Origin of the sequence: Streptomyces sp. NRRL S-646 (assembly GCF_000720765.1) — a bacterium.
Taxonomy (GTDB): domain Bacteria; phylum Actinomycetota; class Actinomycetes; order Streptomycetales; family Streptomycetaceae; genus Streptomyces.
In genome coordinates this window covers 169609-226184 of the sequence record NZ_JODC01000005.1, presented here as the reverse complement: position 1 = coordinate 226184, position 56576 = coordinate 169609, and the positions used below count along the sequence as shown (strand labels likewise).

Below are 56576 nucleotides of genomic sequence, written 5' to 3'. Positions count from 1 at the left end.
CTGTGCCCCGCCTGCTGGAGGGCCCGCAGCAGGCCGAGGGCCATGTGGTCGTTGGCACAGAACACCGCCGTGACCTCGGGGTCGGCGGCGATCCGCCGACCGAGCTCGTATCCGGTGCGAGCCGTCCAGTCCGCGCCGGCCAGCGGTTCCGTCACCGGAACGCCCCGCTTTCCCAGGGCCCTGCGCCATCCGGCCTCGCGCTCCTGCGCGTCGAGCCAGGAACGCGGCCCGACCAGGTGGTGCACCGTGCGATGGCCGAGGTCGAGCAGGTAGTTGGTGGCGAGTTCGGCACCCGCTTCGTTGTCCACGGCGACCGATGCCAGTTCGGTGTGAGTGCCGCAGCCGACCGCGACCAGGGGCACGTCCGGCGGTACGTTCGCCAGCGCCCCGACCGCGGTGGTCTGCGGCGCGATCACGATGATGCCCTCCACGCCCTGGCCCCGGAGCCGGTCGACGGCGTCCAGTACCGAACGCCGGTCGAGAGCGCCGACAGCGGCCACGGTGACGAAGTACTCGTACTGTCTGGCCGCCTGTTCGATGCCGTAGAGCATGCAAGCCGGGCCGTACAGCGTGGTGTTGAAGCTGATCACACCCAGGGTGCGGGTGCGGCGGGTTGCCAGGGTGCGGGCGGCGGCGTTGGGGCGGTAGCCGAGTTCGCGGACCGCGGTGAGCACTCGGTCCCGGGTGGTGGGCCGCACGTTCGGGTGGTCGTGGAGGACCCGCGAGACGGTCTGGTGCGAGACGCCCGCCAGCCGGGCCACGTCCGCCATCACCGGTGCGCGTTCCGTGTCCACGATCCACCTCCTTCGTCGCCGCCATTGTTTCCGATCTGGTGCTCCTCCGAGTGGGGTCGACCTGCTGTGAGGAATTGTTAACGCACACAATCCGACAGGGTCAAGGCTCCGGAACGGCTCGCTCTCGGCACACCAACGGATCCACCAGAGACTCAAGAGCCCAACGACCAGCGGATTCAACCTCAGGAAGATCTCCACCGGGCCAGGAACACAGGACCGAGCGGATGGAGTCCACACTTCCAGTTTCCTATTTCTTGACTGTTCAAGAGAGTTGACCGGATGTTCATCCCGGCGTAAAAAGACGGAGTCGCGAGACCGGGCGATCACCCCCGCCGCCCGAGACCGCCATGTGCGCAACGCCCCGGTGGAGACCGAACCACGTTTCTGACCTGCGCTATCACGCCTGGCGGCACGCTCGAAGAAAGCAGCACGCACTCCGACCGCCTCCACTCCCCCCTCATCTCCCTGGAGCTCGGATGAGTGGCGGAATCCGACAGCCTCGATTGTTAGCGCACACAATCCCCTCCCGAGTGAGTGGCGAAGTCGCGTTCAGCGCTGACGCCGCGGCCCCCGGCGGCCCTACCTGCTCCCCCAGCTCCCTGCGCACGTGGCGCCGGGCCCGCGAAGATCGCGAGATGGAAGAGGTTCACAGTGATAGTCAGACACCTGACAGGTCTCCGGCTGAGGGTGGTGGGTGCGGTTCTCGCACTCGTCGCCGGCATCCTGGCCGCGACCATCGGCACCGCGGGCACGGCCCAGGCCGCCTCGTCCCTCCCGTGTGACGTCTACGCCGCCGCGGGCACGCCCTGTGTCGCCGCGCACAGCACCACGCGGGCGCTCCTCGCCTCGTACAGCGGAGCGCTCTACCAGGTCAAGCGCCTCTCCGACAACGCCACGACGAACATCGGGACGCTCACCGCCGGCGGCTACGCCAACGCTTCGGCCCAGGACTCCTTCTGCTCCGGCACCGAGTGCATCATCACCGAGATCTTCGACCAGAGCGGCAAGGGCAACCACCTCACGATCGAGGGCCCGGGCGGCAACGGTGGGCAGGACGTCGGTGCCATCGCCAACGCCCTGCCCGTCACGGCCGGCGGTCACAAGGTCTACGGCGTCTCCGTCCAGGCCGGCGTCGGCTACCGCGACAACAGCACCAACGGCGTCGCCACCGGCAGCCAGCCGGAGGGCACCTACATGGTCACCAGCGGCCACCACGTCGACGGCAACTGCTGCTTCGACTACGGCAACGCCGAGACGAACAGCAAGGACACCGGCAACGGCCACATGGACGCCGTCAACTTCGGCACCGAGTGCTGGTTCTCGCCCTGCTCCGGCTCCGGCCCCTGGGTCATGGGGGACCTGGAGAACGGCCTGTTCGCCGGCGGCAACGGCACCAACAGCAACAACACCGGCAACTCCAGCGCTTTCGTCACGGCACTGCTGAAGAACAACGGCACCAGTACCTACGCCATCAAGGACGGCAACGCCCAGTCCGGCTCCCTCAAGACCGACTACAGCGGCAGCCTGCCGACCACCGGCGGCTACATCCCGATGTCCAAGGAGGGCGCCATCGTCCTCGGCACCGGTGGTGACGACAGCAACTGGTCCGACGGCTCGTTCTTCGAGGGCGTCATGACCGCGGGCTACCCGACCGACGCGGCCGACAACGCCGTACAGTCCAACATCGTCTCGGTCGGCTACACCCAGGCCGCCCAGACCTTCCCGGTCACCGGCACCGCCTACCGGCTGACCAACACCAACAGCGGCAAGGTGCTGGACGCCCAGAACTGCGGGACGGCGAACGGCACGGCGGTGCAGCTGTGGTCCTCCCTGGGCAACACCTGCCAGCAGTGGAAGTTCACCAGTGCGGGCAACGGCCACTACACCATCACCAACGTCAACAGCGGCAAGGTCCTGGACGACCAGAACTGCGGCATCAACAACGGCACCGCGACGCAGCTCTGGTCGTCGCTGGGCAACACCTGCCAGCAGTGGGACGTCACCCCGGCCGGCAGCCACTACACGATCAGCAACGTCAACAGCGGCATGACGCTGGACGTGACCAACTGCGGCACCGCGAACGGCACGCTCGTCCGCCAGTGGGCCCAGCTGGACAACGCCTGCCAGCAGTGGGACATCGCTCCCTGACCCGATGCCCCACTCGCCGATGGTCCGCCGACCTCACTGACGGCGGACCATCGGCCTGTCCCGAAGCGCGACTGACCGGCCTGTCCCGGAGCGCGACCGACGGACGGGCAGGGCGTCGTAGGGCTTACGAGCATGCCCGGTCAGCGCCCGGCTCCCCCTTCAGAACACGGGTGTCTGCAGAACACGGGTGCCTGGTGCACAGCTGTCGCTCAGCTCGTCGAAATCGTCTGTCGGCAGCCGTCGGGCGGAACCGCGGCGGCTGTGGTCGAGCAGCTCGGCTGCGGTGAGCAGCCACTCGGGCAGGGGCGCGACGCCGATGAAGTCGGCCAGGCGAGTCAGCTCTTCGGCCGTACGGTCGAGGAGGTTCTCGTAGGAGAGCGTGCTGCGCTGGTCGGCGGGCAACCCGCCGAGGAACCGTGTGCCTTCAGTGACGAGTTCCGACCACAGGTTGCCGAACGTTCGCAGAGGGATGTCCCGGTCGCGTACGAGCGCGGGTTCGAAGCGCTCGTCGAGCAGCGGAGCCAGATCCGCGGGCAACGCGCGCACGTGCTCGGGAGTCAGGTCGGCGAAACTGTCGACGCCAGCCCGCGCCTTGATCTCGCGCAGCAACGAGATCGTCCGGTATCCCGGATGGCGACTCATGGACAGGGCACAGTCCGGCCCGTCCCGGAACATGTGCACGAACCTCGCGTACGGGAACGCGGCCCGCAGTCCCGGCGCCCAGCCGGTCGAGTAACCGGACCGCTCCACGACGGCACTCCGCCCGAACCGCGCGCACAGCAGGTCGAACAGTGCCCGATGGTGCTCGGCGGCGGCGCGTTCGGGCCACTGGACCACGGCCGCGCCGAGTTCGTCGAGAAGCCCGTCAGGATCGTCCGTGAGGTGAGGCAGCACCATGAGGGAGAGCGCGGGGATACCCGTGGTCTCGGCCGTGTACCGGCCGGGGCGACGGGTGTAGAGGAACTCCGGCAACGGCAGCCCACTGCGGATCATCCGCTCGAAGTGCGGGGCGGGCCGGAAGAGCGTCTGCCAGAACTCATCGCCGGTCAACTCGCCTTCGGGGAAGGCCGCGTCGCCCACTGAAGCCATGAACTCGTTGAGGCTCAGTACGTCAGGGTGGGCGTTGAGGATGCGTGACAGGGCGGTCGAACCGCTGCGGCCGGTGCCGATGACGAAGGTCAAGGAACGCATGGCCGCCTTCTGCATTATCCGCCGATCGTCCGTGGAGCCGTTCACTGTACGTGGGGTCCAACTCTGCCCGGCCCGATGGGTTTCGTACCCTCGTACAGGCCGGACGCCGCCGCCCTGAATCAGTTCTCCAGGAGTGAGTGCCTGAAGGGAGCTTCGGAACCAGAGCGCTGGCCTGCGCTGGAGGACCGACGAACGTCGGCTCCGGAGGCGTAACGAATCTCGGCTCGGCAGAACACGGCGCCACAAGCCTTTTCAATTGAGGAATCAGACATTTTAGGATCAAGAGCTGGACCGGGCCGCTGCCTTGTCGGAACGGAACAACACCGGGCATGGCGCGAAGTAGTACGTCGTGCACTTCTGGCCGGTCGGCCCGCCACTGATATTCAACAGCCGGGTAGCGTACGGGGCAGGGGGGTTGCTGATCAACGGCACAAGAGATCGACGACGGCGGCAACCTCCATTCGCCACGCGCGCACCTGAGCCGCAGTGGGTCCGATCTCGTACTGGTGATAGTGGCATCCCAGACAGAGCAGGCTCCACACGGCCTTGGCTCGGCGCACGATCCCGGCTTCAGCGCAGGTGCGGAGCCAGAGGAACCCGGACCGCATGGAACCCTCGCGGATCGCACGAGGCGCGGCGTTGGCGGCGAGGCTGTCAGCAACCGCGGTCTCCAGCGCCGCCCGCAGGGCGAAGGCGGCACCACGGCACCGGCTCGCCGCAGTAGCGGCGAGCACGGCGGGCGGGGCAGGTACGGCCGAAGTGGCCCCGGGCGTGACGGGCGCGCCGCTGTCCGCAAGGAGCAGGTCGGCCGTGTCGAGCAGCTGGCGGATCGTCGTGTTCACGGCGTGGGCTCCTCAGGCTTGCGTACCGTCTGGGCAATGGCCTCGATGTCGTTCACGAACCGGCGGGGGTCCGGCATGGGTGTGCCCGAGGGATGCGCTCCGGCCTGGCACCGCCGGATCAGATCCACCGCACCCGGGCCGCAGCGCCTGCGCAGTTCGCGGTAGACGTCACCGGTCCGTGACGCGTCGCCGAAGAGTCCCAGAGCGGCGATGTCCCTCAGCGTGATGGCCGCGGTGACGGCCTTCTCCGCCTCGTGCTCGGCCAGCCCGGCGCGGTACAGCCGCAACCACGCTGCCTCGGTGAAGGCGCACTCCAGGACGGTGCGGCAGATGCCCGGCAGCACATGGGTCATGGCGACCGGCTCCAGGTTCCGTGTACGGATGAGGGCCCGCGCGTCGTCCAGCGCCTGAGCGACCGGATCGATGCCACGGCGTACCGTCACCGCCGACCGTCCCTCCCGCTCGACCTCCAGCACGGTCACGGCGAGCTCCTGGTTCTTGAACGCCCGCTGAAGCCGCGTGTCGTGGGTGAACACGACAACCTGTCGGCTCTCGCCGAGATCGTGCAGGACCTTCGCGAGACCGTGAACCTTCGCCGGGTCCATGGACTGCACGGGGTCGTCGATGACGACGAACCCGAAGGGGCTGTCCGGTGCAGCGGCGCGCGGCAAGAAGAGCGAGAGCGCGAGGGAGTGCAGTTCGCCCTGGCTCATGACGCCGAGGGCCGCCGCCTCCGTACCGTCCACGGACACATCCATCACGAGCTTGCGCACCGCGGCCTTCTCACTGCCGGTCAGGCGTACGGAGCGCAGGTCGACGTTGCTCTGCTGCCGCAGTTCCTCCCAGATCCGCTGCGAGTGGTCCTCGAAGGGCCGAAGCCGCTCCTCACGCAGCTCTGCGCACGCCTCCTTGAGCCACTTGCGGGCCGCCCGGACCTGACGCAGCCGGGGCTTACCGGCATGGGCGACGCGCGCCCGGTCGAGCCAGCCCGCGAGCCGGGCGACACAACGGCGCCACTCCTCGTCGAGCTTCTCCAGCTCCCGGGCCGCCTCCTCCCGCAGGGCCGCACAGGCGTCGGCGAGGACGAGCGCGGTGGTCTCGGCTCGGGCCGCGAGCTGCTCGGCGTCGTCGATCGCGCGGCAGGCCTCCCACTCCTCCCACGGAACGACGAGCGGAGCCGGCAGCCACGCCGGCACCCGTGCGATGAGGTACCGCACGGCGTCGACCGCCTCCCTCAGTTCGCGGCGCGCGTCCTGCGCGGCAGAGGCCTCGCGCCGCAGTACCTCGACCTGGTCGGCGGCCCGCTCGGCCCAGATCTCGTCCAGCGAGCGGTCCGATCCACACACCGGGCAGCTGTCCTCGTCGGGGTGGCGACGACTGTGCTCCAGGGCCCGCGCCAGCAGCTCGCCGCGCTGGTGAGCGTCCTCGGCTCCGGAGGCGCGCACGTCGTCGAGTACGGCGACGGCCTCGCGCAGCCGGTCGACGGCCGGGCCGACCGCACCGAGGTCGGGGCCCGTCAGCGCGGCGGTCGTGCGCAGTTCCCGCAGATGGCCGTCGTCCACGTCGGGCAGACCGGCCACGAGGGCGTCCAACGCGTCGAAGTCCGGCGCACCTGCCTTGGTGAGGGCCGCGAGGGCGGACGCCGCCCGCGGATCGTCCAGCGCGGCCAGCACCTCGACGAGTCCGGGCACCTCCGCCTCGGTGTTCTTGAGAGCGGAGTTGAGCACCTTCTCGATGCTCTGGATCCGTGCGTCCGCGGACGTCAGCTCCCCGAGCCCGAGGATGGTGGCGATCGAGTCGTACAGCTCGCTGGGCTTGCCGTTGATGATCCTGTCGAGATCGGAGTACGACAGGAACGGCCGGTAGTCGTTCAACGGCCGCTCCCAGCCGGCGCCGGCGAAGGGCCGCCGCCCGTGGCCCGGCCGCTTGAACTCGACCTCGGGGGCGGTGACGTCGTCGCCCGGCCAGGTGCACGTCAGCGTGGACGGCCGGGGGTCGCCCGCCATGCTGAGCCTGACCTCGACCTTGGGCTCGGCGCCGTCGTGCAGGTTGCGCCAGTGTCTGCGCCACACCTCGCTGCGCTGCTTGTCCAGGCGCGCGGTCCGGCCGGTGAACGCCGTCTCGGCACCCTCGGCGAAGCTGGACTTCCCCGAGCCGTTGCGCCCCACGACGAGGGTGACGCCGGGCTTGGCGGTGAGCGGCAGACGGGACTTGCGGCCGATGCCGCGGAAACCAGTGACGCTGACGGAGTCGAGGAACACCCGGTGGTCCGGGTGCGGTCCGCCCGCGGAGTCGGTGTCCGCTCCCGCGTCACCCAGAGCCTGTCGGAGGACCTCCTTGGTCGCCTCGGCGAGGGTCGCGGCTTCGAGGCGGGCCGCCAGACGGGACAGCGTCGAGGAGCTGCCGCTTTCAGTGGTCTGTCCGCTCTGCTCGGGGTTCTCGGGAGTCTCGTTCTGCTCGGGGTTTTCCGTCATTGCGCTCTCCGCCCTTCCGGGTCCGTTCCGATGAGGAGGCCGGGTGCGGTGAGCGGGAGGGGTGAGCCTCCGGCTGCGTCCGAGCCCGGTGTGACGGAACAGACGGTAGGGATAGAGAGGGCGCGCAATCGAGTATTTCAGTGATAACTCTAGTTATCACAACTCACTTTGCAGTTACGGTAGTTGATACGTCGGTCGACACCTCCGCCCAGACCGTCTTGCCCACGGGATGACGAGGTGTCCAGCCCCAGCGCATGGCCAGGACGTCCACCAGGAGCAGACCGCGTCCCGACTCGCCCTCGGGGTACGCCGAGGGCGGGATGACAGGCGGCCGCTTCCCGTTGGCGGCGTCGGCAACCTCGATCCGGATCAGGCCCGACACCTCGTCGAGACCGAGCCTGAGAAGGAAGTCGCGCCCCGGTACGCGGCCGTGCTGTACAGCGTTGGCAGTGAGTTCGCCGACGACGAGGGCGACCGCGCACGACACGTCCGACACCGGCGGGTATCCCCACTCCTCCATGTGCCGCACCGCGAGGCGTCGAGCGAGTCGCGCACCTTGGGGCGAAGAAGCGAACTGTGCTGTGAGCTGCGGATGTTCGGTGTCTTCACCATCGGGTACGACGGCCTCCGCCAATGGAGGTTCGGTGCTCCTCGGCGATTCCTCGCCCGAGGTGGTTGTTCCTGTCAGCACAGCGTTCCGTCCTTGTCTGTCGAGTCCTTGGACGTCCTGCGATGTACGCGAGTCGTCACGTTCCGTACTCAAGAGTCGTCAGACGGCCCTACGCTCGATAGGTGACGCAGCCTTACCTTTCGGTTCGTAAGGAACGGAAGTGACGCCTTGGCCAACGGAATTGAGCCCAGTACGTCGATGGCGGCGCTGTTCGGATCGCGGGTACGCAGACTCCGCACGGCGGCCGGGCTGACTCAGGCGGAACTCGGCCAGAAGACACACGTGGTGAGCACGCGGATCACGCAGATCGAGCGGGCCTCCGGGGCGAAACCGACGCTTGAACTGGCCCGTGCGCTCGACGCCGTTCTCGGGGCGGACAACCTGTTGGTCGAGCTGTGGCCTTACGTGTATCGGGAGGCGTTTCCGGATTGGTCGCGGGCGTTCATGGGGTACTCGGAGCGGGCGGTGTCCATCCGCGAGTACGCGGCACACGTGGTGCCTGGTCTGTTGCAGACCAGGGAGTACGCAAAGGCCGTTCTCAGCGTCGGCGTGACACTCAGTGGAGACGAGCAGTTGGAAGAACGGCTCACGGCCCGCATGTCACGGCAGGAACGGCTCAGTTCGCCCGACCGGCCGGAACTGTGGGTGGTGCTCGACGAAGCGGTCGTCAGGCGTCCGATCGGCGGGCGCGATGTGATGCGTGCGCAGTTGGAACAGCTGCTCCATGCCTCAACGGAGCGCCACATCACCGTCCAAGTGCTGCCGTTCGACCAGGGCGAGCACGACGCCATGGGCGGATCCCTGACAGTTCTGACGTTGCCGGATGGCTCAGAGGTCGCCTACACGGAGGGCGCGCATTACGGCCAACTCATCGAGGATCCGGCCGAGGTCAGCCGTTTCGCCGTGACCTACGATCGGTTACGGGCGGAAGCCCTGCCCCCGCTCATGTCGCTCGACATGATCCGATCCGTGATGGAGGGCTACAACCGTGGAGCAAACGTCCCGTCCCGATCTGAGCGGCGCCGTGTGGCGCAAGAGCAGCTACAGCAATCAGGAGGGCGGCAACTGCGTGGAGGTGGCGGACGGGTTTCACAGCGTCATGCCCGTCCGTGACAGCAAGGTTCAGAACGGTCCCACTCTGACCTTCGAGATCGGCTCCTGGGCAACGTTCATAGGCCAGCTGAAGGCCGGTCAGCGCCGCTCCTAAGCCAGCCAGGGCCCGGTCACGGCCCGTCCTCCGGGACCGCCGAATTCTTGTCCGCGAGGTCCCGGCGGGCCGCTGAACTCCATAAAGAACCGGGGAAAGAACTACCCGCCCGCCCACCCTCCCGACCGCGTCACCCGTCCGGGTGACTGGCTTGCAGGGTCAAGATGCGGACGGTTACGTTCGCCGCGACAACCGCAAACAGATACGGCCCCCGGCCGGGACGGCAATCCCGATCGAGGGCCTGACCGATCAGGAAGCGATACCTTCCCGATGGCTGACCCGCAGTCTAACGCGCGCCTGCGCGCCGACGCCGGAGCTCCGACCTCCGGCGTGATCCACGTACGCACCCGCCTCTCGGCCGACTTCACCGTGCTCTCCAACGCCCTCGCACAGCGACGCGGCAGCGCGGTCACGGTCGGCGTCGCGGCCTACGTCCTCTCCCTGCCCGACGGCTCCCCCGTGAGCATCGCCGCCCTGTGCGAGCACTTCACCGAGGGCGAGATCCTGATCTCGCGGGCGCTCAGGGAACTCGAAGGGGCCGGATACCTGGAACGCCGCCGCGAGCGACTGCCCACCGGACAGATCCGTACCCGAACGTACTTCTACGACGTGCCCGGCGGCGATCCGGATCCTGACGGACCTCCCGAGCCACCGAAACCGCGTCGGCCGGCCGCGAAGCAGCCTGCTGTTGCGGAGGCCACGCCTCCTTCCGAGACCGTGGGAGAAGCGGTACCCGCTCCCGCTCGGGTTGCGGAAAACCCGGTCCCACTCACCGACGCCGACCCGCAGGCAGTCGCGGTACTCACTGCGCTGCGCCGCGTGGATCCCCGTCTGATCCTGTCCGGGCAGGAGGCCGCGCGCCTGGCTCCGGCCGTCGCCGAATGGCTCGCGGCCGGCGTCCGAGCACCCGAGATCACGGAATTGCTCACTGCGCGACTCCCCGACCGTTTCCGGGCTCGTCCGGCAAGCATTCTCGCCTTCCGCCTCCGGGAGACACCCCTGCCCGCGCCGCCTCCACTCCCGCTCCCTGAGGTCGCGGAACGCCCTGCCGTACTGCCCTTCCAGACCTGCGGCGGCTGCGACCGTGCATTTCGTGCATCGGCCCCCGGACGCTGCCGGGACTGCCGATCCGGGAACCCTCTTCAAGCGGCTGGCTGAGCCGGTGGTCGAGTGTGCAGTCCACCCGCAGGTGGGAGGCTTGATGTGCGACGATGCGAAACCCGGCATCAAGAGGAGGTGGGGCATGGTCGACAGGTTCAGGGAGGGACTTCTGACGCCCACGGAAACGGCCTCCTATCTTGAGATTCCGCAGTCGACTCTCACCTCGTGGCTGAAGGGCAAAGCTGCCGGAGCGCCTCTGGTTCACCAAGTGGAGCCGGTACGAAAGGGGCAGCCCTCGGTGCCTTTCATTGCGGTGGCCGAGGCGCACGTCCTTCGTTCTCTGCGCTCCCTGGGACTTCGCATGAGCGAGATCAGAGAGGCTGCCGCTGCCGTACGGGACGCCTTCGACACCCCGTACGGCCTCGTGTCGAAGCGGGTGGCCACGGACGGGGTGGACATCTTCATCGAGCATGGTTGGGGGGATCTCCGCAGGGCCCGCGACGGCCAGGTCCCCATCCAGGAAGTGGTCTCCGACTATCTCCGCTACCTGACCTGGGAGCCCGGCGACGACTTCCCGTCCAGCCTGCGGCTCAGGCAGTACCCGAACTCTGTCCCCGTCGTGATCGACCCGAGGTTCGGTCACGGTCTCCCCGTCGTCGCCGCCAACCGTGTCACGGTCAAGGCGATCACCGACCTGTGGGAGGCCGGGGAAACCGTCGAAGACATCGCGTACGACTACGACATGACGCCTGAGCAGGTGGATGCGCTCTGCCAGGCAGTGGTGCATCTTGCCGCCTGAGTTCTTCCTGGACCGGAATCTCGGTCGTCGTGTCGCGGAGGGGCTGAGGGCGTGCGGGTGGACGGTTCACCGCATCGGAGACGTCTTTCCGGACGACGGGCAGGACATCCCCGACGAGGAATGGATCACTCATGGTCTCGACCGGTCCTGGATCCCGCTCTCGAAGGACGGGCGGATCAAGACCCGCGACCTGGAGATCCGTCCTGTTCTGGAACGCGAGGCGGTGTTGTTCTACCTCGACAACCAGCAGCTTCGCAGCATCGAGATGGTGGAGCGGCTCGTCGCACGCCGTGACGCGATCCACCGGGCAGTCGAGAAGGGCGGTCCAGCGGCCTACGCCGTGCGACATGACAGGATCGAGCGCACGTGGCCCTGACGGGCGGGCAGCCCTTCGGCAACCCGCCTGCAGCCGGAGCTACTTCGCCGCGGGCGCCCACAGTGCGGCCACGATCTCCATCTGCTTGAGGACCAGGTCGATCGCCTCCCGCTCCTCCTCGGGCGGGTAGTCGAACATCGCCAGCACGCGGCGGATGCGGGTGCGGAGCTTGGCGCGGACGGGCTCGCGAGAGAGCCAGTCGACGGAGAGGTTGTTCCGGATGTCCTTCACCAGCGCTCGGGCGATCTTCGCCAGGGTGTCCTGACCGCCCTCCATCAACTCGGCCATGTCGCGGTGTGCGACCGCGTCGTAGAAGGCCAGCTCGGCGTGGGTCAGCGGCGGGTCGAACCGCTCGCCGCGGCGGGCCTCCGCCGACACCTCCCGTGCCAGGGCGGCGAGTTCGGCGATGACCTGGGCGCTGGTGAGCTGCTGGAGCATGTACCGCTTCATCAGGTCGTTCAGACGCTCGGTGAAGCTCTCGTTGCGGACGACGTTGTGCTTGGTCACCTCGCGCATCTTCTGCTGGATCATGCGGCGCAGGGCCTCGGTGACCAGGTGCGGAGTCTCGGAGTTCTCTAGACTGCGCAGCTGCGCCTCGTTGAGGCGGGTGATGTCCAGCCGGCCGATCCCGGCCTCCGCGTACAGGTCGGTGATCTCGTCAGCGTCGACGACCGAGGCCGCGAGGGCTTGCAGGTATCGCTGTACCTCGGCACTGAGCGGCTCCCCGCTCGCCTCGCGCTGGGCGGCGTCGAGCTTGATCATCCAGGCCCGGACCTCGCTGAAGAAGGAGATGTCACGACGCCAGTCGTCCAGGTCCTCGCAGCGCTCGGCGATCTCCTTGCTCATCGCGCAGACGCGGTAGAAACGGTCCAGCCGGGCGGCGCTGTCCTTGAAGCGGACGGAGAGCGGCTTGGCGGGAGGCTCGACCTTGTTGCCCGGGTTCTTCGGGTCGCGCAGGAAGTCGGCGGTCAGGCGAAGCGCGCGCTTGCGGGTGTCGGGGCGGCCGGTGTCGGCCAGCCACTGCTTCCAACGGCTCCCGGCCAGCAGCCCCTTGATAGTGGCCAGTTCGTTCTTGACCTCGGTGACGGCCCGTTCGATGTCCGCGCCGAGGGTCTGGTCCTTGCGGTCCTGGTCCGAGTACTCGCGCAGGGCCTTGGTGAGGTTGTCGGTGAGGGGCGCGTAGCCGACGAGCAGACCGTCCTGCTTGCCGCGGAAGCGGCGGTTGACGCGGGCCAGGGCCTGCATCAAGTTGGCGCCTTGCATCGGGCGGTCCATGTACAGGGTGTGGATGGGCGGCGCGTCGTAGCCGGTGAGCAGCATCGAGTGGACGATGAGCAGTTCCAGCTCGTCGTCGGGGTCCTTGGCGCGCTTCTGGACGACCTTCTGCTGGGACTTGCGCAGCGAGTGCTTGCGCAGGTGCTCGGGGTCGGAACGGTCGCCATGGAAGACGATCTTCATGACGCCCTTGTCAACCTCGTCACTGACCCAGCCGGGCCGCCGCTCGGCCAGCGCGTCGAAGACCCGTACGCAGATCTCGCGGGTCGCGCATACGACCATCGCCTTGCCGGGGGCGCCAATGTCGGGCTTGACCAACTCGCGGCGCTGCTCCCAGTGGGCGATCAGGTCGTCCGCGAGCTTCGCTATGCGGTCGTCGGCGCCGTAGACGGTGTTCATCGTCGTGGCGTACTGGATGGCGCGGCGGCGCTCGGCGTCGTCCATGCCCTCGGTAAGAGTGTTCGCCTGCTCGTCGAGCTTGTTCGGGTCGACGCCCTTGGGCAGGTCGACCTCGATGACACGGGGCTCGTGAAACACACGGACCGTGGCCCCGTCGTCGACGGCGCGCTTCAGGTCGTAGATGTCGATGTACTCGCCGAAGACGGCACGGGTGTCGGCCTCGGCCTTTGAGATCGGCGTGCCGGTGAAGGCGAGCAGGGTGGCGTAGGGCAGGGCGTCGCGCAGGTGGCGGGCGTAGCCGTCAAGGCTGTCGTAGTGCGAGCGATGGGCCTCGTCGACGATCACCAGGATGTTGCGGCGCTCGGAGAGGAGGGGGTGGGACTTGCCGGCGTCCTTCTCCTCCTTGCTCAGGCCGAACTTCTGGAGGGTGGTGAAGACGATCCCGCCGACGTTGCGACCCGTCAGCTCGGCGCGCAGTTCCTCGCGTGTGTCGATCTGGTGAGCTTTTGCCCCCAGCAGGGACTCGCTGTCGAGGAAGGTGTCGTAGAGCTGGTCGTCGAGATCGTTGCGGTCGGTGATGACGACGATCGTGGGGTTGTTGAGCGCCGGGTGGCGGAGGACGAGCGCGGCCGTCTCCACCATCTCCTCCGACTTGCCCGCGCCCTGCGTGTGCCAGACGACGCCGGCCTGTCCGTTCGTCCGCGACGCCTCGACGACGGCGTCCACGGCCTTGTTCACGGCGAAGTACTGGTGCGGCTTCGCGATGCGCTTGCCGGTCAGGGGCTCGCCCGGCTTGGGCGGCGGAAAGTTGACGAAGTTGCGGGTGAGGGAGAGGAACCGGTCCTGCGTGAACAGGCCGTGCAGGGCCAGGTTCAGCGCGTCGAGGCCGTCGTAGCCGGGCTCGTTGGTGTCGACGGGCTTGCCCTCGTGGTCGACGTTCCAGGGTGCGAAGTGCTCGTAGGGCGTGAACGCCGTGCCGTACTTGGCGGTTATGCCGTCCGAGACCAGGCAGAGGACGTTGTAGCGGAACGCGACCGGGAACTCCGAGACGTACGTCTGGAGTTGGGCGTGCGCCGACTTGAGGGTGGCATTCTCGTCGGAGGCGCTTTTGAGTTCGATGACGGCGAGGGGGAGGCCGTTGACGTACAGGACGATGTCGAAGCGGCGGTGACTGCCGTCGGTGTCCCTGACCGTGACCTGGTTGACGGCGAGGTAGCTGTTCGCGTCGGGGTCCGTGAAGTCGACGACGCGGACGGTGGGGGTCTGCTCGGCGCCGAACTCGTCGGTGTAGGTGAGGCGGATACCGGTCGTCAGGTGCTCGTGGGCCTGCTTGTTCTCCGGATATGCCTCGCGGGAGGTGGGGTCAGTGGCGATACGGAGGGCTTCGTGGACGGCGGTGGAGGTCAGCTCCGGGTTCAGCTTCTCGATGGCTGCCTGGAGTTCGTCGTGCAGGATGAGGTCGTCCCAGTCGCGGCGGTGTCCGGTGCCGGGGGCTAGGTCTTTGCCGGGCTTGGTATCCCAGGCGAGTTGGGCAAGTTCGTCCAGGGCAAGGTGCTCCCAGGTGGACTCGGTCATTTTGGCGTCGAGGTGGGCGGGAGTGTGTTCGCTGCCGAATTCGGTGGTCATATGGCGTCCTCCACGATCTTCTCGGCGTCACGGACGTGGAGCTTGCCGGACATTAGTTGGGGGAGGAGAGTGTCGCGGAGGGTGGCTAGGGTGCGCGACTCGGCCGTGGCTTGAGCAGCTCTGCGATGCAGTGGCGCAACAGTCCGCGCAAACTCGGCAATGCTCCGTTCACTCGGCAGCCGGATCGGCATGGCCTTGAAATTCTTGCGACTCAACTCAAGGAAGGTCGACCCATTAGCCAGACTGATCATTTCTTCCACACGAGAGCGCATTTCATGAAGCAGCCACCATCGCAGCTCCTCGGTTGGCGGCAGAACGACGATGAAGCCCTGGTTTACCGCTGCGGGCATCTGGGGCAAAGCAAAGGCCCCAATGGTTGCGCGAGAGGTCATGAAGATGGACTGCGCCGGATAGAGCCGCGATGCACAGTTTTCCAGCCCTTCACCTGTTACGGTCCTGCCAGTTTCAAACAGATACGGCGCAGACAGCGCGGTTACGTCCGTTGGAGTAGTCCAAGCGATCCCTCCGCCCCAGTATTCCTCCGTCTTCGTACTTGGCGTCCCTCCGCCGACAACCGTCGCCGTCGAACCAAACGTGTCGGGGCCGAAATCCGCCCCATGGGCAGAACTAGCAAATTGGGCGTCCGCAAGTTCAAGTGCCGTGCCCGCGATGCGCTCGTTAACCGTGATCTTTTCGTCCAGCACCCCAAGCACGTCGGAAATCGCGCGCTGGATTACCAACGGTGGCACCGTAACACTCAATCGACGCTGTTCCGTGAGTGATACGTATGCCGCCATGTCGGACTCATTTTCGCGGGCCCGAAGCTGCGCTTTGAAAGGCTCAGACCGAAGGAAAGCATAGAGGTACAGAGGATCGATTACCTCATGATTCAGGCTACGCCAGAACGTTGTCTGCGGCGAGCAAACAAACGGCGGACTGACGGCCGGAGCGAAAGCGACTTTACCCACCGTTCCCTTGTGAGAAAGAACTACATCACAGGGCGCACCAATTCCTTTCCGCACCCTTTCCATGGCGATTTCGTTGATCTTTTGAGCCGACTCGAAAAGAAGACGCCCACCCCTCATGTCTGCGGCACGAATGAAAGCCGTTCCGGTATCCCCGAATTCCGCCGGTCGCGGCCGATACTCGCCATGGTTTCCGTCTTGCACTAGGAGAATACCGTCGGCTTCGAGGTCGCTAACAATGCGCTGCCACTCAGCCACCGATCCTCCCCAACTGCTCCCGCACAGCCGCATCCAACCGAGCCGACTCATCCAACTGCTCGAACAGTTCCTTCGTCAGCCGAGTGATCCGCTCCTCCACCGGCTCCGCGTCCGGGTCATCCTCGGCCTCTGCCGCTCCCACGTACCGCCCCGGAGCCAGCACATAGTCGTGCTTCTCGATCTCCTCCAGAGTGGCGCTGTAGCAGTACCCTGGCACGTCCTCGTATGTAAGGCCCTTGTCCCGCGCCGACTTGGTGCCACGCCACGCGTGATATGTGTCGGAGATTTTCTCCAGGTCCTGGTCAGTAAACCTGCGCTCAGTCTTGTCGACCATCGTGCCCATCGCCCGCGCGTCGATGAACAGCACCCGGCTCCGCCGGTCCTCCAGCTCCTTCGTGCCCTGCGGGGACTTGTCCTTTGTTAGGAACCACAGGCACGCAGGGATCGCCGTCGTGCGGAAGAGGTTGCCCGGCAACGCGATCATGCAGGAGACCAAGTCCGCCTCGACCATCGCCGCGCGGATCTCGCCCTCGCCCGACTGCTTGGACGACATCGAGCCGTTGGCCAGGACCACGCCTGCGCTGCCCCGGTCGCCGAGCTTCGAGACAATGTGCTGGAGCCAAGCGTAGTTGGCGTTCGACTGGGGCGGAGTGCCGTACCGCCACCGTCTGTCGTCCGACTTCCTCGCCCAGTCCGACATGTTGAACGGCGGGTTGGCCATCACGAAGTCGGCCTTCAGATCCGGCAGTTTGTCGTCCGCGAACGTGTCCGCCCAGCGGTCACCGACGCCCTTCGGGTCCATGCCGTGAATGGCGAGGTTCATCTTGGCCAGGCGCCACGTGCGCTCGTTGGCCTCCTGGCCGTACACCGCGATGTCGTGCGTGTGGTCCTTGCCGCGCCGCTTCGCGACGAACTTGCCGCTCTGTACGAACATGCCGCCCGAGCCGCACGCCGGGTCGTACACCCGCCCCTCGTACGGCTCCAGTACCTCGACGATCAGGCGGACAACGCTTGCCGGCGTGTAGAACTCGCCAGCCCTCTTGCCCTCCGCCCGCGCGAAGCGCTCCAGGAAGTACTCGTAGGTCTCGCCCAGGACGTCCTGCGCCGGACGGTCACCATGCCCCGTAAAACGCGCGTCGCTGATCAGGTCGACGAGTTCCTTCAGGCGCTTCTGGTCGACGTTGTCGCGGTTGAAGATCTTCGGGAGGACACCGGTGAGGGTCTTGTTGGCCTTCATCACCTCGTCCATGGCCGTGTCCAGGAGCGCGCCGACACCGCCCTCCGCGCTGGCCGCGTTCTCGGAGATGTGGTCCCAGCGGGCGGTCGGGGGCACCCAGAAGACGTTCTTCTCCGTGTACTCGTCCTTCTCCTCAAGGAAGGCCGCCCGGCGGTGCTCGGGGATCTGGGCCAGCTCGGGGTCGGCGGCCAGCTCCTCGCGGCGTTCGGCGAAGGCGTCGGAGACGTACTTCAGGAATACCAGGCCGAGCACGAACTCCTTGTACTGGGCGGCGTCCATGGAGCCGCGGAGCTTGTCCGCGGCCTTCCACAGGATGTCCTGGATCTCCTTGGTGCTGGAGACACTGAGCAGTTCGCCCTGTCCGGGGGCTGCCGCGGCTCGCTTGCGGGGAGGCATCGTTCCTTCTTCCAGACGGTGTCGGTGGATGGGTTACTTGCGGTTGGTCGTTCTGGGTTCGCCGATGGTCAGGGTGCCATCGGCCAGGCCCTCGATCGTCAGGCGTCGGGCCTCGGCGAGGGCGTCGGCCTGGGCGCGCAGCAGCCGTTCCCTGCGTTCGGTCTCGGCCAGCAGGGCGTCGAAGCGCAGTACCTCGTCCGGGTCGAGGTCCGGGAGCTGGTAGTCCTCGATACGGCGGGCCGGGCGTACGGCGCCGGGGCTTCGGGCGGTGCCGCGGGCTGCGCCGAGCAGGGCCGCCAGGACCCGGGGGGTGAGCGGGCGGGCGGCGTCAGCGTTGACGCGGAGGACGCGGGCCGGGAACGCAACGACCGAGAAGCCGTCGTGGTCGACGTACACGCCGAGGCGGGGCGCGAGGGTGTAGACGACGTCACCGGGCTCGGTCAGCGCCGCCCGTTCGTACGCCGTCGCCAGCAGCAGGCGGTCGATGCGGCGCCCGCCCACGGGTCGTTCGCCGGTGATCTCCTCGGGGCCCAGCACAGTGTGGTGGCCGTCGGGGGTGACGTGCTCGTCGTCGATGCGGTGGCCGGGGAGCCGGGTCACCCTGTGTGCGGTGATCAGCTTGCCGAGTGTGATGCGTTCGGGAAGGCGGCCGACCCTGCGCAGTACGGCCCCTCGGTAAGGGCCCCGCTCGTCCTCATACGCGCGCATGTCCGCCGTCGCGCGCTCCAAGCGGGCCTCGGCCTCGGCGATCAGGGCGGGACGTTCGGTGACCTTGTCGGACCAGATCGCGGAGGCCGGCGGCGCGGGCGGGGTCAGCGGACCGCCGAAGGCCCGGTCCAGGTCGCTGACGGGGACCACACGGCCGTAGCGCGGGTCGTGACCGTCGAGTCCTCGGAAGCCTTCTGTCCGCCAGAGGAGGACGTCCTCGGCGAGCCGCATACGCACACCCGGGGTGAGCTGTTCGGAGCTGATGTCGGCCAGTAAGACCTTGCCCTCCGCCGCTGGAACGGGGCCGCGCGTGAGCGTCCACAGCGCGGGACGGTAACCGGGGCGGAAGGGCAGCACCCCGCCGGGTAGCGCGATGACCGACTCGACGATGTTCTCGCGCAGGAGGGCCGACCGGAGCTGAGCGGCCTCGGTGCTCTTCAGTTCGTCGACGAGCGCGTCGGCGGGGCCGAGGACGAGGGCAGTGCAGCCGGGGCGGAGGAGATAGGCGACGCGTTCGAGCTCTGTCAGGGCGCCGAGCACCGAGCGGTCCTCGCCGGGGCGGTACGGGAGCTGGGTGACGACGAGGTCCGGGTCCGCGAAGCGTTCCTCAAGGTCGGTACCGGTCTGCACGTCCAGGTCAAGTTCGCCGACGCCCGCCAGCAGGAGGCGCCGGCGGGTGATGCGGGTGAGCCGGTCGTCGGGGTCGGCGGCGAGGACGGTAACGCGGTCGCGGTCCTCCGTATCGTCGAGGAGCGCGACGAGCAGGTCGCCGACGCGGGCGTGTGGGTCGGCGAGGGTGAGGGACTTTCCTTGCTCAAGGCGGATGGGGAGGTCGGTGAGCTGGGTGAGCAGACTCCTCAGCTCGGGGGCGACCGCGTCCGCGGTGAGGGAGTCCAGGCCCAGCCGGGCGCGGGAGGCGAGCAGCCACTCGTACGCGCCACGTTCGTCGTAGGCAGCCTCGACCAGGTTCTCGGCGAGGCGGGCAAGCGGGGCCGCGCCGGCGTCGACGGAGCGCAGTTCACGAAGGACGAACTCATCCTCCATGTCGATCCGTCGGGCACGGCGCAGCACCGTGGACCACAGGGCCCCGTCCGCTTCGGCGTCGGCCTGAGACACGTCCGAGCTGTCGTCCAGCGGCTGACCGTCGAGCCGACGCAGGCACAGGAGGCTGCCGAGCGTCTCGACCAACTGCCATGGGGTGAACCGAGCCCGCAGGGCCACGATGCCGAACAGGGCCAGCTCGGAGCGCAGTTCGGACGCCTCGGCGTTGCCCAGACCGGACGCGATCAGCCACTCGGCCACCTCCGCGCCGTCGAACTGCGGCCTGCCCGCGTTCTCGGACACGGCGGCGGGAAAGTCCGGGTAGCGCCGGCGCCAGGTAGAGACGACAGGGCGCTTCACTCGCGCAAAAGCAGCGATCTCGGACATCGAGACGAGTAGGGGTGCCCTAGGAGAGGCCCAGGAGCGCAACGCGACATCCGGCAGTTCGGTCACCACAGCACGTACTCCCTCCCCTTTGACTACCGTTGCATCAGCTGTTCCGGCCGCGAGCTCCGGGCCGATTGCCCCTCATGGCCATCCCAGAGGCTTCACCTCTCCGGCTCCACAGAACGATACGGGCATCTCGCTGACAGTGAGGCGTCAACCTCGATAACAGGGGTTATCAGATCTGAATTTACGATCGACGGTGCCTCTCCTCAAGGATCAGAGGCAGGCCCTGAGCCCGCGCCGAACGCCATCGAGGCGACACGCCCGGGAGCCGTTTGGAATCGGGCGGAACGGACTGTTCGTGAAGACGACCTGCCCATAGGCTCTGGACGCCCGGTGGGGGCACTGCCAGGCAGACGAGGGGGAAGCGTGGATCATCTCTTCGCCGTTGCTGGACGGTCGGCGACACCGATCTCACCGACCGGGCTGGCCGCGGAAGGGCTCCTCGAACGGCAGCACCTGCAGGAGTGGGTGATCGACAACCCTCAGATCCTGGGCGAGTCGGTGCTCGTGATCACCGCGGAGTTCGACCGGTGGGCCGATACGGACGGAGTACCGGCACGGGACCGGCTGGACGTCCTGGGGTTGGACGCCACCGGGCGGCTCGTGGTGGTCGAACTGAAGCGGGGAACGGCCGACCGGGACGTACATCTGCAGGCGATCACCTACGCGGCCCTGGTGTCCCGGTTCGACCTGGACACCCTGGCGCAGGCGCACCGCGACTCCATGATCAGCAGGGGGCAAGCGGTCGAACTCGACGTGTGCAGGCAGCGTCTCCTCGACCATGTGGACGGAGACTGGAGTCCGGAGCTGCTCCAGCGCCCGCGACAGGTGATCATCGCCGCCGGCTTCCCCAAGCAGGTGACTCACACCGTGGTGTGGTTGTCGGAGATGAACCTGGACATCGACCTCGTCCAGGTGGGCGTGTGGAAGGTGGAAGGCCACATCGTCGTCGGCTTCACCAAGGTGTATCCGACGCCCGAAGTGGAGGAGTTCACCCTGGCTCCGGCCCGTGTCGAGGCCAAGGCCGCAGCCCAGAAGCTGGAGGAGCGCTCCCGGGCACGCAACGCGGCGCACATCCTCGTAGGCGCCGGCCTGCTGCCGGACGGGGCCAGACTGCGGTTGACGCCGAGGCACGGCGCTCCACAGTCCATCCGCGAGGCCATCCTTGTCTGGGTGGGCGAAGACGGCAGCCGCGCGACCGCTGTTTGGAACAACAACCCCGCCAAGCCCCTGACCTGGGAAGCCGACGGCAAGCCGTACACGCCCACCGGACTGGCGAACCACATCTTCAAGAGCGTGACCGGCCGGACACCCGACGGGATACAGGGCACCACCTGGTGGGACGTCGACACCGGCAAAGTACCGGACACTGTCGACCCCGATGAATGGGCGGCGCTGGCAGGGGCTAGTCTCGCGGACCTGGCCAGGCGGCTCAACGGCGCCCGCAAGAACTGGACAAGCCTCCATACCCTGCTGGGCGCCATCCCGGCCGGGCGGTGGACGACCTACGGCGACGTGGCGACCGTCATAGACAGCCATGCCGTTCCGGTCGGCACCCACCTGGCGAGCTGCGACCAGTGCCCCAACGCCTGGCGGGTCCTTACCGCGGCAGGACGGGTCAGCGCGGGCTTCCGGTGGGCAGACCCGACACGCACGGACACACCTGCGGACGTTCTCGCGGCCGAGGGTGTCGAGTTCGCCGGCACAGCCGCCGATCCGGAAGCCCGCCTGCCGCTGGAGGAAATCCGGCGTCTGCTTGGCGGTTGACCGCGACTCGGGCATACGGCTAAGCGCCAGAGCGCAGCCGCGAACCGACTCGCCACCTCATATGAGGACTTCTGATACGAGGGGATATGAACCAATTCGAACTGCGCCGCGTTGAGCAGCAGCTCCGCGAAGCACTGCAAGACTCCGCCTTGAGTTGGGTGCTCGACGACGTCGATGCAGCAATCGCGGCAGGAGTGCCCGAGGAGAAGATCCTCCGTCGCCGTCCTCAGCGCCGGGGTGACGACACCTACGCCGCGAGCCCGGCCTCGGCAGCGGCCCGATACGAGGTCGTGAACCGCAGCGAGTTCGGTTCGGTCGAGTACGAGGCATCGCGCAAGAGAGGGACGCTGGTCATCGCCACACGAGCCATGAGCGACGAAGAGCGGGTCCAGCTCCTGTTGGACGCGGTGAAGCGAGTACTCGTCGAACTGCCCGAGATGGAACTGGAGTCCTTGAAGATGCTCCGGATCGAGCCCGAGGGTGACACCGGCAGCCGCAGTATCGCTGAGGCAGTCGTGTTCGAACCGGACGAGAACGCTCAATCACGCCGTAGCCGGACAGAGTTCCGGGCGGACCGGATGCCAGTCGAGCGACGTGCACGCGTCAGTCAGCTGCTGGCCGAAGCAACAAGGGAGGTGCACAGTTGAGTACGGTCGATCAGCTGGTGGCTGAGATCGAGAGCCTTCTGGCGGCGGGGGCGGTCTCGTACGACTCCGCTTCGAAGCCGTCCGACGTCTACGAGGGCTTTATCTTCTCCCTGATCGTCGCTACTGCGAGTCGACACGGCGCCACCGTCACATACGAGGATGTCTACGGAGCGAAGACCAGCAGCCTTGTCTTCCGAACAGGGCCCGGTCATCTGTACAGCCAGCTCCATCCCTTCACCCACGCTGTGATCGAGTTCGACGGCGCTCCCGCCCTTGAAGTCCACCTCGGTGTCTATGTGCAGGGTGCGTCGGGCGTCCTTCACGAGTGCGACGTCCTGGTACTGCCGGCCGAGGAAGCCGCCCTGAGCCGTGTGCAGAGCATCGCGCCGCGAGGCAGTCAGTGCGTCCTCATCGTCGAGTGCAAGTACTACATCTCCAACCTCGGCATCGGTCTCGCGCGGAACTTCGAAGGACTCCGCGCCGACATCCGAACCCAGAACGAGCTATTCGTCGCTAACACAAGATCATCGAACATCGTGCGGTACCTCGATGCCCGAAAGAGAGGATTTGAGCCGGATGTGGTGCCCAACTCACCGCAAGCTGGGTATCTCCAAGCAGAGATCAGGAAGACCTTCAAGAGCTACCTGAGCAAGCACGCACCCTCAACAGTGATCTGAACCCGCTGGCCCAGTGGCGCTGCGACTGCGGCTCGACTGGCGGATTCGAGGGCCGCCCGCCAGGGTCCCTCAACGGTTCATCTTGAAGCCACCCTGCTCCCACATCCCCTTCGGGAACACCCGAGGAAGAGCCAGGGCGGCAGACGAGTCGGGCTGTACGCCGGGTTCTGTTCCGAGGGGTTCTCGCGAACCCCCCGGCGACGGCCATCCATCTAGGACCGGTGTTGCCACCGGCCTCGTGCGGTCTACCCGGGGGCTCGGGCGGGCAGCCCTCGAACGCCTCCGCAGAGCGCTTTTTACGGCGCTCCTTTTGACCTTGCTCCGGGTGGGGTTTACCTAGCTGCCCAGGTCACCCTGGGCACTGGTGGTCTCTTACACCGCCGTTTCACCCTTACCGAGGACCGAGGTCCCCGGCGGTTTGTTTTCTGTGGCACTGTCCCGCGGGTCACCCCGGGTGGCCGTTAGCCACCACCCTGCCCTGTGGAGCCCGGACGTTCCTCGGGAAGCCCCTCAAGGGGACTCCACGCGGCCGTCCGCCCGGCTCGTCTGCCGTGTGGACCATGCTACCGGGCGTCCGCCCTTCGCCGGACCGGAGGCCGCCGTTGCCAGGACCGAGCCCGCCAGGATCAAGGTGAAAGCGATCGCGATGCCGACAGTGAAGGGCTCGTCCAGGAGCACGGCTCCTGCTGCGACCGCTATCGCCGGGTTGACGTACGTGAACACCGTCGCGCGGGTCGGGCCGACCTCCTTGATCAGTTCCAGGAAGGCCACGAATGCGAGTGCTGTGCAGATCACTCCCAGGCCGATCAGGGCTGACAGGACCGAGGCGGAGGGGACCGTTGACGGCCAGGTCACCGCCGCCGGCGTTGCGTACACCAGCGCCGCCAGTGCCAGGCAAGGCGCCGTCAGCTGCAGTGTCGGTACGTCCTTCAGCCAGCGTGCCGCGATCAGCGGTGCCGTCGAGTAACCCAGCACCGTCAGCAGCACCTCCCCCAAGGAGCGGGCGTCCCCGCCGGTCAGGTGCGGGACCGTGAGGACTCCGACGCCCGCCAGGCCCAGCGCCAGTCCGGCCCCTCGCCGTAGTCCCAGCCGCTCCGTGTCGCCGAAGAAGCGGGCCAGCACCACGCCCACGATCGGCACGCCCGCGATCAGCAGGCCCGCCGTGGAGCTCGACAGGTGCCGTTCCGCGTCCGTCAGCGTGAACCACGGGCCGACGATCTCTATGCACGCGAAGGCCAGCATGGGACGCCAGTGGGAGCGGATGGTCCTCACGAAGCCGCCCTGTCGTATCGCGAAGGGCAGCAACAACAGCGCGCCCAGCGCGCAGCGCGTGAACACCACCATGGACGGGGAGAGCGGAGCGTCCACCGCCACCTTGATCATCAGGTAGGGGATGCCCCAGATGACTCCCATCAGGGAGAACAGGAACCAGCCGCGTGCAGTCATGCAGACAGAATCGGCCGGGGCACTACCTGGTGTCTTGAACGCTGTTGCGGTACGCCGCCGGGGTCACCCCCAGCACCCGGCGGAACCAGCGGGTCAGGTGCGCCTGGTCCGCGAAACCGACGAGCGGGGCCACCTCGGCGGGGCGCAGGCCCGTCTCCAGCAGTCCGCGGGCGCGGGCGACCCGGTGCTGGGCGAGCCAGGCGTACGGCGGTATGCCCATCGTCGTACGGAAGGCCCGGAGGAGTTGGTAGCGGGACAGATCCAGATCCCGTGCGAGGTCGGCAAGGGACGGAGGGGCGAGCAGTTCGTCGGCCAGGCGGTCGCGGACCACGAAAGCGATGTGGTCGGCGCCCGGTACCGCGTCCGGCGCCGGGCGGGCCGTGGAGTGGCGGCGGGCCAGGGCCGTCAGCAGCCACGGGAGGCGGGACTCCGTCTCCAACGGGTCCGGGCAGGCGCTGAGTTCGGTGTGGGCGAGGCGGAGGGCGGTGACCAGCTCGGGGTCGTCGATCACGGGTTCGCGGAAGTGCGGGAGGCCGCCGAGGGTGCCGTCGGCGAGGAGGGCGGGGTCGGCGTACAGGGCGCGGTACGCGTAGCCGTCGGTGGCGGTGTCGGGGCCGCCGGTGTGCATCTCGCCGGGGTCCAGGACGACGATCGAGCCGGCGCCGGTGCGGATGTGGCCGCCGCGGTAGTCGATGACCTCGGAGCCGCCGATGCAGACGCCGATGGTGTATTCGGCGTGTGCGTGCGGGGCGTAGACGTGCCGCTGGAAGCGGGCCGTCAGCAGGTCGAGGGGCGGGCCGCAGCGGCCCAGGCGCGCGCGGGTCCACAGTGCCTGCTCGCTCACCGTGCGCCCCCGTTCCGTAACCGTCGTACGGGGTGCAACAAACTCCGGCCCTTTCCCATGCCCCGGCCGACAAAGTTGAAAAGGGAAGGGCGGCCGCTACGGGGCCATCCGCTCCAATGCGTCGAAGGCCGCCTCGATGCGTGCCCGGTGGTCGTCGATCAGCTCGGCCGCCGGCTCCCCGGCGAGCAGGCGGCGTGCGGTGGTGACGTAGACCGAGCGGTAGGCGGCGACGGTCAGGGCCGCGAGTAGGTGGGGGTCGGCGACGTTCGCCTCCGTGAGTGCCTCGGTCAGGGCCGTCTCCACCTCCTCCAGGCCTTCGCGGGCGCGGGCCCGCAGGCTGGGCGAGTCCATGACGACCCGCCAGAAGGACGGGAAGCGGTCGTTCACCCCGGCCAAGGGGTGGCTCTGGTCGAGGAGTTCGAGTGCCAGGCGGCGCAGGGCGGCCAGCGGGGTCTCGCCGGGGCGGCGCTCGCGGACGGCGCCGGCGAAGGTCGCCGCGGCCTCGGGGATGCGGTCGAGGTAGAGGTCCTCCTTGCGCGGAAAGTAGTTGAAGACGGTCATGGCGGACACGTTCGCGGCCCTGGCGACCTCCGCCACGGTCACCGCGTCGAAGCCGCGCTCCTTGAACAGTCCCGTCGCGATGTCGGAGATCCGCTGCCGGGTCTCCCTCTTCTTGCGCTCGCGCAGCGGCAGTTCCGCACCCGAACCCGCATCCGCACCCGTGTGCTCGTCTTCACCTGGCATGCGGAAATTATAGCGAGCAAAAAGTTTTAGTGACTACACTCCAGCTCATGGTGACAACTGAGGTGAAGGAATCCACCACGGCCTACGACGTCGTGGTGGCGGGCGCCGGACCCGTCGGCCTGCTGCTCGGCTGTGAGCTGCAGCTGGGCGGGGCGCGGGTGCTCGTCGTGGAGCGGCTGGCCGAGGTGGACGAGACGGTCAAGGCGGGGGCGATCAACCTGCCCTCCGCCGAGGCGCTGTACCGCCGGGGGTTACTGCCCGCGCTGGCCGCGGTGCAGGAGGAGGCGATGAAGGGCTTCCGGAAGTTCCGCCAGGCGCGGGGCGAGGACGAGGACGCACCGCCGCCGCCCAGGTTCGCCGGGCACTTCGCCGGCATCTGGCTGCACGGAGAGTTGCTGGACGAGTCCGACCCCGACTTCGGCGGATCGGGTCCCGCCGAGCGGGTCGGCTTTGTCCCGCAGGCCACGCTGGAGCGGATCCTCGCCGGGCGTGCGGAGGAGCTAGGGGTGGAGGTGCGTCGGGGGGTCGAGCTGACCGGGTTCGAGATGTACGACGACCAGGTGGTCGTCGACGTAGCCGATGCCGCGACGGGCGCGACGGAGGAGATCCGCGCCCGCTGGCTCGTCGGCTGCGACGGCGGGCGCAGCCGGGTGCGCAAGCTCGCCGGGTTCGACTTCCCGGGGACGGACCCGGAGATCACCGGATATCAGGCCCTCGTCGAGATGACCGGCGCCGAGGGGCTGAAGACTGGCTGGAACACGACGGACGTGGGGACGTATGTGCACGGGCCGATGCCGGGGCGGATCCTCACCGTCGAGTTCGACGGGCCCCCGGCCGACCGTGAAGCGCCCATCACCGCCCGGGAGTTGGAGGGCAGCCTGCGCCGGGTGACCGGGGTGGAGGTCACGGTGACGGACGTGCACTCGGCGACCCGGTTCACCGACAACTGCCGTCAGGCGAGCAGCTATCGCAAGGGCCGGGTGCTGCTGGCGGGCGATGCGGCGCACGTGCACTCGCCGTTCGGCGGGCAGGGGCTGAACCTCGGCATCGGGGACGCGATGAACCTCGGCTGGAAACTCGCGGCCGTGGTGCGCGGGCGGGCGCCCGAGGGGCTGCTCGACTCGTACACCGCCGAACGGCATCCGATCGGCGCCTGGGTGCTCGACTGGACGCGGGCCCAGATCGCCCTGATGCGGCCCGAGTCGCATGCGCGCGCCCTGCGCGGGGTGATCACCGAGCTGTCGCGGACGGTCACCGGCACCACCTTCTTCGCCAAGAAGATCTCCGGTGTCTGGCAGCGCTACGACCTGCCCGGCGACCATCCGCTCGTCGGCCGCAGCGCCCCCGACCTGGAACTCTCCGACGGCAGCCGCCTCGCCGACCATCTGCACACCGGGCGCGCGCTACTGCTGGACCTCACCGACGACCCCAAGCTCCGCGCCCGTGCGGAGGGATACGGCGAACGGGTGGACGTCCGCACCGTCACCTGCGCCGACCGGCCGGGGCTCGCGGGGCTGCTGGTACGCCCGGACGGGTTCGTCGCCTGGGCGGCGGACGAGGACGACGAAGGCGGGGAGGCGCTCGACCGGGCACTGGAACTCTGGTTCGGTGCCGCCGTCGGTGCCTGACCCTGCCGTGAAATCGGGCGGCTGACCGAGGCGGACCGGTGCGGATGTGGCCGCCGCGGTAGTCGATGGCCTCGGAATCGCCGACGCAGACGCCGATGGTGTTGCACGGGGTGCGCGTACGGGGCGTAGACGTGCTGCCGGAAGCGGGCGGTCAGCAGGTCGAGGGGCCGTCCGCAGCGGCCGGCCGTGCCCTGGTCCGCAGTGCTTGTTCGGCCATGCTCCGCAACCCCGTGCACCTCACTGAGGCTGAAACGCCTTCAGGCCCCGTTTCCACGCCGCGGCCAGATCCGCGTCGTCCGGAAACCTGCCGTGGATCTCCAGGATCACCATCCCGTGGGCGAACGCCCAGACGGACCGTGCCGTGTCCAGGTCGCCGCCGCAGGCCCGCATCAGCGGCATCGCCGCCCGGTCCTCCAGGCCGGCGGGGAGGGCGGCGCGGGGCAGGGGGCGTTCGGTGGCGAGGCAGTATAGGTGGGGGTGGGCGAGCGCATACGTGCGGTATGCCTCCGCCAGTGCGGAGAGTGAGCCAGGCTCGTGCTCCTCCGCTGACTCCATGGCCGCCGCCGACTCCTCCAGCATCTGCGCGATCAGCTCGACCTCCACGGCGTGCTTGTCGGGGAAGTGCTTGTAGAGGGACGGGGCCTTGATCCCGAGACGGTCGGCGAGGGCCCGCAGGGTGAGTGCGGCCGGCCCGGACTCCTCCAGGAGGATCCTGGCTTCCGTCGCGATCTCGCGGGCACGGGGGGTGAGGCGGTCAGCCACGCTGGAAGCCCTCCTTGGTGCGCAGTCCGTAGCCGAAGGCGCGATCGTACGAGATGTGGGCGAGCCAGCCGCACAGGGCCGCGAAGGCGGGGGCCCAGGTGACCGGCCCGATTGCGTACGCCACGAGCAGCGCCAGCGGGACCAGGGCTCGGTGCATCGCGTTGTAATACGGCACCGCGCGCGGGGCCAGCTGCCCCTTCGCCATCCTGGGCGCCTCGTCCAGGGCGACCAGGAAGGTCAGGTCCGGCAGGACGAAGAAGGCGAGGGCGAGGGTGCCGGCGAGCCAGCCGTGGTTGACGGCTTCCAGCACCGCGAAGGCGGACCAGAACAGGGCGTTCGCGAGCCAGGCGGCCCGTCGGGCGAGGGGGAGGACCGAGCGGTGCGTGGTGTTCGTGGTCGTGACCGTGGTCATGGCTGCCTCCAGACGGGGAGCGAGTGGCTAACACCGTTAGCCTGATATCCGTGACGGTACGGCTAACGGCGTTAGCCGTCAAGGGGGGCAGACGTACGACGGCCGGTCGCCGCTTGACCCTGCCGCGACGTCAGCCTCTGTACTGGTCCCATGCGGATCGGAGAACTCGCCGCGGCCGTCGGCGTCACCACGCGAACCGTGCTGCACTCGCACCCATCAGGGCCTGCTGCCGGACCCCGAGCGGCTGGCTGCACGCGGCTCCCGTCGTACGGCCGCACGTGCTCGGCCCCGACCTGCTGCGCATCCGCCGCGCCGTGCACGTCGATCTGCGCATACCGCTCGACCGCATCGCGACCGTCCGCCGCGAGCTGCGCACCATCCACCAACGCGCCGACGGCGAACTCGACATCCTCGTGGGCGCACAGACCACCGTCACCCTCGAACTCACCGAGTCCGTCGCCCACTTCACCTTCCTCGGCCGACGGCGTGACATCCACCTCGTCCGCTTCCACGCCGACGACGCCGACATCCTCGTACGCGAGATACGGACCCTCACGCAGGCTCGAAGCGGACCTTTGCCGATGCCGGATCGGCCTGGGTGAGGCGTACCCGGAGCCGCTCCCCCAGGGGCAACTGCCCACCGCCCTCAATCCGACCGATGATCGCCGGGGACTCCAACTGGACGGTTCCGACGGTGGGTTGGTGCTCCTCGACCTCCACCACGCATCCGTCGAACACCTCGCCCACCCGGCCCGCCAGCAGCGCCGCCTCCACAATGTCGACGCATTCGCGCTCGACCGTGCCCGCGCGGCGGCTGCCGTCGGCCATCTGGTGCGGCAGCGCGTCCAGGGCGGCCAGTACCCAGTCGGGCGGCGCCTCGTCCGCCGCGGCCGCCAGGCAGAGCTCGGACGCGTACCGGTCGGCCAGTCGCCTGAGCGGCGCCGTGCAGTGGGCGTACGGGGCGGCCACGGCGGCGTGCGTGGTGATGGGCGGAAGGGCGCCGTCCCGGAAGACCGTGTAGCCGGCGCCGCGCAGCAGGGTCGTGCACTCCTGGAGGAAGGCCGCGTGGTGCGGGCGGCGCGGGTCGAGGGAGCGGATGAGCTGGGCGTACGAGACGTGGTGCGGCCAGTCGATGTGCAGGGCGTGCGCGGTGCGGCGGAGGCGGCCGACGGCGCCGTCCGGGGCGGCGGGCAGCGTGCGCAGGACGCCGGTGCCCGCCGACAGCATGAGATCTGCCGCCGCCATCCCCGTCAGCAGGGAGATCTGGGCGTTCCAGCCATCGGCGGGGAGTGGGGCGCGGTAGGTCAGTTCGTAGGTGTGGTTGCGCTCGATGATCTCCTGCTCGGGGACGTTGAGCGAGATTCCGCCTCGTTCCACCTCCAGCCGCTCCCGCGCCTCCCCGATCTCCTTGAGCAGCGCGAGCGGCTCCTCGGCCGTCTTGTCGTCGGTCTGTTTCTGTACGGCGGCGTAGTCGAGCCTGGCCCTGCTGCGGACGAGGGCGCGGCGGACGTCGACGGCGAGCGTACGGGCGTCCGCGTCGAGGACGATCGTCCAGAGGGCGGCCGGCCGGTCCTGGCCGGGCAGGAGACTCGCGGCGCCCTCGCTGAGCAGCGCCGGGTGCAGCGGGATCCGCTCGTCCGGGAAGTACAGGGTGGTCACCCGCCGGTGGGTCTCCGCGTCCAGTGCCGCCCCGGGTACGACGAAGGCGGCCACGTCCGCGATGGCGTACCGCACCCGGTAGCCGGTGCCCTGCCGGGACATGTGCATCGCCTGGTCGAGGTCGGTGGCGGCGGGCGGGTCGATGGTGAAGAGGGGGATGTCCGTGGCGTCGTACGACGGAAGGGCGGGGGCCTTGGCGGCCTGCTCGGCCTCGGCGAGCACCTCGGGCGCGAAACTCTCGGGGACGCCGAGTTCGGTGCGCAGTGCGGTGAGGGCGGCCCGGAGAGGGGCTTCGGGGGCGCCGGTCACGCGGATGTGGCGGCGGGGCATACAACGAGGGTAGAGCCTGGGCCTGAGTCCCGGTCGGATCAGCGCGCGTCGTCTGGTGCGTGCGATCGCACGGCGCCGGAGCGTCCTCGTGGCGGAGCCACGTGGGCGGTTCGGCAACGCGGCGAGCGTGCGTGCCAGACGACGCGCGCCCGACCGGGGCTCAGGCCCAGGCTCGCAGCACAGCGGGGCCCGTACGCTGTCCGGGAGCTCAAACAGAAGGAGATCTTCCGTGCTTGTCCTGCTGCCTCCCTCCGAAGGCAAGGCGTCCTCCGGCCGCGGCGCCCCGCTGAAGACGGAGTCGCTGTCTCTGCGGGGGCTCACCCCGGCCCGTGAGGCCGTACTCGGCGAACTGGTCGAGCTGTGCGCCGGGGATGAAGAGAAGGCGCGGGAGGTGCTCGGGCTGAGTAAGGGGCTGCGGGGCGAGGTCGCGAAGAACGCCGAGCTGCTGACGGCCGGGGCACGGCCCGCCGGGGAGATCTACACGGGTGTGCTGTACGACGCCCTCGACCTGGCGTCACTGGACGCCGCCGCCAAGAAACGTGCCACCCGCTCCCTGCTCGTCTTCTCCGGGTTGTGGGGGGCAGTGCGCATCAACGACCGCATTCCCTCCTATCGGTGCTCGATGGGTGTGAAGCTGCCCGGGATCGGGGCGCTGGGCGCGTACTGGCGGACGCCGATGGCGGCCGTCCTGCCCGAGGCCGCCGGGGACGGGCTGGTGCTGGACCTGCGGTCCTCCGCGTACGCGGCCGCATGGAAGCCGAAGGGCGAGGTCGCCGGGCGGACGGCGAGCGTGCGGGTGCTGCACGCTCCCACCCGCAAGGTGGTCAGCCACTTCAACAAGGCGACGAAGGGGCGGATCGTACGGAGTCTGCTGGCGGCCGGCGCGGCACCCAAGGGTCCGGCGGAGCTGGTGGATGCGCTGCGCGAGCTCGGTTACGTGGTGGAGGTAGAGCCTCCGACGGGGGCCGGGAAGGCGTGGATGCTGGACGTGTTGGTGGACGAGATCCACTGACCCACGCCAGCATCCACTGACCCACCTCACCTGGCGTTGCAGCATGCGCAATAGGCTTTGCGCATGCTGCATAGGGCGGGCACGATGACCGCATGGCCTCATCGCTCCTCGACCTTGCCCCCGTCGTGCCCGTCGTCGTGATCGAGGACGCCGCCGACGCCGTTCCGCTGGCGCGGGCGCTGGTGGCGGGGGGACTGCCCGCCATCGAGGTGACGCTGCGGACTCCTGCCGCGCCGGCCGCCATCCGGGCGATCGCCGAAGCGGTGCCGGACGCGGTGGTCGGGGCGGGGACCGTGATCACGCCCGAGCAGGTGAGGGCGTCCGTGGCCGCCGGGGCGCGCTTTCTGGTCAGCCCGGGCTGGACGGACGTACTGCTGGAGGCGATGAGGGCGTCGGGGGTGCCGTTCCTGCCGGGGGTGTCCACCACCTCGGAGGTGGTGGCGCTGCTGGAGCGCGGGGTGCGGGAGATGAAGTTCTTCCCTGCGCAGGCGGCGGGCGGGACGGCGTATCTGAAGTCGCTGGCGGGGCCGCTGCCGCAGGCGCGGTTCTGTCCGACCGGGGGCATCGGGCCGGACAACGCACCCGATTACCTCCGGCTCCCCAACGTCGGCTGTGTGGGCGGCACTTGGATGCTCCCGGCGGACGCCATCGCGGCCCGCGACTGGGACCGGATCGAGTCGCTGGCCCGCGAGGCGGCGGGGCTCAGCGCAGGTGTCTGAACCCGGCCGGGCTCTCAGCGCAGGTGGGACGTGTCGTTGAAGAGCCGGACGCTCGCGTTGCCGTCAGCGTAGTAGGCCACCGCGGACAGGGCGGCCGCCGACAGCTCCATGCGGAACAGGGCCTCCGGCGGGGCGCCCAGGGCGAGTTGGACGAAGGTCTTGATCGGCGTGACGTGCGAGACGAGCAGCACCGTGCGGCCCGCGTAGGCCGCGACCAGCTTGTCGCGGGCCGCCGCGATACGGGTCGCCGTCGCCGCGAAGCTCTCGCCGCCGCCGGAGGGTTCGGCCGTGGGGTCGGCCAGCCACCGGTTCAGGTCCTCCGGGTAACGCTCGCGGACCTCGGCGAACGTCAGGCCCTCCCAGGCGCCGAAGTCCGTCTCCCGGATCTCGTCCTCGACGGTCACCTCCAGACCGAGGTGCCGGGCCACGATGCCGGCGGTCTCCCGGGTGCGGGCGAGAGGCGAGGCGACGATCGCCTGGATCGTGCCGCGGCGGGCCAGCGCGGCCCCGGCGCGCTCGGCCTGGTCCCGGCCGACGTCGGACAGGGAGGGGTTGGTGCCGCCGCTGCCCGAGAAACGCTTCTGCGGAGTCAGCGGGGTCTCGCCGTGCCGCAGCAGCACGAAGGTCGCGGGCGCGCCCAGGTCGGCGGGGGCCCAGCCGGGGGTGGCGACGGCCGTGGCGGCCCGTACATCGGCGGTGGCCTTCGCTGCGCCCGACGGCTGAGGCGTGGCAGTGGCATCGGCGGGAGTCGAGGGAGCCGCGGCCGCCGTGGCTCGCCCGCCTGCCAGGGCCGCCCGCACCTCCGCCGCCCCTGCCGCCGCGTCACCGGGCGGGCCCGACGGCTCAGGAGTCGCGGCCCGCGCGGCGCGCGCGTCGAGCTCGGCCGTGGATGCCGACGGCGACCACTGCTCGCCCCGCTTTCCCGCGTCCATCGCCTCGTTGGCCAAGCGGTCCGCGTGCTTGTTCTGCTCCCGCGGGATCCACTCGTATGTCACCTGGTCCGGCGGGAACACACGGGCCGCCACCGACGCCAGCGGCTTCATGTCGGGGTGCTTGATCTTCCAGCGGCCCGACATCTGCTCGACGACCAGCTTGGAGTCCATGCGGACGTGGACCCTGGCGGAGGGGTCCAGTTCGTGGGCGGCGCGCAGGCCCGCCAGCAGGCCCCGGTACTCGGCGACGTTGTTGGTCGCGACGCCGATGTACTCCGCGGCCTCCACCAGGGTCTCCCCCGTCGCCGCGTCGAGCACGACGGATCCGTAGCCCGCGGGTCCCGGGTTGCCCCGCGAACCGCCGTCGGCCTCGACGATGAACTCCCGCACGGTCAGGGCTCCTAGAGGCCGGACTCGGCCGTACGCACCAGGATGCGACGGCAGTTCTCGCAGCGCACCACCGTGTCGGGGGCGGCCGCGCGGATCTCGTTGATGTCGGTGATCGCCAGCTCCTGACGGCAGCCCTGGCAGGTGCGCTGGTACAGCTTGGCCGCACCGATGCCGCCCTGCTGCTCGCGCAGCTTGTCGTAGAGCTTCAGCAGGTCGGCGGGGATGGCGCCCGCGATGACCTCGCGCTCCTTGGTCACCGTCGCCACCTCGCCGTCGATCTCCTCGAAGGCGGCGTCACGGCGCGCGGTCGCGTCGTCGATCTTCGACTGGACGGAGGAGACCCGCTCGGTGAGCTCGGCGAGCCGCTCCTGCACGGACTCGATGCGCTCCATGACCTCCAGGACGACGTCCTCGAGGTCGCTCTGCCGCTTGGCGAGGGAGACGATCTCGCGCTGGAGGTTCTCCAGGTCCTTGGGGGAGGTGACGGCGCCGGAGTCCAGGCGCTTCTGGTCGCGGGCGGCGCGCTGGCGCACCTGGTCCACGTCCTGCTCGGCCTTGGTCTGCTCGCGGGCGGTGTCGCTCTCCTCGGTCTGTGCGGCCACCAGCAGGTCGCGCAGCTGGGTTAGGTCCTTGGTGAGCGACTCGATCTCGGCGTGCTCGGGCAGCGACCTCCGCCTGTGCGCGAGCTGCTGCAGACGGACGTCGAGTGCCTGGACGTCGAGGAGTCGGATCTGGTCGGCGGGCGCGGCGTTCAGTTGGGGGCTCCTGCAGGGTTGAGAGGTGAGGCCGCGTGGGCGGTCCAGGGGTCGGTGACCGTCTTCGAGACGTGGACGCGCAGGTCCCATCCGTGGCGGTCGGAGATCTCGTCGAGCTGGGTGGCGGCCAGCTCGCACCAGGGCCACTCGGTGGCCCAGTGCGCCGCGTCGAGCAGCGCGAGGGGGCTTTGGGCGACGGCCTCGGAGGCCGGGTGGTGGCGCAGGTCCGCGGTGAGGAAGGCGTCGACACCGGCCGCGCGTACCTGGTCGAAGAGGCTGTCGCCGGAGCCGCCGCTGACGGCGACCGTGCGGACGACGGCCTCGGGGTCGCCGGCGACGCGGATGCCCTGCGCGGTGGCGGGCAGCCGGACGGCGGCCTTCTCGGCGAACTCGCGCAGCGGCAGCGGGTGGTCCAGCTCGCAGATGCGGCCGAGGCCGCGGCGGCCGGACGGATCGGTCGGGTCCGGCACCAGGGGGCGTACGACGCGGAGGTCCAGCGCACCGGCGAGGGCGTCCGAGACTCCGGGGTCGGCCGTGTCCGCGTTGGTGTGGGCGACGTGCAGCGCGATGTCGTTCTTGATCAGCGTGTGCACGACGCGGCCCTTGAAGTGCGTCGCCGCGACCGTCGTCGTACCGCGAAGGTAGAGGGGGTGGTGGGTGACCAGCAGGTCGGCGCCCAGCTTCACCGCCTCGTCGACGATCTCCTGCACGGGGTCGACCGCGAACAGAACGCGGGTGACCTCCTGGTCGGGGTCGCCCACGACGGTGCCGACCGCGTCCCAGGACTCGGCCCGCTCGGCGGGCCACAGGTTCTCCAGCGCGGCGATGACTTCAGACAGACGGGGCACGCTAGAAGGCTACCTGGCTGATCTGTGCCGCTGAACCGATGTCCGTGGTCGGGTGGAGTGGGAGCGGTGCCCCGGCGCTCACCTCCGACCCCTTCAGCACACCCGCCCCCGTTTCCTCAGGCGAATCGTTCCCCCGCCACCCTTATGTGTGAAGCAGGAGCCTCGTGGTCCCACGTGTGTGCGTGCGAAAACTAGCTTCGTCGCCGGAGGTGACCAGACCATGACGGCGTGTGCGATCGAACCCGAGGCTGCCCCCGAGGACGGCGCCCCGCAATCCGGCTGCACCATCACCGTGGACGGTGCCTACGCCGCCCGCCTCGCGCTGGACGGCGACTCCTGGTTCCCCGAGCGCTGGACGCTGGACGGCCCCGAGCCGTACGCCGTGCCGCTGCCCGGCAACCAGCCCGAGGAGCCCGGCACCGAGGTGCAGCCGATGGGCGACGGGCGGGTCCTCATCCGCCGGCGGACGGAGGGACGGCACGTCTTCTCGCTGCTGTATCCGACGGGACCGGGCACTGGCGAGCTGCTGATCGGCGCGGTGGAGTGCCCGGACGAGGGCGCCGGGCTGCGGCTGCTGCCGCCCGCGCCGGGCGGGGAGAAGGCCTACGCCCTCGCCGTGGGCCGGCGCTCCAGCGCGGTGTGGCTGGTGGCGGGCGGCGCCTTCGGGCCGGAGCACGTGGCGGAGATCCCGGGCCGCTGCTCGGGCGGGGTGTGGCTGGACCGCACGGGGCGGCTGCTGGCGCTGGACCGTGAGACCGGCGGCCGGACCAAGACGATCGTGGTCGACCTGGAGCGGGCCGGGGAGGTCTCGCCGCTGCTGCAGATCGCCGACGGCAGTGACGACCGGCTGCTGCTCGCCGACCCGGACAGCGGTCTGCTGCTGATCCGCTCGGACGCGCCCTCGCCGGGTGAGGAGCGGCTGGGCTGGGGCGTGCTGGGCAGCACACTGCCGGTGCGCTTCCCGGAGTGCCTGCGACTGCCCGACTGTGTCGTCACGCCCTTCGCCATCCAGCCGGGGCAGGTGCTGATGCCGGAGAGCTGCGGGGTGGCGCTGCGCATCGACGGGCCCGTCGGCAGCTGGGTGGGCCTGTGGCGACCGGACCGACGGCAGGTACACCATCTCGCCGCGCCGTACGGGTGGTTGGCGGGCGCGGGGATCTGGACCAGGGACGGGGTGCTCCAACTGCCGTACGCCACGGCCGAGGTGCCGTGCGGCGTGGCGCGGGTGGCGGCGCCCTCGGGGGAGACGGGGGAGTCGGGGGATGAAGGGGGATCGGGGGGCGCGGGCTCGGAGGATCCGGTGCGGGGCGGCGCGGCCGGCCGGGCGGTGGACGGGAGTTCGTCCCCGACGCCGCCGGGCGAGCCGTCGCAGCCGGATCCTCCGGAGCCCGTCGCACCGCGTCCCGTGCCCTTGCAGCAAGCGCCCTTGGGACGTCTTGTAACGAAGTAGTGCCGAAGGGCGTGCCCGTCTGGATTCGCACGGAGGGTGGCCGGTTAAACTCGCCCGGCTGTTTGAAAGATCATGTTGACGGGGTGAATCCTTCGATGAGCAACACAAGCACCATGCAGCCGCTGTCCGCCGAGGCCCAGGAAGACGCCGGTCACGGCCGGCACCGGGGTCCGGTGTCGGTCCAGGACGGTGACTCGGCCCCTCACGGCCGGCACCGCAAGCCGGCCGAGGACAGCGAAGCGGCTGCCTGAGGGTAAGCGAGGAAGGGGCCCGCACGTCGACTGACGTGCGGGCCCCTTCCGTTTGTCTACGCCCGCTTGGGTCCCGGCCGTATCTCTACGCCCGCTTGAGTCCCAGTACTTCCGCCGCCGCGAACGTCTCCCCCGGCGGCCGCTCCGCGTAGTGCGGGGTGAGTACGGCGTCCAGCTCGTCGTAGGTGAAGGTGTCCTGCTTGCTGTCGAACTTCGCCTGCACCCGCGGTCGTTCGACGACGGCCACCATGCCGCCGTGCACGACGAGCAGCTGGCCGTTGACGCGGGCCGCGGCGGGCGAGGACAGGTAGCCGACGAGCGGGGCGACATGCTCGGGGGCGAGCGGGTCGAGGCCGTCGGCCGGCTGCTCGAAGCCGGCGAAGACGTCCTCGGTCATCCGGGTGCGGGCGCGCGGGCAGATCGCGTTGGCCGTGACGCCGTACTTGGCGAGCGCGAGGGCCGTGGAGGTGGTCAGGCCGACGATTCCGCCCTTCGCGGCCGCGTAGTTGGGCTGCCCGGCCGAGCCCGCCAGGAAGGCCTCGGACGAGGTGTTGACGATCCGCCCGTAGACCGGCGCGCCCGCGGCCTTGGACCGCTCGCGCCAGTGCGCGGCAGCGAAGTGGGTCGTGTTGAAGTGGCCCTTGAGGTGGACCCGGATCACCGCGTCCCACTCGCCCTCGGTCATGGAGAAGACCATGCGGTCGCGCAGGATGCCCGCGTTGTTGACGAGGATGTCCAGCTTGCCGAACTCACCGATCGCCAACTCCACGAGTTCTCCGGCCTGTTGGAAGTCGGCGACGTCCCCGGTGTGGGCGAGCGCCCTGCCGCCCGCCGCGCGGATCTCGGCGGCGACCTCTTCGGCGGGGCCCGCCGAGGCCTCCCCCGAGCCGTCCCGGCCCGGCTGTCCGAAGTCGTTGACGACGACGGCGGCGCCGAGCCGGGCGAGTTCGAGCGCCTCGGCCCGCCCCAGGCCGCGACCGGCACCGGTGACGACGGCGGACAGCCCTTCCAGCGGCCCTTGCTGTGGCAACGACACTGGCACCCCCGTCAGATCTCGATGCACGTGCGCAGCGCCGTGCCGGTGCGCATCTGGTCCAGTGCCTCGTTGATGTCGGCCAGCGGCACCCGGTGCGTGATCAGGCCCTCCAGGTTGACGCGGCCCGCCCGCCACAGGGCGATGGTCCGCTCGTAGGAGCGCATGACGTCACCGCCGCCGTACATCGACGGCAGGATCCGCTTCTCGTCGAAGAACAGCTCGAACATGTTGAGCTGCAGGAAGTCGTCCAGGGCGCCCGCGCCGACGACGACGAGCGTGCCGCCGCGCCGCGTGTTCTCGTACGCCGTGCGGGCGGTGGCCGACTTGCCGACGACCTCGAAGACGTAGTCGAAGCCCTCGCCGCCGGTGACGTTCTGCTTGGCGTCGGCCAGTTCGTCCGGCGAGACCGCCTTTGTGGCGCCGAACTTGAGGGCGGACTCGCGGCGCGAGGCGACGGGGTCGACGGCGACGATCTCGGCGGCCCCCTTGAGCCGCGCCCCCTGGATCGCGGAGATGCCGACGCCGCCGCAGCCGATGACGGCGACCGACGAACCGGCCTCCACGTCGGCGGTGTTGAGCGCGGCGCCCAGGCCGGTCGTGACCCCGCAGCCGATCAGCGCGGCGATGTCGAAGGGCACGTCGTCCGGGATCGGCACCGCGCAGCCGGCATCCACGACGACCTCCTCGGCGAAGGTGCCGGTGCCCGCGAAGCCGAAGACGTCACCGCCGGGGCGGCGGAAGTTGGGGGTGCCCGCGTTCATGAACCCGGCCAGGCACAGCTCGGTCTGCCCGCGCTTGCACGCCGGACAGGCGCCGCAGGCGGGCAGCCAGCAGACCACGACCCGGTCGCCCGCCTTCACATGACTGACGCCTTCGCCGACTTCGACTATCTCGCCCGCGCCCTCGTGCCCGGGCACGAACGGCGCCGGCTGCGGCAGCACGCCACTCATCGCGGACAGGTCCGAGTGGCACAGCCCGGTGGCCCGCACCCGGATCCTCACCTTGCCGGGCCCGAAGCCCGTCGCCTCGACGTCCTCGAAGACCTCTAGTTTGTCCTGGCCGATCTCGTGCAGTACGGCTGCGCGCATGGTGCGGGCTCCCCTCAACTGCCTGCTTCAACTGCCTGCTGGATCAAGAGTGTTCGACGATGGTGTCGGCGAGGACGGGTGTGTCGTCCCGCTCGACGGCGCTCACGGCGACCCTGACGGACTCCGGCGACTGCCACATCCGGATGCGCAGGGTCTCCCCCGGGTACACCACGCCCGCGAACCGGGTGGCGTACGACCGCACCCGCGTCACGTCTCCGCCGAGCAGTGTGTCGACGACCGCCTTGAGCGTCATGCCGTAGGTGCACAGCCCATGCAGGATGGGCCGTTCGAAGCCGGCGGTCTTGGCGAAGTCGGGGTCGGCGTGCAGCGGGTTCCAGTCGCCGGAGAGGCGGTAGAGCAGGGCCTGGTCCTCGCGGACCGGGCGCTCGACGGTGCGGTCGGGGTCGCCGGCGGGCGGTTCGAGGCGGGTGGAGGGGCCGCGGTCGCCGCCCCAGCCGCCCTCTCCGCGCACGAAGATCTGGGCGTCGTTGGTCCACAGCGGGCCGTCGGCGTCGGCCACCTCGGTGCGCATGACGAGGACGGCCGCCTTGCCCTTGTCGTACACGGCGGCGATACGGCCGGTGGCGGTCGCGGTGCCCTCGACGGGGATCGGGCGGTGCAGGGTGAGGGACTGGCCACCGTGCAGGACGCGGGCCAGGTCCACGTCGACACCGGGCATGGACAGGCCACTGATCACCCCGGGCGAGCCGTTGCCCGCGACGGTGGCGAAGCTCGGCAGGACGTGCAGCCGGGACTCCAGGGTGTAGCGCAGCTCGTCGGGATCGGTCGCCGGGATGCCTGCCCCGATGCCCAGGTGGTAGAGCTGAACGTCCTTGCGGTCCCAGGTGATCTCGCCGGAACGGGGTTCGGCGGCGAGGGCCTTCGCTGCGTCGATGGGCATACGGCTCCTGGTGGCTCGGATGGTTCAAGACCTCGGCGCGGCCGTCCGCACCGTCGGCCGCGACCGAGGTCGTCACGAGTGCCGATCTAGAACGCGTTCCAGTCCGGCGCCCTCTGTATAGCCCAGCGCCCGGCACTTGTGAAGGCTCCTGACGGCATGTCAGATCTGCTTCGCGGCCGGGGCAGTGACATTTGTCCTGCCGGAGTCCGTACAAGCGCATCTGCCGGGCGGGCGCCCTGTCTCCGTAGCGTCTTGCTCATGACGAAGACGACTGGAACGACGGCCGCGGCGCCACCCGCCGTGTCCTTCACGGGGGCGGTCAAGACCTTCGGCAGCGTGCGCGCCCTGCAGGGCGTGGACCTGGAGATGTCGCAGGGCGAAACCGTGGCCCTGCTCGGCCGCAACGGCGCCGGCAAGTCGACGACGATCTCACTGCTGCTCGGCCTGGACGAGCCCGACGAGGGCACGGTACGGCTCTTCGGCGCTCCCCCGGAGCAGTCGGTGCGCGCCGGGCGGATCGGCGCCATGCTGCAGGAGGGGCGTGCGGTGCCCCGGGTCACCGTGCGGGAACTCGTGTCCTTCGTGGCCGGCCGCTACCCGGACCCGATGCCCGTCGCGCGTGCCCTGCAGCTGGCCGGGATCACCGAGCTGGCGGGGCGCCGGGTGGACCGGCTGTCCGGCGGTCAGACGCAGCGCGTGCGGTTCGCCGTGGCACTCGCCGGGAACCCCTCGGTGATCGTCCTGGACGAGCCGACCGCCGCGCTGGACGTGGAGGCGCGGCACGCCTTCTGGGCGTCGATGCGGTCGTACGCCCGTCTCGGCCACACCGTGCTGTTCTCCACCCACCATCTGGAGGAGGCGGACGCGCATGCCGACCGCATCCTCGTCATCGACCAGGGCCGGATCGTCGCGGACGGCACCGGCGAGCAGCTCAAGCGGTCGGTGGGCGGCAGCCTGGTCGCCTTCGACCTCGCGGGGCGGAGCACGGAGGGTCTGGAACTGTTGCCCGGCGTGCGGTCGGTGGAGGTGCGCGGGGAGCGGGCACGGTTGCGCACCGACGAACCGGACGCGACGGTGGTCGCACTGGCGGAGCTGGACGCGATACGCGGCCTGGAGGTCGCACCCGCCTCGCTCGACGACGCGTTCCTGGCCCTCACCGCACGTGTGACGGAGGCGGCGTGATGCTGGACTATCTGCGGCTCGAAGTGCGCCGGACCCTGCGCGACGCCGGTTTTGTGATCGGCGGGATCGCGATGCCGGTGCTGATGTATCTGCTGTTCACCAACCTCGGTACGGACGACGGGAGTTGGAGGACGGCCGCGATGGTCGGCATGGCGGGCTACGGCGCCGTCGGCTCCGCCCTCAACACCGGCGGCGGGGTCGCCGAGGACCGGGCCATCGGCTGGCTGCGGCAGCTGCGGGTGACCCCCATGACCCCGCGCCAGGTCGTCGTCGGCCGGACGCTGACCGGCTCGGTGACGGTGCTGCCCGCCATCCTCGCGGTGCTCGCCGCGGGCGGCCTGGTCAACGGCGTACGGCTGGCCGCCTGGCAGTGGGCGGCGATCGCGGCGCTGCTGTGGCTGGGCTCGCTGCCCTTCACCCTGCTGGGCCTGGGCAACGGCTACCGGCTGACCGGACAGACCACCGGCGTGACGAACATGGCGTGCAACCTGGGCCTCGCGGTGCTCGGCGGTCTGTGGTTCCCGGTCACCCTGTTCCCGCACTGGCTGCGCACACTGGCGGCGTACACGCCCACCTACCGTTTCGCCCAGCTCGGCACCTCGGCGGCGGAGGGCCGTGCCCCCGCTCTCGGCGCGATCGCGGTGCTGACCCTCTGGCTGCTGGCCTTCGGTTCGTACGCTGTGCTGTCGTACCGGCGGTCCGGACGGACCGCCTGAACGGGGGAGCAGAGACATGTCCTGGATACGAGGGGTCGCCTGTCAGGTGGACCAGTGGTGGGCGGCGCGGGCGCAGTGGAAGGCGGACATGGGGGAGTTCAAGGCCGCGCAGAAAAAGGCCCGCAGGACCGGGAAGCAGCCCGAGCACCTGGGCCCGCCGCCGACCGGCTTCGGGCTGCTGCCGTGGCTGCTGATGGGTATGGGCGCGTTCTCCAACGTCATCCAGGGCAAGACCGCCAACCCGTGGATCGGCGGCCTCGGCCTGCTCGCCTTCAACTCCCTCTATATCTATGTGACGTTCCGCTCCTTCGACCGGCGCAAGCGCGAGGAGCGGTCCACCCGGGTCGCACTGCTGCTGATGGCCGTGCTGACCACGGCTCTGGCCCTCGGCTACGGCGGCAACTGGCTGATGTTCTTCCCGCTGCTGGGCCTCGCCACGGGTGCGGTCCTGCGCGGGCCGTGGCTGGGCCGGACAGGGATCCTGCTCGCCGTGTTCGCCGGCGCCGTCTCCGTGTACCGAGACGGGTCGGACGCCGTGACCATCGCCTACGGCACCTTCCTGTCGACGTTGGTCACCGCTGCGATCCTCTCCCTGTCCGAGGCGGTACGTGAACTGCAGGCGGCCCGCGAGAAGCTGGCGCACCAGGCGGTCGAGAAGGAGCGCCTGCGCTTCTCCCGCGACCTGCACGACCTGCTCGGGCACACCCTGTCGGTGATCGTGGTGAAGTCGGAGGCGGCCCGGCGGCTGGCCCCGCGGAACCTGGACGCCGCGCTCACTCAGATCGGCGACATCGAGTCCGTCGGCCGCCAGGCGCTGACGGAGATCCGCGAGGCCGTGACCGGCTACCGCGAGGGCAGCCTCGCCACCGAACTGGACCGGGCCCGCTCGGCCCTGTCCGCGGCGGCCGTCGAACCGGTGGTCCTCCGCTCGGGCGCGCCCCTCGCCCCGCAGACCGAGGCACTGCTGGGCTGGGTGGTGCGGGAGGCGGTCACGAACGTCCTGCGGCACGCCGGCGCCACGCGCTGCGAGATCACCGTGCAGAGCGGCCCCGAACGCGTCAGCCTCACGGTCGCGGACAACGGGGAGGGCGCCCCTTCCATGGCCCCCTCCCCGCCCTTGCCCGGCATCGGCGGCACCGGCCTCAAGGGACTGACGGAACGCCTCGCGGCGGCCGGCGGCTCCTTGCAGGCCGGCCCGTCGCCGCGAGGCGGTTTCACCGTCACCGCCGAACTCCCCGTGGAGGCAGGCGACGCGTCCGAACCCGTGGCGGCTACGGCGCCCAGGGCGTGCTGACGACCCAGCTCACATCGTTGGTCCAGGACGTGGAGCTGTCCCAGGTGTTGGAGCCGCCGTTGCTCGCTATGTAGACGTTGAAGTTGTAGTGGCGGAGGAACTTGGTCGGATAGTTGTACGAGGCGAACGAGGTCCCGGTGCCGCTCTTGCCGGTCGTCGGGCAGAAGGTCGCGTCAGATCTGAACTGCGCTGTGCCGTCCATGGGTTGCCGCTGCAGCTGGTAGTTGTAGTGGCGCAGGTAGTCACCGGGGTAGTTGCGCGACTCGAAGGAGACGCAGGAGCTGCCGGCCAGGCCCCGGCGGACGATCCAGGTGGCGTCGTTCTTGTCGAGCGTCGAACTGCTCGAGGTGATCGGGGAGATGACCGCAGCGTCGTTCTGGTGGCGGATGTAGTCGCCCGTGCAGCACGAGGTCGTCGCGCGCAGGGAGATCTCCGAACCGGGGGTCAGTGAACCGGTGGAGCCGGTCGCACCGCCGTAGCCGACGGAGACGATGTTCGCCTGCACCGAGTTGTCGGCGGCGTCCGTCGGGATGCCGGAGGTCATGACGCCCTCGAAGAAGGACCCGATGGAGCCGTTGCTGTTGTCGCCGCCGGTGCCGAGGACGATCGCGCCCTCCTGGTGCATGGGCGAGTAGCCACTGGTGGTGGGTTCACCGCCGGAATAGGTGGTGGTGAGGCCGCCCGATTGGGCATTGCCGTACTTCAGCGCGAAATGGTCCTGCCCGTTGTTCTTCAGCAAAGCCGTCACGAAGGGCATCGGCCCGGTGCCGGTGTTCGAGGTGTTCTTGCTGTAGCCGGAGTCCGACTGGAAGAGGCCGTTCTCCAGGTCGGCCTGCACCCATGGGCCGCCGCCGTAGCACGGGGAGAACCAGCACTCGGTGCCGAAGTTGATGGCGTCCATGTGGCCGTTGCCGGTGTCCTTGTTGTTCGTCTCGGCGTTGCCGTAGTCGAAGCAGCACCTGCCGTTGACGTGGGTGCCGGAGGTCACCATGTACATCCCCTCGGCCTGCCCGTTGACGGCGACACCGGAGGTGGAGTTGTCCCGGTAGCCCATGCCGGCCGAGATCTCCAGGCCGTAGACCTGGTGCCCGCCGACGGTCACCGGCAGGGCGTCGGCGGGTGCGCCGACATCGGCCGCGCCGGCCCCGCCCGCCCCCTCGACCGTCAGGTCGTTGTGGCGCGAGGACTGGTCGTAGATCTTGGTGATGATGCAGGTGGTGCCGGAACAGAAGGAGTCCTGGGCGGCCGCGTTGGCATACCCTCCGGCGGCCAGCAGCCCGATGTTCGCGGTGGCGCCGTCCGAGGCCCGCTGCACCTGGTAGAGCGAGCCGTTGTACGACGAGTAGAGCGCCCGGACGAGGCTGTGCGCGGCGACGCAGGGGGTGCCCGCGGCGGCGTAGATGTCGCAGGGCAGCGAGCCCGCCGCCTGCGCCTGCGGCACGCCGGCCGCGAGCGCCAGGACCGTGACGAGCGCGGAGAGCGCGGCCAGGGCCGCGGTTCTGAGTCTGGAGAACCTGGAGAACAAGGTGGAGCCTCCTTCATGTCCGACATACCGAACACCGTTCGACCGAAATTCCGAACCTATTTCAACGATCGAAATGCCGAACAATTGCGAGTGGGGATGCGCGCACAGGAATTGTAAAGGCGAACTCCCAATGCAGACGCGATTGTTGGGCCGAAGTTGGAGGCCGTCAAGACTCGCGGAACGGAACAATGACAAGTCTTTAGACGAGCCCTTAATCGGGCCGATGCCCCTCAGCCCCCCGTCGATGTACTGACGTACAACGGTCAGCGGTGCCCCACCACAGGACCCGGCAAAGTAGGACCGGGACCAGAAATGGCCGTGCATGGTGGCGCGGTTGACCTGGCCGGTGTACTCCTGGCGACGGGACGAGACGCCCTTCAACGAGTTGACCAGCTTCGACAGCGCGACCTTCGGCGGGTAGTGCACGAGCAGGTGCACGTGATCGTATTCGCCGTTGAACTCCTTCAATTCCGCTTCGAAGTCGGCGCATACGGCCCGCATGATCTCTTCACAGCGTTCCAGCATCTCGGGCGTGAACACGCCGCGCCGGTACCTCGTGACAAACACCAAGTGTGCATGGAGGTGGTAGACGACGTGTGCTGAGCGTCTGATGTCGGGTGCAGCTTCCCATCGAGGCTACGCTGATCTACATATCGGCCAACGAGCAGGCTGGGGAGGGACATTGAAGCATCAGCGTGGCCACAAGGCCTGGCTCTGTCTCACCCCTGCCCAGGCGTTGGCCGCCGAGGATCAGGGGCATGCGGCCCGAACGATGTGGAACCTCGTGCACGACTGGTGGACGATGCTCCCCAAGGACAAGCGGAACCTCGCCACCGCCGATGCGGCGATCAGGCAGGGCCGCAAAGAACTTCCCTGGCTCAGTGTTCTCCCCGCACAGGCGGCGCAGGCGGTACTGAAGACGTACTTCCAGGCCTGGAAGAACTGCTGGGAAGGCCGGGCTGACGCCCCGAACTTCAAGGGCCGCTTCCGCTGCCGCATGGCCATCGACATCCCGCAGGGCCGCGACCTCCAGATCGTGCGCCTGAACCGGCGGTGGGGCCGGATGTGGGCACCGAAGATCGGGCACGTCCTGTTCCGCTGGACCAAGGATCTCCCGGTCGGTAAGCGTGCCGACAAGGACAACCGGGTCACCGGGGCCCGGCTTGTGAAGGAAGCGGACGGCTGGCACGTCGTCTTCCGCGTCCAGTGCGATGTGCCCGAACCGGCTCCGCACACCGGGCCCACCGTGGGCATCGACCGAGGAATCACCAAGCCCCTCGCCCTCTCGGACGGCACGTTCCGCGAGCATGGACCCTGGCTCACCAAGGGCGAGGCCGAACGACTGCGCCGCCTGGAGAAAACGAAGGAACGAGGGCGCAACGCCCGCAAGCCCGGCGAGAAGAACTCGCGTCGCCTGACGCGCACGTACGACCAGATCGCCCAGCTCCGCGCGACAGCCAAGCGCCGAGCGATCGACTGGCAGCACAAGACCACCACCGGCATCGCCGAGACGTTCTCGCGCGTCGGGGTGGAAGCTCTGGCCATCACCAACATGGTCAAGTCAGCCAGGGGAACCGTGGAATTCCCCGGCAAGAACGTCCGCCAGAAGGCCGGGCTGAACCGGGCGATCGCCGGGGAGGCGTGGGGCCGGACCGTGACCATGCTGGAGTACAAGACCGCCGACCGAGGCGGTGGGCAGGCGGTGTCAGGACGTGGAGACCTCGGGGATACCCGGTCTGCGAAGCGTCAACCACCCACTCAGCCGCACGCCGCCTGAAGTGGGATTCCGCCCCGTTCACGGGGCGGAGGATGCCAATCTTGGACCGTGAACGAGATGCCCCCGGATCACCGGCCGTCGAAGAGCGTGCGGGTCCTGCTCGCCGAGGACCAGGGAATGATGCGGGGCGCGCTCGCCCTGCTGCTCGGCCTGGAGGAGGACCTGGAGGTCGTCGCCCAGGTCGCGGCGGGCGACGCGATCGTGGACGCCGCGCTCACCCACCGGCCCGACGTGGCCCTGCTGGACATCGAACTGCCGGGCATGAGCGGCCTGGACGCGGCGGCCGAGCTGCGCGAGCAGGTCCCCGACTGCCGGGTGCTGATCCTCACCACCTTCGGGCGGCCCGGCTATCTGCGCCGCGCCATGGAGGCCGGAGCGGCCGGCTTCCTCGTGAAGGACGGTCCCGTAGAGGAGTTGGCCGCCGCGATCCGCCGGGTGCTGACCGGCGAGACCGTGATCGACCCCGCGCTCGCCGCCGCCGCGCTCAGCGCCGGGCCCAGCCCCCTCACCGCCCGCGAGTGCGACGTCCTCAAGGCGTCCGTGGACGGCGCGACGGTCGCCGACATCGCCGCCAAGCTGCACCTGTCCGAGTCGACGGTCCGCAACTACCTCTCGTCCGCCATCGGCAAGACGGGCACCCGCAACCGGATGGAGGCGATGCGGGAGGCTCGTCAGCAGGGGTGGCTGTGATTTCTTACCCGGTCACCGCCGCCGTGTCATAGCTGGTTCCCTTCGGCGCCAGGCATACGAACCAGCTGTCCGGGGAGCCCTCGGCGGGCCGGATGGCCTGCATGAGGCCGTTGTTCAAGTAGGTGTGCGCCGGATCCCTGTGCAGGATCGTGCTCGTGCCGTCCTTCCAGGTGCAGGTGACCTGCTGGGCTGTCTTGGCGATCCGGCCGACCACGAGGCGCGTGGGCTCGGAGCTGGACTTCAGCCCGCCCGCCCCGGAAACCAGGTCCGTGCCCCTCTGCCTGTCCCCCTTGGACAGCATCTGGTGGATCAGCAACGACGGCTTGCCATCGTAGGTCTTGGACACGAAGAGGGCGCTCTTGCCGATCAGGTCGGAGGCCTCGCGGATCTCCCCGGGGTATTCCCCGGACTCGGTCATGGCCGTCAACTGGGCCTGCGCCTCAGCCACATTGCGCGGCGCGTCCCACACGTCGACGGAGACATTCCACTCCTTGCCGTCCTCGAACCCGCTCGCCAGCGTGGTGTTGTGCGGCTCGGCCTGGAACGAATCCGGCAGCGTCGTCGGCGGATGCGTCGCCACCTGCGCCCCCCGGTGCCCGTCCCCGCCACCCGGCAGCCCCGCAAGCGCCACCGTCCCCGTCGTCCCGACGATCGCCAGCGCGGCACCCGCCGCCACCGCCCAGCGCCGCGCCCTGCGCCGCCGTCCGCCGCGGATCACCGCCTGGGTGGGGGCTATACCGATCTCGACCCCGTCCGCCGCGTCGGCGAGCAGCAGGGCGATGTCGGTGTTCGTCATGTCGTGGTTCGTCTCCCGGTCCGCGCTCATCACTTACGCCCTCCCCCACTTGTCACCATGTCCGCCAGTCCCGGTATGGCGCGGAGTTTCGCGATCCCCTTGGCCGCGTTGCTCTTCACCGCGCCGACGCTGCAGCACATCGCCTCCGCCGTCTGTGTCTCGGTGAGGTCCTCCCAGTACCGCAGGACCACCGCCTCCCGCTGCCGCAACGGCAGCTGGGCGAGCGCCGTCAGCAGGACGCCCCGGTCGTCGGCCTGCGCGATGCGGTCACCCGTGTCGGCAACCTCGCGCACCAGCCCCGAGTCGTCCTTCGGCGCCAGGAACTCCCGCAGTTTTCTGCGGTGTTTGCGCGCATGCGCGTTGATCATCACGCGCCGTACATACGCCTCCGGGTCGTCCGCCGAGCCGACCCGGCGCCAGGCCACGTAGACCTGCTCGAGCGTCGACTGGACCAGGTCCTCCGCGGCGTGCTGTTCCCCCGTGAGGAGAAATGCCGTGCGCAGCAGCCGCGGCCAGCGGCCGGTGACAAAGCTCTGGAACTCCTTGTCCCGAGCTTCCTTGCGATCCCCCATGGGCACCTCCTAGATGTCTAAAGGAGTCCATGGGCAGCCCGGACCGTTGCCTCACGCCGCGGAACTCTTCGAAATTGTCCGCGGCAGCCACACCAGCATCAGCACCGCCCCCGCGAGCAGCACCCCGGTGCCCGTCCGGAACACCAGCGCGTACCCCTCCGTGAGCGCCCCCGGAGCACCGCTGTCCGCCGTCCGCGTCGCCGCGATCGTCGACATCACCGCGAGCCCCAGCGAGCCGCCCATCGTGCGCGACGTGTTGACCAGCCCCGACACCAGTCCGGCCTCCCCGGGAGCCGCCCCCGAGGTCGCCAGCGCGGCGAGCGGGGTCGCCGTGAGGCCCGCCCCCAGCATCATCAGGATCCCCGGGAACATGATCTCCGTCAGATAGTTGCCCTGCGGCGTCATCATCGACTGCCAGCCGAAGCCCACCGCCGCCAGGAGAGTCCCGAACACGGCCACGTTCCGCGCGCCGAACACCGGCAGGAATCGGGGCGCCGACTTGGACCCGAGCAGCACCGTCAGGGAACTCGGCACCAGCGCCAGCCCGGCCTCGAAGGGCGTGTACCCGAGCACGTTCTGCGCGTACAACGTCATGAAGAACCACATGCAGAACATCGCGGACCCGTTCACGAACATCGCCGCGTTCGCCGACGACACGGCCCGCACCCGGAACAGCCCGAGCGGCATCAACGGCGCCGCCGTGCGCGCCTCCACGACCAGGAACAGCGCGATCAGCGCCAGCCCGGCGGCCGGCGGCACGCCCGTGGCCGCCGCCGTCCACCCCTCCGCCTCGGTCTGCGAGATCCCGTACGCCAGCGTCCCGAGCCCCGCCGTCACCAGCAGCGCACCCGGCAGGTCGAGCCGCCGCCCGTCCCCGTTCCGGCTCTCCACCAGCCACCGCATCGAGCCGGCCAGCACCAGCGCCCCGACCGGCACGTTGATCAGCAGCACCCACCGCCACGACAGCCCGTCCACCAGCGCCCCGCCGACCAGCCCGCCGGCTGCTCCACCACCGGCACCCACCGCGGTCCAGGTCGCTATCGCCCGCGCCCGCGCGGCCCCCTCCGGAACGGCCGACGTGAGAAGCGTCAGCGTCGAGGGCGCGAGCACCGCCGCCCCCAGCCCCTGGACGGCCCGCGCGACCAGCAGTTGACCGCCCTCCTGTGCGAGCCCGCCGCCCAGCGAGGCCGCCGTGAACAGGGCAAGCCCCACCAGGAACATCCGCTTGCGCCCGTACAGGTCCCCGGCCCGCCCGCCGAGCAGCATGAACCCGGCGAAGGCGATCGTGTACGCGTTCACCACCCACTGCAGCCCCTGCGGACTCAGCCCCAAGTCGGCCCGCATCGACGGGAGCGCCACATTGACGACCGATATATCGAGCACCACCAGGAACTGCCCGGCGCAGGCGAGCGCCACGACCAGCCAGGTGGGAGGAGTGGTCCGGCGGGACGAGGCCCGGGTGACATCAGCGGCTTCCAGCATGCCTGTCATGCTCTCAACCGGGTTACGCTCCTTGCATCGGGATTTCGCCGGACCCGGACGTAGTCCGCAGGACCTACACCGCCCGCACGAGCGTCACCACCGCCGCCCCGCCCAGCCCGATGTTGTGCGCAAGCCCGACCTGCGCCCCCGGCACCTGCCGCTCCCCCGCCTCTCCCCTCAACTGCCACACCAGCTCGGCCACCTGGGCGATCCCGGTCGCCCCCAGCGGATGCCCCTTGGAGATCAGCCCGCCGGACGGGTTCACCACCCACCGCCCGCCGTACGTCGTCGCCCCCGACTCGACGAGCTTCCCGGACTCGCCCTCCCCGCACATTCCCAGGGCCTCGTACGTCAGCAGCTCGTTGACCGAGAAACAGTCGTGCAGCTCTACGACGTCCACGTCGCCGATCCCGAGCCCGGCCCGCTCGTAGACCTGCCGCGCCGCCTCCCTGGACATCGGCTGCCCCACGACGTCGATGCACGAGCCGGACGCGAAGGACTCCTCCGTGTCGGTCGTCATCGCCTGCGCCACGATCTCGACCGCTCGCCCGCCCAGCTCCCGCCGCTCCACGAACCGCTCCGACACCACCACCGCGGCCGCCGCGCCGTCCGACGTCGGTGAGCACTGCAGCTTGGTCAGCGGCCGGTGGACCGTGCGCGCGGCGAGGATGTCGTCCACCTCGTACACGTCCCGGAACTGCGCGTACGGATTGTGCGCCGAGTGCCGGTGGTTCTTGGCGGCCACGGCGGCGAGCTGCGCCTCGGTCGTGCCGTACTTCTCCATGTGCTCGCGGGCCGCGTCGCCGAAGATCTGGGCGGTGGGCGGGGTCATCTCGAAGCCGTGGCGGGCGGCCATGATGCCGTAGTGCCGCGCGACGGGGGAGGTGGAGAAGTCGCCCCCGTCGGCTCCGCTCCCCAGCGCGCCCCTCTTCATCTTCTCGAAGCCCAGCGCCAGTACGCAGTCGGCCGCCCCACCCTCGACGAGCTGCCGGGCCAGCATCAGGGCGGTCGAGCCGGTCGCGCAGTTGTTGTTGACGTTGTAGACGGGGACGCCGGTGAGACCCAGCTCATACGCGGCACGCTGCCCGGCTGTCGAGGGCTGGAAGCAGTACCCAACGGGAACCTGTTCCACATCGCCGTACGAGATCCCCGTATCGGCCAGGGCGGCACCACCGGCCTCCCGCACCATGTCCCAGTACTGCCAGCCACGGCTCTCGGGCTTCTCGAACCGGGTCATCCCCACCCCGACGACGTAAGCCTTCATGGCGGTGCGGTATGCCTTCATGGCGCGCGAGACTAGAACACGTTCCACCAACCCGCCAGGCCTGACGACTGATCAGATTCCCATGACCGGGTCAAGAATTCATTAGAGACCCGAAGCAACGGAATAGTTGCCTGTGCATACGAGGTTTACCCAGCACTTATCTCACACAGCTCTTCATCTCGTACGGCCTGGAGGCCTCACTCAATGACGCACACGACGACCGAACAGCCCGCCCGGCGGGCGAGCGGGGCCGTGGTCCCGGTGCTCGCCTTCGCGGGCATCGTTGTCGCGGTGATGCAGACCCTGCTCGTCCCGGTCATCAAGGACCTGCCGCAGCTGCTGGACACCGCACCCAGCAACGCCACCTGGGTCCTGACCTCGACGCTTCTCTCGGGAGCCGTCGCCACCCCGATCATGGGCCGCCTCGGCGACCTCTACGGCAAGCGGCGGATGCTGATCCTCAGCCTCGCCGTGATGGTGGTCGGCGCCCTGATCAGCGCCCTCACCAGCGAACTGCTCACGATGATCGCCGGCCGTACGCTCCAGGGCTTTGCCATGGGCGCCATCCCGCTCGGCATCGGCCTGATGCGCGACATGCTGCCCCGCGAGAAGCTCGGCTCGGCGATGGCCCTGATGAGCTCCTCCATCGGCGTCGGCGGCGGCCTCGCCCTGCCGCTCGCGGCCCTGATCGCCCAGCACGCGGACTGGCACGCCCTCTTCTACGGCGCCGCCGGTCTCGGCGCCCTCTCGATCCTCCTCACCCTCCTCGTCGTACCGGAGTCCCCGATGCGCGCCGAGGGCTCCTTCGACGTGCTCGGCGCACTCGGCCTCTCCGCCGGTCTGGTCCTCTTCCTCCTGCCGATCACCAAGGGCAGCGACTGGGGCTGGACCTCCGGCACCACGCTCGGCCTGTTCGCCGCGTCGGCCGTCGTACTCGTCCTGTGGGGCGTGATGGAGCTGCGCGTGGCCGCGCCGCTGGTGGACCTGCGGACGACGGCCCGCCCGGCGGTGCTCTTCACCAACCTGGCCTCGATCATGGTCGGTGTCTCCTTCTACGTCGTCTCCCTCGTCCTTCCCCAGCTGCTCCAGCTCCCGAAGGCGACCGGCTACGGCCTCGGCCAGTCGATGGTCGTCGCGGGCCTGCTGGTGGCCCCGCTGGGCCTGACGATGATGTTCACGGCGCCGGTCTACGCCCGCCTGTCCGCGAAGTACGGCCCGAAGGTCACCCTGATCCTCGGCATGCTGATCATCGCGATCGGCTACGGCGCCGGGCTCGGCCTGATGAGCGCGGCATGGCAGAGCCTGGTCATCGCGGTGGTGCTCGGCGCGGGCATCGGCCTCGCGTACTCGTCCCTGCCCGCGCTGATCGTCGGCGCCGTCCCGGCGTCGGAGACGGGCGCGGCGAACGGCCTCAACACGCTGATGCGCTCGATCGGTACGTCGGTGTCGAGCGCCGTCATCGGCATGGTGCTGGCCAACACCGCGAACAACGTCGGCGGGGTCGAGATCCCGACCATGCACGGCTTCCGCGTCTCCTTCCTGATCGCGACCGGCGCGGTCGCCGTCGGTCTGCTGATGGCCCTGTTCCTGCCGAAGCCGAACCGGGCGCCGCAGCTGCGCGCGAGCAGCGAGGAGGACGACGCCGTCGTGGAGCGGGCGGAGGAAGTGCTGCGCGGGTTCCGTGGCCGGGTGCTCGGTGCCGACGGGGTTCCGGTGGCCCGGGCCAAGGTCACGCTGATCGATCGGCGTGGCCGGCAGGCGGGGGCGGCGGTCTCCGACGAGGACGGGAGCTATGTGCTGGCGGTACCGGCCGAGGGGGCGTATGTGCTGGCCGCACGGGCGGTGGGGCATGGGCCGCTTGCCTCTTCCGCGACGCATCCCGGGGAGGCGACTGTGGACGTGGATCTGTCGTTGCCCGGCGAGGCAGTGACCGCTTAGCGCCCAGCGGGGTGCCGCGCCGGGCCACCTGGCGTCTGCGGGTTCGTTGTGGCTTGTCGCGCAGTTCCCCGCGCCCCTAAAAGCCAAAAGCCTTTTGCCGCACCCCCTGTCGAATCACCGGCCGCGGGTGCGGCAGCATGGGGCCGCAGACGTGCGTACGACTGGAAGGACACCCATGGCCGCGGCCGCTCCCAAGCCCGAGATCCTGGCTGCGTTCGAGGCAGCGAAGGGGTTTATGCCGACGGACGAGGGGTTGGCCCTGTACGCCGCCGCCGTCGAGGCGGGCGCGCTGGGGCTGCCCCTGCTGGAGGTCGGTACGTACTGTGGCCGCTCCGCGATCCTGCTCGCCGACGCCGCCCGCGAGAGCGGGGTCACCGCGTTGACCCTCGACCACCACCGCGGCAGCGAGGAGCAGCAGCCGGGGTGGGACTACCACGACCCGGAGACGGTCGACCCGGAGATCGGCCTGATGGACACGCTGCCGACCTTCCGGCGGACGCTGCACCGCGCGGGGCTGGAGGAGCACGTGGTGGCACTGGTGGGCCGGTCGCCGCAGGTCGCGTCGTTCTGGGGCACCCCCCTCGGCCTGGTCTTCATCGACGGCGGCCACACCGACGAGCACGCCACCGCCGACTACGAGGGCTGGGCCCCCCATGTGGCCGTAGGCGGGCTGCTCCTCATCCACGACGTCTTCCCGGACCCGAAGGACGAGTTCACCGGCCAGGCGCCGTACCGCGTCTACCTGCGAGCTCTCGACTCCGGCGCCTTCACGGAGGTCTCGGTCACCGGATCGCTGCGCGTACTGCGGCGAACAGGTGCAGGCATGTGACCTCCGACCAGTCTCAGCTGTAGTGATAGCGAGCTTTGAGGATCTTCACTTCTTTGTCGTCTGCCCGGTACACGAGACGGTGTTCGTCATCGATCCGCCGAGACCAGTAACCGGACAACTCACCTTTCAGTGGCTCCGGCTTGCCAATCCCTTCGAACGGGGTGCGCTGGATCTCGCCGATCAGCCGCGTGATCCTCCGGGCCGTCTTCCGGTCGGCGGCAAGCCAGTACAGGAAGTCCTCCCACCCATCCGGGTCAAAGGACACACTCCTCACTCCTCGCCTCCGGCAAGGTCGCGGAGTTCATCCATCGATTTCGCGACAGCCGCCTCGCCCGCCTTGTCGCGCGCGACCGCCTCCATGAGGCGTCTGGCGTTGGCAGGGGAGCGCAGCAGATAGACCGTCTCCTGCCACGCGTCGTAGTCGTCGGCCGACATCAACACGACATCGCCGCTCTTCGAGCTGATCCTCACGGGGGTGTGATCGGTGTTCACGCGCTCGATGAGAGGAAACAGCGTCCTCCTGGCCTCGGTGGCACTTATCGACATGTGTGCACTCTCCTCCCATAGCGTACCGAAGAAAGGTACCACGCCGGTACAGGATCCCTGTACCACCTATGGCGAGTCGAAGAACTCGAGGTCCCAGCGGATTGGATGGACGCCCCGTAGGGTGGCCACGTGTCGTACGTAGGCCCGGACTTCGATCCTCCCCAACCCCGCCGCCCCCGTCGCAGCCCCCTGACCATCGCGGTCGCCGCACTCGTGCCGGGGGCCTTGCTCGGGTGGCTGGTGTACGAGGCCGTGGGCGGGAGTGGGAACGACGGCGGCGGGGCGGCCCAGGCGACCGTACGGACGTCCGGGACGGCGACGTCCGGCGCGCCCGCCTCCTCTCCCGCCGCCGCCGACGACAAGAACCCGAGCAGCCCGGTGCCCACCCTCGCCTCCCCCACCTCGTCGGCGCCCGCCGCCTCCGGCCCTCTCAAGGGCAAGGTCGTCGTCATCGACCCGGGCCACAACCCCGGCAACTTCCAGCACGCCACCGAGATCAACCGCAAGGTGGACATCGGCACGAACAAGAAGGAGTGCGACACGACGGGTACGTCCACCAACTCGGGCTACACCGAAGCCCAGTTCACCCTGGACGTGTCCCACCGCCTCAAGGCCCTGTTGGAGAAGCAGGGCGCCACGGTGAAGCTGACCCACGACGGCAACTCCCCTGCCTGGGGCCCCTGCGTGGACCAGCGGGCGCAGATCGGCAACAAGGCCCACGCCGACGCAGCGATCTCCATCCACGCGGACGGCTCCGCCGCCGGCAACCGCGGCTTCCACGTCATCCTTCCCGGCTCCGTCCACGCGGGCGCCGCCGACACCCGCCCCATCGTCGCCTCCTCCGCCAGCCTCGGCGAGCGCATCGCGGGCAACTTCGTCCGCGTCACGGGAGAACCGCCCTCCAACTACATCGGCGACGGCACCGGCCTCGTCACGCGTAAGGACCTGGGCGGTCTCAATCTGTCAACGGTTCCCAAGGTGTTCATCGAATGCGGGAACATGCGCGATAGCAAGGACGCGGCACTGCTCACCAGCGGTGCGTGGCGACAGAAGGCCGCGCAAGGAATTTCTGATGGAATCGTGAGCTTCCTGCACGGTTCGTGATCAGCGGGCTGATCCCGGCGGACGCCTTGGTCGGGCGGACGATAGTGTCTACCGACGACGAGACGACTTACGAAGGACCTGAAGTGAATATCCGCTCCCTCACACGAGGCGACGGCGTGGTGATCGGGGCAGCGGTGTTGCTGTTCATCGCGTCGTTCCTCAACTCCTACACCCTCTCCGGCTACGACCTCGACGTGAACGCGTGGGACAGCCTCGGCGTGGGCCTGGGCGTCTACATGAGTGGCGTCATCGGTGCCGCCCTGATCGTCGTCAACCGCGCGCTTCCGCAGCCGCGCAAGGTCGTCGGCCTCGACCTCGGAGCGGTGGGCACGGCGTTCACTGTCCTCGTGGCGTGGAGCCTGTTCTGGTACCTGGTGGACAGCGGCAAGAACACCAGCCCCGCCGCCGGTCTCATCCTCGGCTTCGTCGCCGCCCTCGTCCTGGCCGGCGCCGCCATCGCCACGCCGCTGCTCCCCCCGCTCCAGGCCGCCCTGATGCCCGCCCCCAAGCCCCAGGCCCCCCAGCCCTACGGCGCCCAGCCCCCCGGTGGCTACGGCTACCCCGGCGCCGGACAGCAGCAGCCCTACGGCGGGCAGCCGCAGCCGG

Annotated in this window: 51 protein-coding genes, 1 other RNA gene and 3 pseudogenes (2 of these 55 only partly in view); 24 read left to right on the top strand and 31 right to left on the bottom strand. The window is 69.4% G+C overall.

The window, feature by feature from the left end:
- Positions 1-770: the 5' portion of a substrate-binding domain-containing protein gene (locus IH68_RS0110935; protein WP_037884772.1), read on the bottom strand. It extends 238 nt beyond the left edge of the window; the window shows 770 of its 1008 coding nt (coding positions 1-770); it begins with the start codon at positions 768-770; its stop codon lies off the left edge, out of view.
- Between the two features lie 675 nt (positions 771-1445).
- Here IH68_RS0110935 and IH68_RS0110930 point away from each other — a divergent pair.
- The gene (locus IH68_RS0110930; protein ID WP_037884725.1) at positions 1446-2942 is read left to right on the top strand and encodes an arabinofuranosidase catalytic domain-containing protein; all 1497 of its coding nucleotides are present in this window, start codon (positions 1446-1448) and stop codon (positions 2940-2942) included.
- A 159-nt stretch (positions 2943-3101) separates the two neighbouring features.
- Here IH68_RS0110930 and IH68_RS0110925 read toward each other — a convergent pair whose 3' ends face one another.
- From IH68_RS0110925 to IH68_RS0110910, 4 genes are all read right to left on the bottom strand, one after another.
- Positions 3102-4133, bottom strand: a complete 1032-nt coding sequence (locus IH68_RS0110925; RefSeq protein ID WP_030932225.1) for a sulfotransferase — start codon at positions 4131-4133, stop codon at positions 3102-3104.
- Positions 4134-4555: 422 nt separating this feature from the next.
- The gene (locus IH68_RS0110920) at positions 4556-4975 is read right to left on the bottom strand and encodes a hypothetical protein (protein WP_078912409.1); all 420 of its coding nucleotides are present in this window, start codon (positions 4973-4975) and stop codon (positions 4556-4558) included.
- Entirely contained in the window at positions 4972-7449 is a 2478-nt protein-coding gene (locus IH68_RS0110915) for an AAA family ATPase (protein ID WP_030932219.1), read from the bottom strand. The genes IH68_RS0110920 and IH68_RS0110915 overlap by 4 nt, the downstream gene beginning before the upstream one ends.
- A gap of 163 nt (positions 7450-7612) precedes the next feature.
- Complete coding sequence (locus IH68_RS0110910; RefSeq protein ID WP_234341330.1) at positions 7613-8083, bottom strand: ATP-binding protein; 471 nt, start codon at positions 8081-8083, stop codon at positions 7613-7615.
- 234 nt (positions 8084-8317) lie between these two features.
- Between IH68_RS0110910 and IH68_RS0110905 the strand changes: the two genes are divergently transcribed.
- The 5 genes from IH68_RS0110905 to IH68_RS0110885 all read left to right on the top strand — a co-directional run bounded on the left by IH68_RS0110905 (position 8318) and on the right by IH68_RS0110885 (position 11602).
- The gene (locus IH68_RS0110905) at positions 8318-9232 is read left to right on the top strand and encodes a helix-turn-helix domain-containing protein (protein ID WP_030932213.1); all 915 of its coding nucleotides are present in this window, start codon (positions 8318-8320) and stop codon (positions 9230-9232) included.
- Positions 9144-9326: a DUF397 domain-containing protein gene (locus IH68_RS57940; RefSeq protein ID WP_078912408.1), complete on the top strand. Its 183-nt coding sequence runs from the start codon at positions 9144-9146 to the stop codon at positions 9324-9326. Before IH68_RS0110905 ends, IH68_RS57940 begins: the two co-directional genes overlap by 89 nt.
- Positions 9327-9596: 270 nt before the next feature.
- Entirely contained in the window at positions 9597-10484 is an 888-nt protein-coding gene (locus IH68_RS0110895; protein WP_030932210.1) for a hypothetical protein, read from the top strand.
- A gap of 43 nt (positions 10485-10527) precedes the next feature.
- Positions 10528-11226: a DUF433 domain-containing protein gene (locus IH68_RS59400; RefSeq protein ID WP_324607672.1), complete on the top strand. Its 699-nt coding sequence runs from the start codon at positions 10528-10530 to the stop codon at positions 11224-11226.
- Positions 11216-11602, top strand: coding sequence for a hypothetical protein (locus IH68_RS0110885; RefSeq protein ID WP_030932203.1), 387 nt, complete (start codon positions 11216-11218; stop codon positions 11600-11602). Before IH68_RS59400 ends, IH68_RS0110885 begins: the two co-directional genes overlap by 11 nt.
- 39 nt (positions 11603-11641) lie before the next feature.
- Here IH68_RS0110885 and IH68_RS0110880 read toward each other — a convergent pair whose 3' ends face one another.
- From IH68_RS0110880 to IH68_RS0110865, 4 genes are read right to left on the bottom strand one after another with little or no spacing between them, the layout of a single operon-like run.
- Positions 11642-14902, bottom strand: coding sequence for a type I restriction endonuclease subunit R (locus IH68_RS0110880; protein WP_030932199.1), 3261 nt, complete (start codon positions 14900-14902; stop codon positions 11642-11644).
- Positions 14899-16125, bottom strand: a complete 1227-nt coding sequence (locus IH68_RS52940) for a restriction endonuclease subunit S (RefSeq protein WP_159403666.1) — start codon at positions 16123-16125, stop codon at positions 14899-14901. The genes IH68_RS0110880 and IH68_RS52940 overlap by 4 nt, the downstream gene beginning before the upstream one ends.
- Positions 16118-17758, bottom strand: a complete 1641-nt coding sequence (locus IH68_RS0110870) for a type I restriction-modification system subunit M (protein WP_030932193.1) — start codon at positions 17756-17758, stop codon at positions 16118-16120. Before IH68_RS0110870 ends, IH68_RS52940 begins: the two co-directional genes overlap by 8 nt.
- Positions 17759-17791: 33 nt before the next feature.
- The gene (locus IH68_RS0110865) at positions 17792-19894 is read right to left on the bottom strand and encodes a hypothetical protein (RefSeq protein ID WP_030932190.1); all 2103 of its coding nucleotides are present in this window, start codon (positions 19892-19894) and stop codon (positions 17792-17794) included.
- A gap of 429 nt (positions 19895-20323) precedes the next feature.
- Here IH68_RS0110865 and IH68_RS0110860 point away from each other — a divergent pair, with 429 nt between their 5' ends.
- The 3 genes from IH68_RS0110860 (at position 20324) to IH68_RS0110850 (ending at position 23048) form a co-directional block, all read left to right on the top strand.
- Entirely contained in the window at positions 20324-21724 is a 1401-nt protein-coding gene (locus IH68_RS0110860) for an MGMT family protein (protein WP_030932188.1), read from the top strand.
- Between the two features lie 86 nt (positions 21725-21810).
- Positions 21811-22371 (top strand): hypothetical protein, encoded by a 561-nt coding sequence (locus IH68_RS0110855; RefSeq protein ID WP_030932185.1) that lies wholly within the window; start codon positions 21811-21813, stop codon positions 22369-22371.
- 17 nt (positions 22372-22388) lie between these two features.
- Positions 22389-23048 (top strand): hypothetical protein, encoded by a 660-nt coding sequence (locus IH68_RS0110850; protein WP_159403665.1) that lies wholly within the window; start codon positions 22389-22391, stop codon positions 23046-23048.
- Between the two features lie 140 nt (positions 23049-23188).
- On the opposite strand, the gene rnpB is transcribed toward IH68_RS0110850, so the two are convergent.
- The 4 genes and pseudogenes from rnpB to IH68_RS0110835 all read right to left on the bottom strand — a co-directional run bounded on the left by rnpB (position 23189) and on the right by IH68_RS0110835 (position 26082).
- Positions 23189-23593, bottom strand: an RNA gene (gene rnpB, locus IH68_RS51730) — RNase P RNA component class A.
- A 118-nt stretch (positions 23594-23711) separates the two neighbouring features.
- A pseudogene (locus IH68_RS59740) lies at positions 23712-24431 on the bottom strand (DMT family transporter); the annotation flags it as partial.
- 85 nt (positions 24432-24516) lie between these two features.
- Entirely contained in the window at positions 24517-25338 is an 822-nt protein-coding gene (locus tag IH68_RS0110840; protein WP_030932176.1) for an AraC family transcriptional regulator, read from the bottom strand.
- A gap of 96 nt (positions 25339-25434) precedes the next feature.
- Positions 25435-26082 (bottom strand): TetR/AcrR family transcriptional regulator, encoded by a 648-nt coding sequence (locus IH68_RS0110835; protein WP_030932173.1) that lies wholly within the window; start codon positions 26080-26082, stop codon positions 25435-25437.
- Between the two features lie 47 nt (positions 26083-26129).
- Between IH68_RS0110835 and IH68_RS0110830 the strand changes: the two genes are divergently transcribed.
- A complete protein-coding gene (locus IH68_RS0110830) occupies positions 26130-27710 on the top strand; it encodes an FAD-dependent monooxygenase (protein WP_030932171.1) in 1581 nt (526 codons plus the stop codon).
- A gap of 31 nt (positions 27711-27741) precedes the next feature.
- On the opposite strand, the pseudogene IH68_RS57935 reads toward IH68_RS0110830, so the two are convergent.
- From IH68_RS57935 to IH68_RS0110820, 3 genes and pseudogenes are all read right to left on the bottom strand, one after another.
- A pseudogene (locus IH68_RS57935) lies at positions 27742-27927 on the bottom strand (AraC family transcriptional regulator); the annotation flags it as partial.
- A gap of 20 nt (positions 27928-27947) precedes the next feature.
- Entirely contained in the window at positions 27948-28472 is a 525-nt protein-coding gene (locus IH68_RS0110825) for a TetR/AcrR family transcriptional regulator (RefSeq protein ID WP_030932168.1), read from the bottom strand.
- Entirely contained in the window at positions 28465-28884 is a 420-nt protein-coding gene (locus IH68_RS0110820; protein WP_030932165.1) for a DUF4260 family protein, read from the bottom strand. Before IH68_RS0110820 ends, IH68_RS0110825 begins: the two co-directional genes overlap by 8 nt.
- Positions 28885-29162: 278 nt before the next feature.
- Here IH68_RS0110820 and IH68_RS0110815 point away from each other — a divergent pair, with 278 nt between their 5' ends.
- Complete coding sequence (locus IH68_RS0110815) at positions 29163-29486, top strand: hypothetical protein (protein ID WP_324607671.1); 324 nt, start codon at positions 29163-29165, stop codon at positions 29484-29486.
- Here IH68_RS0110815 and IH68_RS0110810 read toward each other — a convergent pair.
- Positions 29437-30873: an RNB domain-containing ribonuclease gene (locus tag IH68_RS0110810; protein ID WP_030932161.1), complete on the bottom strand. Its 1437-nt coding sequence runs from the start codon at positions 30871-30873 to the stop codon at positions 29437-29439. The genes IH68_RS0110815 and IH68_RS0110810 overlap by 50 nt on opposite strands.
- Positions 30874-31102: 229 nt before the next feature.
- Here IH68_RS0110810 and yaaA point away from each other — a divergent pair, with 229 nt between their 5' ends.
- A complete protein-coding gene (gene yaaA / locus IH68_RS0110805) occupies positions 31103-31885 on the top strand; it encodes a peroxide stress protein YaaA (protein WP_030932159.1) in 783 nt (260 codons plus the stop codon).
- 92 nt (positions 31886-31977) lie between these two features.
- Positions 31978-32604 carry a bifunctional 4-hydroxy-2-oxoglutarate aldolase/2-dehydro-3-deoxy-phosphogluconate aldolase gene (gene eda / locus IH68_RS0110800; protein WP_030932157.1) on the top strand — a complete coding sequence of 209 codons (627 nt, stop codon included), beginning with the start codon at positions 31978-31980 and terminating at the stop codon, positions 32602-32604.
- A gap of 14 nt (positions 32605-32618) precedes the next feature.
- On the opposite strand, the gene IH68_RS0110795 is transcribed toward eda, so the two are convergent.
- The 3 genes from IH68_RS0110795 to IH68_RS0110785 are packed head-to-tail and all read right to left on the bottom strand — an operon-like array spanning position 32619 to position 35529.
- Positions 32619-33926 (bottom strand): bifunctional RNase H/acid phosphatase, encoded by a 1308-nt coding sequence (locus IH68_RS0110795; protein ID WP_030932154.1) that lies wholly within the window; start codon positions 33924-33926, stop codon positions 32619-32621.
- An 11-nt stretch (positions 33927-33937) separates the two neighbouring features.
- Positions 33938-34681, bottom strand: a complete 744-nt coding sequence (locus tag IH68_RS0110790) for a zinc ribbon domain-containing protein (RefSeq protein ID WP_078912440.1) — start codon at positions 34679-34681, stop codon at positions 33938-33940.
- A complete protein-coding gene (locus IH68_RS0110785; protein ID WP_030932149.1) occupies positions 34678-35529 on the bottom strand; it encodes a Nif3-like dinuclear metal center hexameric protein in 852 nt (283 codons plus the stop codon). Before IH68_RS0110785 ends, IH68_RS0110790 begins: the two co-directional genes overlap by 4 nt.
- 220 nt (positions 35530-35749) lie before the next feature.
- Between IH68_RS0110785 and IH68_RS0110775 the strand changes: the two genes are divergently transcribed.
- Both IH68_RS0110775 and IH68_RS57060 read left to right on the top strand, forming a co-directional pair.
- Positions 35750-36979 (top strand): hypothetical protein, encoded by a 1230-nt coding sequence (locus tag IH68_RS0110775; protein ID WP_030932147.1) that lies wholly within the window; start codon positions 35750-35752, stop codon positions 36977-36979.
- 95 nt (positions 36980-37074) lie between these two features.
- The gene (locus IH68_RS57060; protein ID WP_199931867.1) at positions 37075-37230 is read left to right on the top strand and encodes a hypothetical protein; all 156 of its coding nucleotides are present in this window, start codon (positions 37075-37077) and stop codon (positions 37228-37230) included.
- A gap of 85 nt (positions 37231-37315) precedes the next feature.
- Here IH68_RS57060 and IH68_RS0110765 read toward each other — a convergent pair whose 3' ends face one another.
- The 3 genes from IH68_RS0110765 to IH68_RS0110755 are packed head-to-tail and all read right to left on the bottom strand — an operon-like array spanning position 37316 to position 40255.
- On the bottom strand, positions 37316-38260 hold the full coding sequence (locus IH68_RS0110765) for a 3-oxoacyl-ACP reductase (RefSeq protein WP_234341307.1): 945 nt from the start codon (positions 38258-38260) through the stop codon (positions 37316-37318).
- A gap of 17 nt (positions 38261-38277) precedes the next feature.
- Positions 38278-39354 carry a Zn-dependent alcohol dehydrogenase gene (locus IH68_RS0110760; protein ID WP_030932143.1) on the bottom strand — a complete coding sequence of 359 codons (1077 nt, stop codon included), beginning with the start codon at positions 39352-39354 and terminating at the stop codon, positions 38278-38280.
- A 43-nt stretch (positions 39355-39397) separates the two neighbouring features.
- Positions 39398-40255 carry a MaoC/PaaZ C-terminal domain-containing protein gene (locus tag IH68_RS0110755; protein ID WP_030932140.1) on the bottom strand — a complete coding sequence of 286 codons (858 nt, stop codon included), beginning with the start codon at positions 40253-40255 and terminating at the stop codon, positions 39398-39400.
- A gap of 258 nt (positions 40256-40513) precedes the next feature.
- On the opposite strand from IH68_RS0110755, the gene IH68_RS0110750 reads away from it, so the two are divergent.
- The 3 genes from IH68_RS0110750 to IH68_RS0110740 are packed head-to-tail and all read left to right on the top strand — an operon-like array spanning position 40514 to position 43447.
- Entirely contained in the window at positions 40514-41437 is a 924-nt protein-coding gene (locus IH68_RS0110750) for an ABC transporter ATP-binding protein (RefSeq protein WP_051833358.1), read from the top strand.
- Positions 41437-42153 (top strand): ABC transporter permease, encoded by a 717-nt coding sequence (locus IH68_RS0110745; protein ID WP_030932134.1) that lies wholly within the window; start codon positions 41437-41439, stop codon positions 42151-42153. Before IH68_RS0110750 ends, IH68_RS0110745 begins: the two co-directional genes overlap by 1 nt.
- A 16-nt stretch (positions 42154-42169) precedes the next feature.
- On the top strand, positions 42170-43447 hold the full coding sequence (locus IH68_RS0110740) for a sensor histidine kinase (RefSeq protein WP_030932132.1): 1278 nt from the start codon (positions 42170-42172) through the stop codon (positions 43445-43447).
- Here IH68_RS0110740 and IH68_RS0110735 read toward each other — a convergent pair.
- Positions 43425-44972 (bottom strand): alpha-L-arabinofuranosidase B, encoded by a 1548-nt coding sequence (locus IH68_RS0110735; RefSeq protein ID WP_030932130.1) that lies wholly within the window; start codon positions 44970-44972, stop codon positions 43425-43427. The genes IH68_RS0110740 and IH68_RS0110735 overlap by 23 nt on opposite strands.
- A gap of 240 nt (positions 44973-45212) precedes the next feature.
- Positions 45213-45584 (bottom strand): annotated as a pseudogene (gene tnpA / locus IH68_RS55150) (IS200/IS605 family transposase); the annotation flags it as partial.
- A 70-nt stretch (positions 45585-45654) separates the two neighbouring features.
- Here tnpA and IH68_RS0110720 point away from each other — a divergent pair.
- Together IH68_RS0110720 and IH68_RS0110715 are read left to right on the top strand one after the other, a co-directional pair.
- On the top strand, positions 45655-46749 hold the full coding sequence (locus IH68_RS0110720) for an RNA-guided endonuclease InsQ/TnpB family protein (protein WP_030932126.1): 1095 nt from the start codon (positions 45655-45657) through the stop codon (positions 46747-46749).
- Between the two features lie 57 nt (positions 46750-46806).
- A complete protein-coding gene (locus IH68_RS0110715) occupies positions 46807-47439 on the top strand; it encodes a response regulator transcription factor (protein WP_030932124.1) in 633 nt (210 codons plus the stop codon).
- A gap of 4 nt (positions 47440-47443) precedes the next feature.
- Here IH68_RS0110715 and IH68_RS0110710 read toward each other — a convergent pair whose 3' ends face one another.
- The 4 genes from IH68_RS0110710 to IH68_RS0110695 form a co-directional block, all read right to left on the bottom strand.
- The gene (locus IH68_RS0110710; protein ID WP_030932122.1) at positions 47444-48265 is read right to left on the bottom strand and encodes a hypothetical protein; all 822 of its coding nucleotides are present in this window, start codon (positions 48263-48265) and stop codon (positions 47444-47446) included.
- A complete protein-coding gene (locus IH68_RS0110705; RefSeq protein WP_030932119.1) occupies positions 48265-48807 on the bottom strand; it encodes a SigE family RNA polymerase sigma factor in 543 nt (180 codons plus the stop codon). The genes IH68_RS0110710 and IH68_RS0110705 overlap by 1 nt, the downstream gene beginning before the upstream one ends.
- Positions 48808-48858: 51 nt before the next feature.
- A complete protein-coding gene (locus IH68_RS0110700; protein ID WP_107057437.1) occupies positions 48859-50298 on the bottom strand; it encodes an MFS transporter in 1440 nt (479 codons plus the stop codon).
- A gap of 64 nt (positions 50299-50362) precedes the next feature.
- Positions 50363-51553 carry a lipid-transfer protein gene (locus IH68_RS0110695; RefSeq protein WP_030932115.1) on the bottom strand — a complete coding sequence of 397 codons (1191 nt, stop codon included), beginning with the start codon at positions 51551-51553 and terminating at the stop codon, positions 50363-50365.
- A gap of 204 nt (positions 51554-51757) precedes the next feature.
- Between IH68_RS0110695 and IH68_RS0110690 the strand changes: the two genes are divergently transcribed.
- Positions 51758-53491, top strand: a complete 1734-nt coding sequence (locus tag IH68_RS0110690; protein ID WP_030932113.1) for an MFS transporter — start codon at positions 51758-51760, stop codon at positions 53489-53491.
- Between the two features lie 175 nt (positions 53492-53666).
- Complete coding sequence (locus IH68_RS0110685) at positions 53667-54320, top strand: class I SAM-dependent methyltransferase (protein ID WP_030932110.1); 654 nt, start codon at positions 53667-53669, stop codon at positions 54318-54320.
- Between the two features lie 13 nt (positions 54321-54333).
- Here the strand turns inward: IH68_RS0110685 and IH68_RS0110680 are convergent, their stop codons facing one another.
- Together IH68_RS0110680 and IH68_RS0110675 are read right to left on the bottom strand one after the other, a co-directional pair.
- Positions 54334-54594, bottom strand: a complete 261-nt coding sequence (locus tag IH68_RS0110680) for a Txe/YoeB family addiction module toxin (protein ID WP_030932107.1) — start codon at positions 54592-54594, stop codon at positions 54334-54336.
- The gene (locus tag IH68_RS0110675) at positions 54591-54866 is read right to left on the bottom strand and encodes a type II toxin-antitoxin system Phd/YefM family antitoxin (protein WP_030932105.1); all 276 of its coding nucleotides are present in this window, start codon (positions 54864-54866) and stop codon (positions 54591-54593) included. The genes IH68_RS0110680 and IH68_RS0110675 overlap by 4 nt, the downstream gene beginning before the upstream one ends.
- A gap of 129 nt (positions 54867-54995) precedes the next feature.
- Between IH68_RS0110675 and IH68_RS0110670 the strand changes: the two genes are divergently transcribed.
- Both IH68_RS0110670 and IH68_RS0110665 read left to right on the top strand, forming a co-directional pair.
- The gene (locus IH68_RS0110670) at positions 54996-55970 is read left to right on the top strand and encodes an N-acetylmuramoyl-L-alanine amidase (RefSeq protein ID WP_030932102.1); all 975 of its coding nucleotides are present in this window, start codon (positions 54996-54998) and stop codon (positions 55968-55970) included.
- A gap of 83 nt (positions 55971-56053) precedes the next feature.
- Positions 56054-56576, top strand: the 5' portion of a protein-coding gene (locus IH68_RS0110665; protein ID WP_030932100.1) for a DUF5336 domain-containing protein. 263 nt of this gene lie beyond the right edge of the window; the window shows 523 of its 786 coding nt (coding positions 1-523); it begins with the start codon at positions 56054-56056; its stop codon lies beyond the right edge, outside the window.

Coding starts and splice junctions, on each gene's coding strand:
- IH68_RS0110695 (WP_030932115.1), bottom strand. CDS start 51,553: ATGAAGGCTTACGTCGTCGGGGTGGGGATGACCCGGTTCGAGAAGCCC.
- IH68_RS0110675 (WP_030932105.1), bottom strand. CDS start 54,866: ATGTCGATAAGTGCCACCGAGGCCAGGAGGACGCTGTTTCCTCTCATC.
- IH68_RS0110740 (WP_030932132.1), top strand. CDS start 42,170: ATGTCCTGGATACGAGGGGTCGCCTGTCAGGTGGACCAGTGGTGGGCG.
- IH68_RS0110750 (WP_051833358.1), top strand. CDS start 40,514: ATGACGAAGACGACTGGAACGACGGCCGCGGCGCCACCCGCCGTGTCC.
- IH68_RS0110915 (WP_030932219.1), bottom strand. CDS start 7,449: ATGACGGAAAACCCCGAGCAGAACGAGACTCCCGAGAACCCCGAGCAG.
- IH68_RS0110705 (WP_030932119.1), bottom strand. CDS start 48,807: ATGGGGGATCGCAAGGAAGCTCGGGACAAGGAGTTCCAGAGCTTTGTC.
- IH68_RS0110715 (WP_030932124.1), top strand. CDS start 46,807: ATGCCCCCGGATCACCGGCCGTCGAAGAGCGTGCGGGTCCTGCTCGCC.
- IH68_RS0110810 (WP_030932161.1), bottom strand. CDS start 30,873: ATGCCCCGCCGCCACATCCGCGTGACCGGCGCCCCCGAAGCCCCTCTC.
- IH68_RS0110690 (WP_030932113.1), top strand. CDS start 51,758: ATGACGCACACGACGACCGAACAGCCCGCCCGGCGGGCGAGCGGGGCC.
- IH68_RS0110855 (WP_030932185.1), top strand. CDS start 21,811: ATGAACCAATTCGAACTGCGCCGCGTTGAGCAGCAGCTCCGCGAAGCA.
- IH68_RS0110745 (WP_030932134.1), top strand. CDS start 41,437: ATGCTGGACTATCTGCGGCTCGAAGTGCGCCGGACCCTGCGCGACGCC.
- eda (WP_030932157.1), top strand. CDS start 31,978: ATGGCCTCATCGCTCCTCGACCTTGCCCCCGTCGTGCCCGTCGTCGTG.
- IH68_RS0110820 (WP_030932165.1), bottom strand. CDS start 28,884: ATGACCACGGTCACGACCACGAACACCACGCACCGCTCGGTCCTCCCC.
- IH68_RS0110685 (WP_030932110.1), top strand. CDS start 53,667: ATGGCCGCGGCCGCTCCCAAGCCCGAGATCCTGGCTGCGTTCGAGGCA.
- IH68_RS0110870 (WP_030932193.1), bottom strand. CDS start 17,758: ATGCCTCCCCGCAAGCGAGCCGCGGCAGCCCCCGGACAGGGCGAACTG.
- IH68_RS0110905 (WP_030932213.1), top strand. CDS start 8,318: ATGGCGGCGCTGTTCGGATCGCGGGTACGCAGACTCCGCACGGCGGCC.
- IH68_RS0110775 (WP_030932147.1), top strand. CDS start 35,750: ATGACGGCGTGTGCGATCGAACCCGAGGCTGCCCCCGAGGACGGCGCC.
- IH68_RS0110835 (WP_030932173.1), bottom strand. CDS start 26,082: ATGCCAGGTGAAGACGAGCACACGGGTGCGGATGCGGGTTCGGGTGCG.
- IH68_RS59400 (WP_324607672.1), top strand. CDS start 10,528: ATGTGCGACGATGCGAAACCCGGCATCAAGAGGAGGTGGGGCATGGTC.
- IH68_RS57060 (WP_199931867.1), top strand. CDS start 37,075: ATGAGCAACACAAGCACCATGCAGCCGCTGTCCGCCGAGGCCCAGGAA.
- IH68_RS0110760 (WP_030932143.1), bottom strand. CDS start 39,354: ATGCGCGCAGCCGTACTGCACGAGATCGGCCAGGACAAACTAGAGGTC.
- IH68_RS0110710 (WP_030932122.1), bottom strand. CDS start 48,265: ATGAGCGCGGACCGGGAGACGAACCACGACATGACGAACACCGACATC.
- IH68_RS0110880 (WP_030932199.1), bottom strand. CDS start 14,902: ATGACCACCGAATTCGGCAGCGAACACACTCCCGCCCACCTCGACGCC.
- IH68_RS0110895 (WP_030932210.1), top strand. CDS start 9,597: ATGGCTGACCCGCAGTCTAACGCGCGCCTGCGCGCCGACGCCGGAGCT.
- IH68_RS0110925 (WP_030932225.1), bottom strand. CDS start 4,133: ATGCGTTCCTTGACCTTCGTCATCGGCACCGGCCGCAGCGGTTCGACC.
- IH68_RS0110700 (WP_107057437.1), bottom strand. CDS start 50,298: ATGACAGGCATGCTGGAAGCCGCTGATGTCACCCGGGCCTCGTCCCGC.
- IH68_RS0110865 (WP_030932190.1), bottom strand. CDS start 19,894: ATGTCCGAGATCGCTGCTTTTGCGCGAGTGAAGCGCCCTGTCGTCTCT.
- IH68_RS0110830 (WP_030932171.1), top strand. CDS start 26,130: ATGGTGACAACTGAGGTGAAGGAATCCACCACGGCCTACGACGTCGTG.
- IH68_RS0110755 (WP_030932140.1), bottom strand. CDS start 40,255: ATGCCCATCGACGCAGCGAAGGCCCTCGCCGCCGAACCCCGTTCCGGC.